The organism is Streptomyces sp. NPDC051286 (assembly GCF_044455345.1).
Lineage (GTDB): Bacteria > Actinomycetota > Actinomycetes > Streptomycetales > Streptomycetaceae > Streptomyces.
Genome location: NZ_JBITER010000009.1, coordinates 168,903 through 218,204, shown reverse-complemented (window position 1 = coordinate 218,204; position 49,302 = coordinate 168,903). Strand labels below are relative to the sequence as shown.

Sequence of the window (49,302 nt, the reverse complement as noted above, 5' to 3'; positions counted from 1 at the left end):
CACGCTGGAGCCATGACGACAGCCGGAAAACCGTTCGCTCCACGACCGTCGAGGACCTTATCGCAGCGTGATCAACCGGCCACCCGACAGGCTCTGAACCATATGCATGTGCATGGAGCTTTGTGAACGGCCCGCCCGGGCCACGGGGCGCTGCCGGGACCATGCGCACAGCCGGGATCAGTCGAACAGCCGCTCCAGCACCACCGCGACCCCGTCCGCCTCGTTCGTCAGCGTCACCTCGTCCGCTGCCGCCTTCAGCTCGGGATGGGCGTTGGCCATCGCCACGCCGTGCCCGGACCGGCGGAACATCGGCAGGTCGTTGGGCATGTCGCCGAAGGCGATCGTGGCCGCCGGATCCACCCCCAGCGTCTCGGCCGCCAGGGCCAGCCCGCTGCCCTTGTCGACGCCGTACGGCTGGAGTTCGACGGTGCCGGGGCCGGACAGGGTGACGGTCGCCAGGTCGCCGACAACCGCGCGGGCCGCGTCCGCGAGTGCGTCGTCCGTCAGGTCGGGGTGGCGGACGAGGACCTTGATGATCGGCGCCGCCCACAGTTCCTCGCGGTGGCCGACCCGTACGGCGGGCAATGCGGGGTGGGGCATCAGGTACCCCGGTTCGATCAGCGTCCGCCCGTCGGTTCCGTCCTGGTCCACGGCCGCGAAGACCGGCCCGACCTGGGCCTCGATCTTGCCGAGCGCGGTGTCGGCCAGCTCCCGGTCCAGGGTTGCCGCGCGAATGATCCGCCCGGCCCCGGCGTCGTACAGCTGCGTGCCCTGCCCGCAGACCACCGGACCCCGGTACTCCAGCCGTGCGAGCAGGTCCCGTATGCCGGGCACGGGCCGTCCGGTGACCACGATGTGCCGGGCCCCCGCCACGGCGGCCCGGGAGAGCGCGGCATGGGAGCGGGGGCTCACGGTGTCGTCGCGGCGCAGCAGGGTGCCGTCCAGGTCCGTGGCGACGAGGGCATATATGGGTGGGGTGGGCATGCCACAACCCTAGGGAGATCCGCTTCCGGGCGTACGACCCTGACCTGCGCGGACGGTCGGGGTTCGGGGTGCGGCGGGCAGTCCGGCGGGAGCATATGCGCAGGAACTGCGCAGAGCGAGCGATCGTGATGATCTCCGGGCTCGCGGCGGCGAGCGGACTGCGGCTCCGGTCCTCGTGCTGCTCCTCGATGACCAGCCCGGCGTCGGACAGGAACGAGGGCAGCGCGTCCGCGCCGAGGAAGCGCAGGGTGCTGCGGCTGACCCCCGGCCGGGCCCGGTGCCCACAGTGGGTTCGGATCGGGCTTCGGCGTCGAGCGCTTCTCGGGCTGCTGACTGGAAGTTCTTTCCAGGTGCCTGTGCGGCTTCCACGGCTTTCATGTACCGGCGATCGAAGTACCGCGAGTCCTGAGTCAACGCGCTGGTGATATCCGGCAAAGCCCCAGCCATGACGCGGACTTGGGAAGGACGGAAGCATGTGCACAGAGCTGCGGGCACGTCTAGGTTGGTGAGTGATCGCCGAACAACGACCCGCAGGAGGCGCCCCCGTGTCAGACCGTGACCCCAGACTCGATTCCGCCGCGGAGATACGCGCACGGATCGACACGAGTACGCCGCACTCCGCGCGCTTCTGGAACTACTTCGTGGGCGGCAAGGACAACTACGAGAAGGACCGTGAGCTCGGAGACCATATCAAGGAGATCTTCCCCGGACTCGTCGACGTAGCACTCACGAGTCGTCACTTCCTCGGGCGCGTGGTCCAGCATCTGGCAGGGGAGCAGGGCATCCGTCAGTTCCTGGACATCGGAACCGGTTTGCCGACGGCCGACAACACCCACGAGGTCGCCCAGCGGGTCGCGCCGGATGCGCGGATCGTGTATGTCGACAACGATCCGCTGGTACTGGCCCATGCCCGCGCGCTGCTCACCACCACGCCTGAGGGAGAAACGGCGTATCTCGACGCCAACCTGTATGAGCCCGAGGCCGTCTTGAAGGCCGCCGCGAAGACGCTTGATTTCTCTCAGCCGGTTGCCCTCGTGATCCTCAATACTCTTGGCCATGTCGCCGATTACGACCAGGCCAGAGCTCTCGTATCCCAACTCATGGCAGGCCTGCCGTCCGGCAGTTACCTGGTCATCAGCGACTCCACCTCCACCAGCGCAGGCATGATCGCAGCGTCGGAGGCGTACAACTCCAGCGGAGCGATCCCCTACTACGTGCGCAGCATCGAAGAGATCACCGGATTCTTCGACGGCCTCGACCTGGCCGACCCCGGAATCGCCCAGGTCACGCAGTGGCGCCCTGAATCCGGCAGTGCGTCTGGCACCGCGACGTCAGTCGATGCCTACGGCGGGGTGGGCCGCAAGCCGTAGCGGCACATTGATGGCGCTGTCCAGGTGGCCCGCGAAGGCCCCGTGGTCCGTGACCCGCGCGGTCGGCCCCACATAGGTGTCGGGGCCGACCAGGACGAGGGCGTCCTCGGTGATCCCGTACGCCGAGCGGGCGTGCCCCACGCCGAGCTGAGCCCGGCCGCGGGGAGCTGTCACCGGCCCGGCTCATCGGGGTGTTGCCCGGAGGGACGTCGGCCGGGCGTTTTCCTGGACGCCCGGAGCCGGGTCTCCGTTGCCGGGATTGCCCGGGAGACGGGACCCGGGTCCGTCCGGGCCGAGTCCGGAAGGGTGCGCCGTCTGTGCGGTGTCGTCGGCGCGTGCGGTGGGTGTGGCTGCGCAGATGACGGCGGAGACGGCCACAGTGGCGGTCGCCACGCGCAGGAGCGTGCGGGAGTGTCTCTCGAAGAGCCGGGTTCGGGTCATAGGTGTCAGAGAAATGTAAGCAGACGGTATGACCGCGCTTACTCATCGGGACACGCGCCGCGATCCCCCCAATGCCGTACGGTCCAGGTGATCCCCGACGGCTCCGTGGTCCACGGCCCGCGCGATCAGCGCCACGTGGTTGTCGGGGCGGACCAGGACGAGGGCGTCCTCGGTGATCCCGTACGCCGAGCGGGCGTATCCCTCGTCGTCGATGAGGCCCTCGTGGCCACCGCCGTCCACCGCGTGCACGCGCACCACGTCGCCGTACTCCGCCGCCACCTCCCGCAGTGCCTCCGCCGCGCCCGTACCGAAGCCCAGCAGCGTGAAGTGCGGCCCGGCGAACGTCTCGAACAGGCGGACCCGTCTTCCCGTCCCCGCGTCGCGACACGGGGCGTCCGGGGCGCGGTCGCCCGCCCGCAGCCGGGCGGCGGAACCGTCGGCCGCGCCGTCCCGGGCGAGCGAGCTCCAGCGGTAGTGTCCGTCCAGCCCCATGGTCTCCGCGGCGGTCGCCGCGTCCAGTCCGCCGCCCGGCTTCTTGATCGCCTCCAGGGTCGCCCGCAGCCGGTCGGAAGTGAGGTCGAGGGTCCGGGCCGCGACGGGCAGCCGCTCCTCCTCGTACGTGTCGAGCAGGCCCGTACCCGCCCGTCCGGTCACCACGAAGGCGAGCTTCCAGCCCAGGTTGAACGCGTCCTGGATACCGGTGTTCATGCCCAGCCCGCCCGCGATGGCGTGCACATGCGCGGCGTCGCCCGCGAGGAGGACGCGGCCGACCCGGTAGCGGCCCGCCAGGCGCTCGTTGACCCGGTACGTCGACAGCAGGGTGGCGTTCGACAGGCGGGTGCCGGGGAGGCCGGAATGCTTGGCGAAGAGCCGTCGGAAGCTTTCCTGCGAGGGTGGTACGGGGGCCCCGGCGGTGTCCGTCTCGGGTCCGGCCTGGAACCACCAGCCCGACCGGGTGCCAGGGATCGGGCACAGCATCACGGCGCCGTCCTCGTCGAACCACTGGTGCCAGATCCCGCGGTCGAGACCCTCCACCTCGACGTCGCCGCAGACCATCATCTGTTCCTGCGTCGTCCGCCCCTCGAACGGCACTCCGAGCAGCTTGCGCACCGCACTGTGGCCGCCGTCGCAGCCCACCACGTAGGCCGTCCGGGCCTCGCTGCCGTCCGCGAAGGTGACGGTCACCGAACCGTCCGCCTCCACCAGCCCCGTTACCTCGGCGCCCAGTTCGACACGTACCCCGTACTCCGCGAGCCGGGCCCGCAGGATCTCCTCCAGCCGCCACTGGGCGATGAGCCACGAGCGGTCGTACGGGGCGTCCGGCGTCGGCCTCGACTCCTCGAAGGGGTCGGCGTCGGCGATCGGCAGTCCGTTCCGGTACTTGCGCATCGGCAGCGGCGCCGAGCCCGCTGCCAGGACCTCGTCGACCACGCCGAGATCCTCAAGTACCTCGAGGGAGCGGGGATTGGGGCCCTTCGCCCGCGAACTGCGCGGGAAATCAGGGGACTTGTCGACGATCCGCACCGCGATGTCGCGCCGGGCGAGATCGCATGCCAGGGTCAGTCCGGTCGGTCCGGCTCCCACGATCAGTACATCGGTCATGCCTGCTCCTCGGGTACGGTTCCACTGCCTCCACGTAAACGTAACCGAGTTAAAAAAGCAACTAAGTCAAGATCGATGCGTGTCCGCTGTCTCGCGGGCGTCGTCGTCGCTGATCACTGCTCCCGGGCCGCGTACGAGGAGGAGTCCGCGCCGGTCGCCACAGACGTCTCTTCCGGCTCCGTCGCCGCGAACCGTGCGGCCTGCGCCCTCGTGCGCCGCGCCGTCCGGAACGCGTCCCACGTCAGCAGCGTGAGCGCCAGCCACACCAGCGCGAACCCGGTCCACCGCTCAAGGGGCATCGCCTCGTGGAAGTAGAGGATGCCGAGGATGAACTGGAAGACCGGCGCCAGGTACTGGAGCAGGCCCAGCGTCGAGAGGGGGACGCGGATCGCCGCCGCACCGAAGAGGACCAGCGGCGTGGCCGTCACGACACCCGTCGCGGCGAGCAGGGCCGCATGGCCGGCGCCCCCGGAGGTGAACGTCGCGTCGCCCTGCGCACCCAGCCACAGCAGATAGCCGAGCGCGGGCACGAACAGCACCGCTGTCTCGGCGGCGAGCGACTCCAGGCCGCCCATGTTGACCTTCTTCTTCACCAGGCCGTAGGTCGCGAAGGAGAACGCCAGTGTCAACGAGATCCACGGCGGACGTCCGTAACCGATCGCCAGCACGAGCACCGCCGCGACGCCCGTGCCGACCGCCACCCACTGCACGGGGCGCAGCCGCTCACCGAGGAGCAGGACGCCCATGGCGATGGTGACCAGGGGGTTGATGAAGTAGCCGAGCGACGCCTCGACGACGTGACCGTTGTTCACGGCCCAGATGTACAGACCCCAGTTGACGGTGATCACGGCCGCGGCGACCGTGATCAGCCCCAGCTTCTTCGGCCGGCGTATCAGCTCGCCGATCCACGCCCAGCGGCGCAGCGCGAGCAGCGCGACGCCGACGACGGCGAGCGACCAGACCATGCGGTGGGCCAGGATCTCGATGGCGCCGGACGGCTTCAGCAGCGGCCAGAAGAGCGGGACGATTCCCCACAGACCGTAGGCGCCGATGCCGGACAGCAAGCCCGCCCGCTGTTCATGTGTCCCCTTCACGGGCCCTCCTGGCATCCCTCGCGTCAACTGCTCCGTCGACTGCACGACGGTAGCGCCGAGAGGGCCCGGTGTCATAGCCGTATCGCAATACGGTCATGACACCGGGCCCGTCCGGTCCGGAGGGAGGGTTCAGAGCCTGTCGGGTGACGCCCGATCAGAGGTCGCCCGACAGGCTCTCAGCCGGCGGCGACCGCGGCGGCCACCGTCTCGGCCATCGGCGTCGTCGGGCGGCCGATCAGACGGGCCAGGTCGCCGCTCGTACCGGCGAGCAGGCCGCGCGCGATCGCCTCGTCGGCGTCGACGAGGATCGCGGCGAAGCCCTCGGGCAGACCGGCGCCGACCAGGATCTCCTGGTGCACGGCGGCCGGGACGTTCGTGTAGGCGATCTCCTTGCCGGTGGCCTTCGACACCTCGGCCGCGTACTCGGCGAACGACCAGGCGGCGTCGCCGCTCAGCTCGTAGGCCTTGCCGAGGTGGTCCTCGCCGGTCAGGGCGGCGGCCGCGGCGGCGGCGTAATCGGCGCGAGCGGCGGAGGCGACCCGGCCGTCGCCCGCGTTGGAGACGACGGCGCCGTGCTCCAGGACCGGGGCGAGGTTCGCCGTGTAGTTCTCCGTGTACCAGCCGTTGCGCAGGAAGGTGTACGGCAGGCCGGAGTCGAGGATCAGCTGCTCGGTGACTTTGTGTTCGGCGGCCAGCTGGAAGTCGGCGTCCGGGCCGCCCAGCACCCCGGTGTACGCGAGCTGCGCGACGCCGGCCGCCTTCGCCGCGTCGATGACCGCCGTGTGCTGCGGCACGCGCTTGCCCACCTCGCTGCCGGAGATGAGCAGGACGCGGTCCCCGGCCCTGAAGGCGCCGGTGAGGGTCTCCGGGCGGTCGTAGTCGGCGACCCGGAGCTCGACGCCGCGGGCGGCGAGGTCGGCGGCCTTCTTCTTGTTGCGGACCACGGCGGCGATCTCGCTCGCGGGCACGGTCTCCAGCAGCCGGTCGATGACGAGACTGCCGAGCTCTCCGGTGGCTCCGGTGACGACGATGCTCATGGGGGGTTTCTCCTCTTTGGGTGCTCTGGTCCTTGTTCGTGCCTTCTGTCACTCACCTTAGGGGATGCACTAACTGCAAGAAAGTACCAACTTTCAAGTAAGGTACTGGTGTGAGCGTAAGCAAGGTGCCTGATGTGAACCGGCAGATGTGCCCCTCCCGCCTGGTGCTCGAACACGTCACCAGCCGCTGGGGCGTCCTCGTCCTCGCCGCTCTGCTGGAGCGCTCGTACCGCTTCAGCGAGCTGCGCCGCGAGGTCGGCGGCGTCAGCGAGAAGATGCTGGCCCAGACCCTCCAGACGCTGGAGCGCGACGGCTTCGTGCACCGGGATGCCAAGCCGGTGATCCCGCCGCGGGTGGACTACACGCTGACCGAGCTGGGCAAGGAGGCCGCCGAGCAGGTGTGGGGGCTGGCGCGCTGGACGGAACGCCGTGTCGACGCCGTGCACGCCGCCCGCGAGTTGTACGACGCCCGGAGGCAGGCTCAGTCCGGCTGAGGAGCCCGTCCTTCCTCCAGCTCCCGCAGCGCCTGCGAGACATCGAACGGCAGGATCGTCACTGCCACGTGCGGCAGCTGGACCAGCGCCTTCGCCATCGCCTCGGCGGTGCCCCGGTGCAGGATCTTCCCGAGCGCGGTCGAGTACAGCCGCCGCGGCACCAGTACCGTCAGCGACGTCTGCCCGTCGGCCGTGGTGCGGGTCGCGAGTTCCCGCATCGCATGGCGCAGCCGCCGGTCGGGGCAGGCCACCAGCTCCAGCGACACGGAGGTCGCGGCCGTGGCCTCCCAGCGGGCGGCCAGCCGCCTGCCGTGCGCCTCGTCGATCGCGAAGTGCACCGCCCGGATCTCGTCCGGGCGCAGCTCATGGGCGTACCGCAGTGCCTTCAGCGTCGCCAGGTCCAGCGTCTCGACGAGGACGAAGACCAGATGGCGCCGGACCCGAGGCCGGTCGGCGCCCGGTGCCTGGAGGCTCTGCAGTGCGGCGGCCTCGCGCCGGTACTCGCGGTTGATCCGCATCAGCGCCCAGACGCCGAGCGGAAAAACGATCACGACCAGCCAGGCGCCCTCGGTGAACTTGGTGACCGCGAAGATCAGCACCACGGCCGCCGAGATGGCCGCGGCCAGCCCATTGACCGCGATCTTCAGCCGGCGGTACCGCTCGCGGCGGCGCAGGTGGTACGCGGTGAGCCCGGCCCCCGCCATGGTGAACGCGGTGAACACGCCGATCGCGTACAGCGCCACCAGCTTGTCCACGCTGGCGCCCGTGACCAGCAGCAGCGCCAGCGAGACGACGGTGAGCGCGATGATTCCGTTGGAGAAGGCCAGCCGGTGTCCGCGCCGGGTCAGCACCCGCGGCAGAAAACGGTCCTCGGCGACAAAACTCGCCAGGAACGGGAAGCCGGTGAAGGGCGTGTTGGCGCCCGTATAGAGGACCAGCGCGGTCGCCAGCTGGACGAAGACCAGCCCGGCCGTCCCGGCCGGGCCGGCACCGAAGGCGAGATGAGCCTCCTGCGCGATGACGGTCGGCGTGCCGTCGATGTACGGGACGGCATGCGTGAAGTGCGCCAGCGTGGAGACGCCGAGGACGAGGACGCCGAGCACACAGCTCATCGCGATGAGGGTGCGGCGGGCGTTGCGGCCCTGCGGTTCACGGAACGCGGAGATGCCGTTGGAGATCGCTTCGAGTCCGGTGAGCGACGAGCCGCCGTTGGCGAAGGAGCGCAGCACGATGAAGAGCGAGGCGCCGTATGCCCAGCCGCTGCCCGGCGTGCCCAGCGGAACCACCCCGGCGGCATGCAGATCGGCGTGCGGCAGCCCGCCCGTCAGCCCGCGCACCGCGGCGACGAGCAGCACCAGACCGACCGCGGCCATGAACAGATAGGCGGGCAGTGCGAAGGTCCGGCCCGCCTCGCGGATGCCGCGCAGATTCCCGTACGCGAGCAGCGCGATCACCGCGACGGAGACCGGCAGCTGGAGATGGTCCAGGCCGGCCCAGCCGCCCCCGGCCAGATGGGCGAGGGAGATGAGAGCGTTCGTGCCGGCCGACACCTGGACGGCGACGGTCACGATGTAGTCGACGAGCAGCGCCACGGCGGCGATCTGCGCGACGTTCGGCCCGAAGTTCTCCCGGGCGACGACGTACGAGCCGCCCGCACGCGTGTAGATCATGACGACATCGCTGTAGCAGAGCGTCAGAAGCAGCAGGACCAGCAGGATCGCGCCGGTCACCGGCATGAGGAGGGTGAAGGCAGCCGCCCCGACGACCGGCACGAGGACCCGGAGCATCTCCTCGGAGCCGTACGCGGACGAACTGATGCAGTCCGAGGCGAGCACCCCGAGCGCCGTTTGGTTGTTCAGTTTCTCTTCACTGATGCGCTCGGTGGTGAGGGGTTTGCCGAGCAGGTGTCGTTTGATGCGGTACGCGGGACGGTCCAGGGCCATGGGCACATGAGAACGGGTGCCGGGCCGGGAGCGGTGAAGACTCCCCGGCCGGGCACCCGTACGGTGCGCCTCACGGCGTCCCAGGGGGCGTCCGGCGGATCATCCGGGGCAGCGACGAGTGGAACCGTCCGACCCTGATCCGCCGGCCCCTCTCGGAGCCTGCCGGGCGACCTCTGATCGGGCGGAGGTCACCCGACAGGCTCTCAGCCGACGACCGTCCAGTTGTCGTTGCCTGCGAGCAGCGCGGCCAGATCGCCCTTGCCGTTCTGCTCGACCGCGGTGTCCAGCTGCTCGGCCATCTGTGTGTCGTACACCGGCCGCTCGACGCTGCGCAGCACCCCGATCGGGGTCTGGTGCAGCGTGTGGGGGTCGGCGAGCCGGGACAGCGCGAACGCCGTGGTGGGGCTGGCGGCGTGTGCGTCGTGGACCAGGACCTGCGACTCGTTCTCCGCGGTGACCTCGACGACCTTGAGGTCGCCGGTGGCCGGGTCGCGCACGACGCCCTTGGACTGCCCGGTGCCGAAGCGGATCGGCTGCCCGTGCTCCAGCCGGATCACCGCGTTCTCGGCCTGGTCCTTGTCCTTGAGGACCTCGAAGGCGCCGTCGTTGAAGATGTTGCAGTTCTGGTAGATCTCCACCAGCGCTGTGCCGGGGTGGGCGGCCGCCTCGCGCAGCACGCCGGTGAGGTGCTTGCGGTCGGAGTCCACGGTGCGGGCGACGAACGACGCCTCCGCGCCGAGGGCCAGCGACACCGGGTTGAACGGGGCGTCGAGCGAACCCATCGGCGTCGACTTGGTGATCTTGCCGACCTCGGACGTGGGGGAGTACTGCCCCTTGGTGAGCCCGTAGATCCGGTTGTTGAACAGCAGGATCTTCAGGTTCACATTGCGCCGCAGCGCGTGGATGAGGTGGTTGCCGCCGATGGACAGTGCGTCGCCGTCACCCGTGACGACCCAGACGGACAGGTCGCGCCGCGAGGACGCCAGCCCGGTCGCGATGGCCGGGGCCCGGCCGTGGATCGAGTGCATCCCGTACGTGTTCATGTAGTACGGGAACCGGGACGAGCAGCCGATGCCGGAGACGAAGACGATGTTCTCCTTCGCCAGACCGAGCTCGGGCATGAACCCCTGCACGGCGGCGAGGACCGCATAGTCACCGCAACCGGGGCACCAGCGCACTTCCTGATCGGACTTGAAGTCCTTCATGGACTGCTTGGCCTCGGCCTTGGGTACCAGCTGCAGTGCCGGGAGCCCGGTGGGGAGTGCCTGGTCGGTGTTAGGCATCGATGGCCTCCTTGAGAGCTGTGGCGAGCTGCTCGGCCTTGAACGGCATTCCGTTGACCTGGTTGTAACTCTGGGCGTCCACCAGGTACTTCGCCCGGATCAGGGTGGCGAGCTGGCCGAGGTTCATCTCCGGGACGACCACCTTGTCGTAACGCTCCAGCACCTCGCCCAGATTCCGTGGGAAGGGGTTGAGGTGGCGCAGATGGACCTGCGCGATGGACTGTCCCTCCGCCCGCAGCCGGCGGACGGCGGCGGTGATGGGGCCGTACGTGGAGCCCCAGCCGAGCACCAGGGTCCGGGCGCCGGAGGGGTCGTCGACCTCCACATCGGGGACCTCGATGCCGTCGACCTTCGCCTGGCGGGTGCGGACCATGAAGTCGTGGTTCGCCGGGTCGTACGAGATGTTGCCGGTGCCGTCCTGCTTCTCGATGCCGCCGATGCGGTGTTCGAGACCGGGAGTGCCGGGGACGGCCCACGGGCGGGCCAGGGTCTGCTGGTCGCGCTTGTACGGCCAGAAGACCTCGGTGCCGTCGGCCAGCTCATGGTTGGGCCCGGAGGCGAACTGCACGCGCAGGTCAGGGAGTTCGTCGACCTCCGGGATCCGCCACGGCTCGGATCCGTTGGCGAGATAGCCGTCCGAGAGCAGGAACACCGGCGTGCGGTACGTCAGCGCGATCCGGGCGGCGTCGAGCGCGGCGTCGAAGCAGTCCGCAGGCGTCTTCGGCGCCACGATCGGCACCGGGGCCTCGCCGTTGCGCCCGAACATCGCCTGCAGCAGGTCCGCCTGCTCGGTCTTGGTCGGCAGACCGGTCGACGGGCCGCCGCGCTGGATGTCGATGATGAGCAGAGGCAGTTCGAGCGAGACGGCCAGGCCGATGGTCTCCGACTTCAGCGCCACACCCGGACCCGATGTCGTCGTCACTCCGAGCGAACCGCCGAACGCCGCGCCGAGCGCCGCACCGATGCCCGCGATCTCGTCCTCCGCCTGGAAGGTGCGGACGCCGAAGTTCTTGTGCTTGCTGAGCTCGTGCAGGATGTCGGAGGCCGGGGTGATCGGGTACGAGCCCAGGTAGAGAGGCAGGTCCGCCTGCCGGCTCGCGGCGATCAGCCCGTACGACAGGGCCAGGTTCCCGGTGATGTTCCGGTACGTACCGGTGGGGAACGTCTCCGTCGCGGGCGCCACCTCGTAGCTGACCGCGAAGTCCTCGGTGGTCTCACCGAAATTCCAGCCCGCCCGGAACGCTGCCACGTTCGCCTCGGCGATCTGCGGTTTCTTGGCGAACTTCGCCCGCAGGAACGCCTCGGTGCCGTCGGTCGGCCGGTGGTACATCCAGGAGAGCAGTCCGAGCGCGAACATGTTCTTCGAGCGCTCGGCTTCCTTGCGGGAGAGCCCGAACTCCTTCAGCGCCTCGATCGTCAGCGTCGTCAGGGGCACCGGATGGACGTTGTACGCCTGCAGCGAGCCGTCCTCCAGCGGACTGGTCTCGTAGCCCACCTTCGCCATCGGGCGCTTGGTGAACTCATCGGTGTTGACGATGATTTCGGCGCCGCGCGGCACATCGCCGATGTTCGCCCTCAGGGCCGCGGGGTTCATCGCGACCAGCACGTTCGGGGCGTCGCCCGGCGTGAGGATGTCATGGTCGGCGAAGTGCAACTGGAACGACGAGACACCCGGCAGCGTGCCCGCGGGGGCGCGGATCTCGGCCGGGAAGTTCGGCAGCGTCGACAGGTCGTTCCCGAACGACGCCGTTTCCGAGGTGAACCGGTCACCCGTGAGCTGCATGCCGTCTCCGGAGTCACCCGCGAAACGGATGATCACCCTGTCCAGGCGACGGATCTCCTTCTCACCGGCGCCCGCCTTCTCGGCCTGGGGGGTGCGTTGCCCCCGGAGAGCGGTCTCGCCGGCCTGATCGGCGTCGTTGGTCTCGTCGGCCTGTCCGGCTGGGCTACTGACCTGGCTGGTCACTGAACTGGACCTCCCTCGGGGCGGCGGCTCGGGACCGTCCGGCCCGCCGGCGGTCCCAAGGCCCACCCTACGTCGGTAAGGGTCGCCTTCCCCGGAACGGTCACATGGTGGACGCCACTATGAGACGCATTTTTGTACCACTTTGCCATGTTTCGTGAACCCCTGGGGCTGTCGGTCGACGTGGTTCGCTGTTTCTCGGCACTCATCCTTTGGTCCCAGGCCCTCGATCGGCCACAGGTGATCTGACAGGGTGTCAGATTCTCAGGACCTGAGATAGGTCAGAACGGCCAGCACACGACGGTGATCCCCGTCACTGGGCGAGAGCCCGAGCTTCAGAAAAATATTGCTGACGTGCTTCTCCACCGCGCCGTCGCTCACCACCAGCTGCCTGGCGACCGCGGAATTCGTCCGCCCCTCCGCCATCAGGCCGAGCACCTCGCGCTCGCGCGGCGTCAGCCCGGCCAGAACGTCCTGCTTACGGCTCCGGCCCAGCAGCTGCGCCACCACCTCAGGGTCCAGCGCCGTACCGCCCTGCGCCACTCGGACCACGGCGTCGACGAACTCACGGACCTCGGCGACCCGGTCCTTCAGCAGATACCCCACCCCCCGGCTGCTGCCGGCCAGCAGCTCGGTCGCGTACTGCTCCTCGACGTACTGCGAAAGGACCAGGACCCCGATGCCGGGATACTCCTTGCGCAGCCGCACCGCCGCCCGTACGCCCTCATCGGTGTGGGTCGGAGGCATCCGCACATCGGCGACGACCGCATCCGGCAGCTCGTCCTGCGCGGCGAGATCGCTCACCGTCTTGATCAGTGCCTCGGCGTCCCCCACCCCGGCGACGACGTCATGCCCGAGATCGGTCAGCAGCCGGGTGAGCCCCTCCCGAAGCAGTACCGAGTCCTCGGCGATGACCACCCGCACCCTGTCCTCCACCACGACGCTGTTTCCCCCACTGCACTGGTCCGCCGGCCCGCGGCCGACGGAATTCCGTTTCCTGGCCCCTCCAGCATCCCAGCATCGGCCCGTCGATGGGGAACTGTGCCGAACGGCTGAGGGCCCGGGTGGGGCGGGGGAACGCCCATGACAGGGGTGAGCGGGGGCGGCGGCAGCGGTCCGGTCCGCCTCCGAGCTTGTCGGGCGACCTCTTGACCGGCCGGAACCCGACAGGCCTTCAGCCGCGCCACGGGAGCTCGGCCGTGACCCGCGTCGGCCCGCCCACCGGGGATTCGACGACGAGGATGCCGTCCACCGCGTCCAGCCGCTCGGTCAGACCGGCCAGACCGCTGCCTGCCGACAGGTCCGCGCCACCCCGCCCGTTGTCGGTGACCTGCAGCATCAGCCGGTCAGCCGTACGCCACACATCAACCGTCGCACGCGTTGCGCAGGCATGCTTGCTGACGTTCTGCAGCAGCTCGGACACGGTGAAGTACGCAATCCCCTCGATCGCCTGCGCGGGTCGCGACGCCAGGTCCACCTCGACCGTCACCGGGACGGTGCAGCGGGAGGCGACGGCGGAGAGCGCGGCGTCCAGGCCGCGGTCGGTGAGGACGGCGGGATGGATCCCCCGGGCGAGGTCGCGGAGCTCCTGCAGGGCGACCTTCACCTCGCCGTGCGCCTCGTCGACCATGCGGGCGGCGGCCTCGGGGTCCCGCGTCAGCTTCTCCTTCGCGAGACCGAGATCCATGGCGAGGGCGACGAGGCGGGCCTGCGCGCCGTCGTGCAGATCGCGTTCGATGCGCCGCAGGTCGGCGGCGGCGGTGTCCACGACCACACCCCGGTCCGACTCCAGCTCCGAGACGCGCGACGCCAGCCGGGAGGGCCCGAGCAGCCCGTACACCATCACCCGGTCCACGCACGTCAGACCACGGATGACCCACGGGGTGACGAGGACGAGTATCAGACCGAACGCACTGGTCATGGCCAGCTCGAAGGGCGAGTCGAGATAGATGTCGTGCGAGGCGTCGCCGTACAGCTGGATGCCGCCTGTCCCCGCGTACGCCGGGAAGACCCACTGCCACAACGGATACGTGAGGGCCGCCCACCCGTTCGTCCAGAACGTCACCGAGACGATGAACGCGAAGACCGCCCATGGGAAGTGCAGCAGCGCATAGAGAAGGTGCCGCCAGGACGCCCCGCTCTTCAGCACCGCGCCGACCCAGGACATCAGCCCGCCGGTCCTGCCGCGCACCGGCGCCGGATCCGCCACCTGGAGCCTCAGCAGCCCCCGCGCCCGGCCCCGCTCCATGGCGCCGATTCCGCGGCACATGGCCAGGGTGCCGGCAAGGAGCGGAATGCCGAGGAACGTGATCAGCAGACCCGCGCTGGCAGAGGTCAGAGCCACCGCGAGGCCGAACACCACCGTACTGATGGGCAGACTCAGCAACAGATAGCCGAACTCGCGCCAGGCCCTCGCCTCGAACGGCGCGCGCAGCACCGCCGGAACGACGCGCTTCACCGGGGGGAGGTCCCCGGAGCCGGACCGCTGAGGGTCGCGAGTGTCCGGTCCGTATGCCGTGGCCATGGTGCCGTCCGTTTCTCTGCTCGGCGGATGGAGTGGTTCTTCTTCGACAGCCCGTACAGGCCGCCACCTACAAGAGTGCTGTCCGGCAAGGCCCCTCACCATGAGGCCGGTATCCCTTTTCGGCCGGGGGTTTTCCCCACCCCCGGCTGCGGCCTGGGCCCCTCCTGCGGAATCGGACCGGAACGGGGTGCGGGTCCGGCACGCGTACCCGCACCCGCACCCCGTGAGTCCGGCACGATCCGCAAGAAAGGTCCTACGGCCGTTTTGCGGCGCCTGCGCCGTCCCTGCCCCGGTCCCGCCAGGGCAGCTCGGCCACGACTGTCGTCGGCCCGCCGACCGGCGAGGTCAGGACGAACAGGCCGTCCACCGCCCCCAGCCGCTCCGCCAGCCCGGACATCCCCGTACCGCCGTCCATCTGCGCCCCGCCCCGGCCGTCGTCGCTGACCTGGATCAGCAGCCGTTCCTCCGACCGCCACACCTCGACGGACGCCGAACTCGCACCACTGTGCTTGCTGACGTTCTGCAGCAGCTCGGACACGGTGAAGTACGCAATCCCCTCGATCGCCTCCGCAGGGCGCGACGGCAGATCCACGCCAACCGTCACCGGGACGGTGCAGCGGGAGGCGATGGCGGAGAGCGCGGCGTCCAGGCCGCGGTCGGTGAGGACGGCGGGATGGATCCCCCGGGCGAGGTCGCGGAGCTCCTGCAGGGCGACCTTCACCTCGCCGTGCGCCTCGTCGACCATGCGGGCGGCGGCCTCGGGGTCCCGCGTCAGCTTCTCCTTCGCGAGACCCAGATCCATGGCGAGGGCGACGAGGCGGGCCTGCGCGCCGTCGTGCAGATCGCGTTCGATGCGCCGCAGGTCGGCGGCGGCGGTGTCCACGACCACACCCCGGTCCGACTCCAGCTCGGCGATCCTGCGCTCCAGCTCGTCCGAGGGTGAGAGCAGCCCCCGCGCCATCGCCCGGTCCGCGTTGGCCAGCAGCCGCGCCGTGAAGGGCAGCACGGGCCACAGGACGAACAGACTCAGGAACGTCACCGTGAACGTGAGCACGCCCCAAGGCAGCCGGATGAAGGAATACAGCACCGCCCGCCAGCCCACCGGATCCTTGAGACTCGACCACAGCCACGGAAGGACGCCGCGGTCACGGCGGCCCAGCGCGGTAGCGCTCGGCTCGTCGATACGGATCCCGAGCAGGGCCCGGGCCCTGCCCCGCTCCGCCCTGCCGAGCAGCCGCGCCCCCTGCAGCCCGCCGGCGAGAAGCGGCAGACCCACCACCGTGACGGAAAGCCCCACGCCGATACCGATCATGAAAACTGTGTAAACAAACCCGGCAACGGCCATCGGCAGGTTGGACAGGAGATAGGAGATCTCCTTCCACGTGCACGGATCCAATGCGAAGCGGGCGGACGGCGGCCGGTCGTTGTCGGGCGCCGGGGGGCTCAAGGTCATGCGCCCAGCCTGCCGGGCCGGGCCCGCGCACGCCATGGGGTTCATGGGTGGGGTGAAGTAGGGATAACCCCACCCGTTGCCCGACGCGGCTGCTTACCGCTTCTTTAGCAGGGCCTAGACTCCCGTGCGTACAGAAGTCGAACAGGTATGAGGGAGCGGAGGGGCGGACGTGGCCTACGTGGCGGACCTGCCGGAATCGACCGTTCTCGCGACGGACTACTTCCAGAGCTACTCGGTCGTCGGACTGCTCGCCGTGATCGGCGTGCTGTTCGTCGCCGTCGCCTTCGGCGCGGGCCGGCTGCTGCGCCCCGTGGTGCCGACACCTGAGAAGCTCCTCACCTACGAATGCGGCGTGGACCCCGTCGGCGAGGGCTGGGCGCACACCCAGGTCCGCTACTACGTCTACGCATTCCTCTATGTGATCTTCGCTGTCGACTCGATCTTCTTGTTCCCGTGGGCGACCGTATTTGCAGCACCTGGATACGGCGCGACCACACTGGTGGAAATGTTCATCTTCCTCGGTTTCCTCGCCGTGGGACTGCTCTACGCATGGAAGAAGGGCGTCCTCGAATGGACGTGACGAGCCCGCAGACCCCCGAGCCGCAGCACCGGCCCGAGCCGACGCTGCTGCCCGAACCGAAACGGCTCGGCGTGCTCTCCCGGCTCGCACCCGAGCCCATGAAGGTGGTTCTGAACTGGGGCCGCCGTTACAGCCTCTGGGTCTTCAACTTCGGGCTCGCCTGCTGCGCCATCGAATTCATCGCCGCCTCCATGGCCCGGCACGACTTCATCCGCCTCGGCGTGATCCCGTTCGCACCGGGGCCCCGCCAGGCCGACCTCATGGTCGTTTCCGGCACGGTGACGGACAAGATGGCCCCGGCCGTCAAGCGGCTGTACGAGCAGATGCCCGAGCCCAAGTACGTCATCTCCTTCGGCGCCTGCTCCAATTGCGGCGGCCCGTACTGGGACTCGTACTCCGTGACCAAGGGCGTCGACCAGATCATCCCCGTCGACGTGTACGTACCGGGCTGCCCGCCGCGCCCGGAAGCCCTGCTCCAGGGCATCCTCAAGCTCCAGGAGAAGATCGCCCGCGAGTCGCTGGGCGAGCGGTACGCGACCGCCGGCAGCCGCCCCTCCACCGCCGCACTCCGCAGCGGCCTGGTCGCCGCTCCGCCGGCCCCGGGGGAGGAGCAGAAGTGACCGATCCGCAAACGGCGCAGGCCTACGACCGCCTGCCGGAAGCCGTCACCGAACTCTTCGGCGAGGACGCCACGGCAGAGTACGCGTACGACCTGCTGACCGTCGACGTCCCGCCGGCCGCCTGGACCACCGCCCTCGAAACGGCCCGCTCCCTGCTGGGCTGCACCTATTTCGACTGGCTGAGCGCAGTCGACGAACCCGGCACCGGCTTCCGTGTCTGCGCCCATGTCGCCGCCCCGGCGGCCGGCAAGGTCCGTCGGCTCCTGCTCCGTACGACCGTTCCGCACGACGCCGCGGTCCTGCCGACCGCCATCCACGTCTACGCGGGCGCCGCCTGGCACGAGCGCGAGACCCACGAAATGTTCGGCATCGGCTTCGAGGGCCACCCGCACCTCGTCCCCCTTCTTCTCCCCGAAGGCTTCGAGGGCCACCCGCTGCGCAAGGACTTCGTCCTGGCGGCGAGGGTCGCCAAAGCATGGCCGGGCGCCAAGGAACCGGGCGAATCCGAGCACGGCGGCCCCAAGCGGCGCACGATGCTGCCGCCGGGCGTGCCCGACCCGAACGAATGGGGCCCCCTCAAGGGCCAGCTCCCACCTGCCCCGGCCCGCCCGGCCCGAGCAGCCCGCCCCGCGGGCGACCGCCCCGTGCGCAGGGCCCGCAGCGTGAGCGAGGGCTCGGCAAGCCAGCAGACCGAGCCGGCGGCCCCGGCCGCCGCGGGTACCGGGACCACGCCGCCGGCTACCACCCCGACCGCGACTGAGCGCCGCACCCGCAGTGCGTCCCAGGGCTCGGCGAGCCAGCAGGCGGCGCCGGCGGAGCAGACGCCGGCAGCGACGGAAGCGGCGGCTTCGGCGGCCACGCCGAAGTCCGAGGCGCCGGGCACCGCGGCGGCGGACTCGACCACCTCCCCGTCGGCAGCGCCGGGGACGGCCCCCTCGGAGACCGCGTCCTCGGGACCGACGCCGGAGGCGGCAGCCCCGGAGCAGGCACCCAGGTCCCGCGGCGCGGACGCGCCCTGGCACCATGCCCGCCCCGCTTTCGACCCGACCCCCGAACCGGACACCTCCCAGCCCCGCCGGCGTCCGAAGAGCGGCGGCCCGGAGGCGGAGCCCCCGGTTCGGGAAGGGGCGGACAGGGGAGAGGCCCCGCGCAGCGGCCCCACCCCCGAGGGCACCGAACCCGCGGCCACCCCTGAAACCCCTGAAACCCCTGAAACCCCTGAAACCCCCGAAACCCCTGACCACCCCGCCGGAGGCGATACCGCGTGAACGACGTACTCGACGTCGCCTTCCGGCTCATCATCGTCTTCGCGGTGTTCATGGTCGTCCCCCTCGTCGTGGGCCAGACCGAACACAAGGTGATGGCCCACATGCAGGGCCGCCTGGGCCCCATGTACGCGGGCGGTTTCCACGGCTGGGCCCAGCTCGTCGCAGACGGCGTGAAGTTCGCGCAGAAGGAAGACGTCGTCCCGGCCCAGGCCGACCGCCGCATCTTTCAGCTCGCCCCCGCCGTCGCCCTCCTCCCGTACCTCCTCGTACTCGTCGCCATTCCGATCGGCCCGAGCGAGGGCGCGGTCGGCCAGGTGGTCGACGCGGGCATCTTCTTCGTCCTCGCCGTCATGGGCGTGGGAGTGCTCGGCTCACTGATGGCGGGCTGGGCATCGGCCAACAAGTTCTCCCTCCTCGGCGGCCTCCGCACCGCCGCCCAGCTCCTCGCGTACGAACTTCCGATGCTGCTCGCCGCGGCCTCTGTCGCGATGGCCGCAGGCACCGTCTCCCTTCCCGGCATCGTCAACGCCTTCGAGTGGTGGTGGCTGCCGTGGCAGATCGTCGGTGCCCTGGTCTTCTTCGTGGCCGGACTCGCCGAACTGCAGCGCCCGCCGTTCGACATGCCGATCGCCGACTCGGAGATCATCTTCGGCGCGTACACCGAGTACACCGGCCTCCGCTTCGCCCTGTTCCTGCTCGCCGAGTACGCGGGCATCGTCGTCCTGTGCGCACTGACCACCGTCCTCTTCCTCGGCGGCTGGCACGGCCCGCTCGGCGCCGACGGACTCGGCTGGGTCTGGACGCTCCTCAAGATCGCGGTTCTCGCCTTCGTCGTCATCTGGCTGCGGGTGAGTTACCCCCGCCTCCGCGAGGACCAGCTGCAGAAGCTCGCCTGGACCACGCTCATCCCGCTCGCTCTCGCGCAGATCGCGCTCACCGGCATCGTGAAGGTGGCGATCAGCTAATGCCTCCGATCCCCGGCTCCGGCCTTGCCAAGGGCCTGGCCGTCACCCTGCGGACGATGACGAAGAAGTCGGTCACCGCCCAGTACCCCGACGTCCAGCCCGAACTCCCGCCGCGCTCCCGCGGCGTCATCGGGCTGTTCGAGGAGAACTGCACGGTCTGCATGCTCTGCGCCCGTGAGTGCCCGGACTGGTGCATCTACATCGACTCCCACAAGGAGACGGTGCCCGCCGCCGCACCGGGTGGCCGCGAACGCAGCCGCAACGTGCTCGACCGCTTCGCCATCGACTTCTCCCTCTGCATGTACTGCGGTATCTGCATCGAGGTCTGTCCTTTCGACGCGCTGTTCTGGTCGCCGGAGTTCGAGTACGCGGAGACCGACATCCTCGAACTCACCCATGAGCGGGACAAGCTCCGCGAATGGATGTGGACGGTGCCGGAGCCGCCCGCACTCGACCCGGGTGCGGAGGAGCCGAAGGAGATCGCCGCCGCCCGCAAGACGGCGGAGAAGCTCGAAGCCCAGCGCGCCCAAGAAGCCCCGCAAGCCCAGCAAGCCCAGCAAGCCCAGCAGACCCCGCAGCAGGAAGAAGAGGAAGGAAAGGAGTGACCCTCGCAGCCGCCGCGGCCCACCCCGGTTTCCTCTCCCCGACCGGCATCGAGATCGCCTTCGTCCTGGTCGGCGTCGCCACCCTCGGAGCAGCCCTCATCACCGTCACGACCAAGCAGCTGGTGCACGCCGCCCTCTGGCTGGTCGTGGCGCTCGGCGGCCTCGCCGTCGAGTACCTCCTGCTGACCGCGGAGTTCATCGCCTGGGTACAGGTACTGATCTACGTCGGTTCCGTCGTCGTCCTCCTTCTCTTCGGGCTGATGCTCACCAAGGCCCCCATCGGCCGCTCCCCGGACGCCGACTCCGAAAACCGATGGGCCGCCCTCGGTGTCGCGGTCGCCGCCGCAGCCGCCCTCGTCTGGGTCGTCGTGGACGCCTTCCGCACCACCTGGATCGACCTGGACGGACCGGCCCACGGATCCACCGAAGCCACCGGCGCCTTCCTCTTCCGGCACTGGGTACTGCCCTTCGAAGCACTCTCCGTCCTGCTGCTCGCCGCCCTCGTCGGCGCGATCGTCCTGTCCCGCAAGCGCAGTAAGGAGCAGAGCTGATGCACCTCGCCTATCCCGCCGTGCTCGCCGCCCTCCTCTTCTGCACCGGACTGTACGGAGTACTCGCACGCCGCAACGCGATCCTGGTCCTGATGTCCGTCGAGCTGATGCTCAACGCCGTCAACCTCAACCTCGTCGCCTTCGACGTCTGGTTCCGCGATGCCCTGCACTCCGGCCAGGCCCTCACCCTCTTCACCATCGCCATCGCCGCAGCCGAGATCGGCATCGGCCTCGCGATCGTCCTCGCCGTCCACCGCAACCGCGGCAGCTCGGACGTCGACCGCCTCCGCGACACCGCCGAGACCGACGCCGCGGAATCCCTCCCCGGCGACGAGGACGACACCACCAGCACCGAAGACCAGGCCACTGCTGCGGCAGGGAAGGCAAAGAAGGCAGAGGCCACCCCGTGACCACCACGACCCTCGCCGTCCTCGTTCCCCTCCTTCCGTTCCTGGGCGCAGCCACCGGCCTGCTCCTCGGCCGCACCGCCCCCGGATACGTACGCCCCCTCGCGATCCTCCCCACCCTCGCCGCAGCCGTGATCGCCGTCGTCGTCGCCGCACGCCAGGGCGGCGGCCCGGCCATCGACGCGTCGACCCGGCTCACCCCCACCGGCTCGGTCCCGATCGACCTCGCCCTCCACCTCGACGGCTTCGCGGTCCTCGTCGCCGTTCTGGTCGGTCTCGTCGCGACCTGCGTGCAGATCTACTCGACCGCGTATCTGCGCCACGACCCCCGCTACCCCTCGTACGCGGCCCTCGTCTCCCTGTTCACCTCCGCGATGCTGCTCGTCGTCTACTCCGGCGACCTGATGGTGCTGCTGGTCGGCTGGGAAGTCATGGGCATCTGCTCGTACTTCCTCGTCGGCCACTACTGGGAGACACCCGAGGCCCGCGCCGCCTCCCTCAAGGCGTTCCTGGTCACCAAGCTCGGCGACGTCCCCTTCCTGATCGGCCTGTTCGCGCTTGCCGCCGACACCGGTACGTTCCGGATCACCGGCATCCTCGGCGCCGTCGCGCACGGCGGGCTCGACCACCCCACTCTCATCGCCCTGCTGCTTCTCGCGGGCGTCGCGGGCAAGTCCGCGCAGTTCCCCCTGCACACCTGGCTGCCCGACGCGATGGCCGGCCCGACCCCGGTCTCCGCGCTGATCCACGCCGCGACGATGGTCGCCGCCGGCATCTACTTCGTGGCCCGGCTCCTCCCCGTCTTCGCCGAATCCGGCGCCGCCCTCGTCGTCCTCGCCGTCATGGCGGCGGTCACGATGATCGGGTCGGGACTCGCCGCGCTCGCCCAGGACGACATCAAGCGGGTCCTCGCCTACTCGACCATCGGCCAGCTCGGCTACATGTCCGGCGCCCTGGCCGTCGGTGACCGCGGCGCCGCCGTCTTCCATCTCCTCTCGCACGGCGCCTTCAAAGCCGTCCTCTTCCTCGCGGCCGGCGTGGTCATCCACGCCGCCGGGACCAACTCGCTCACCGCCATGTCCCGCATGGGCGGCCTGGCGAAGCGCATCCCGGACGCCTACTGGACGATGACCGTCGCCCTCCTTGCGCTCGCCGCCATCCCGCCGTTTGCCGGCTTCTTCTCCAAGGAAGCCATCCTCGTCGCCGCCGAACACACCGCCCTGGGCGAACGCCACGTCGCCCCGGTCGCCGCCGGCTGGACCGTCCTCGTCGCCGGACTGCTCGCCGCCGTCCTCACCGCCGCGTACGCCACCCGCCTCTGGCTCCTCGCCTTCCGCGGCCGCGGTGCCGAGGCCCCCGACCACGGCAGGCAGCCCGTCGCGATGACCGCCGTCCTCTGGGTCCTCGCCATCCCCACCTTCGGCTTCGGACTCACCGTCGGCGTGATCACCGACTGGTTCGACGGCCACAGCCTTACCCCGTCCGTGACCACCGCCGTCCTCTCCACCGGCGTCGGCCTCGTCGGCGGCCTCGTCACCTACGGCGCCTGGCGCCACACCACGGCCCTCGCCGCCCGCCCCCCCGCCGGTGCCGTCGTCGCCCACCCCGACGCCGAACCCGCACTCATCGAGGCCGAGGCCATGACCCACCACACCGCCGGATACGGCGACACCCCGGGCACCCCCGACCCGGCCGACCCCGGACGGCTCCTGCTCGGCCGGCTCCACCGCCACGCCGCCACCGGCTTCCACCTGGACGCCCTCTACGCGACGCTGTTCGTCCGCCCCGTCCAGGCCGCGGCGAGCCTCGTCAGCTTCCTGGACCGCGAGGTCGTCGACACCTACGTACGCGGCGCCGGCACCGGCACACGCTGGCTCGGCGCCGCCGTCCGCCGCGCCCAGACCGGCAACGTGCAGACCTACCTCAGCGCACTGCTCGCCGGTTCCCTTGTCCTGGCGATCGCCGCCGTCGTTTTTGCCAACATCAACGCCGGGTCGTGAGCCGTGATCGATATCAGCGAATCCGTGATGCAGTTCCTTCTCGCGTTCATCGTCGTCGGCCCGCTCATCGGCGCCGTCGCCGCTCTGCTGCCCGCCCCGCCCGGGCTGAAGGGAAAGAGCCCCGACCAGGCCGTGCTCCGCCACGGCGTGACCGTCACCGGCGCGATCCTCATCGCCGCGATCGTCCTGGCCCTCGGCTTCGACCGCGCCCACCCGTCGAAAATGCAGGCCACCACCGACATCAGCTGGATCCCGGCGCTCGACGTCCGCATCCACCTTGGCATCGATGGCATCTCGCTCCCCCTTCTCGTCATGACCGCGCTGCTGACCTTCCTCTGCGCGCTCTACAGCTACTTCAAAATGCCCGAGGGCCCCTCCCCGAAGGCCTTCGTCGCACTCGTCCTCGTCCTCGAGTCCGGCACCCTCGCGACCTTCGCCGTCCTCGACCTGCTGCTGTTCTTCCTGGCATTCGAGATGGTCCTCATCCCGATGTACTTCCTCATCGCCCGCTGGGGCGGCGCACAGAAGCAGGCCGCCGCCTGGAAGTTCATCCTCTACACACTGCTCGGCTCAGTGATCATGCTGCTGGGCCTGCTCCTCATCGGACTGACGAGCGGCACCTTCGACATGGTGGCACTCGCCACTGACAACGGCCGTGGGCTCACCTCGTCCGTGCAGGTCATCGCCGTTCTCGCCATCGGCATCGGACTCGCGGTCAAGACCCCCATGTGGCCGCTGCACAGCTGGCTCCCGGACGCCCACACCGCCGCCCCGACCGTCGGCTCGGTGCTCCTCGCGGGGGTCCTGCTGAAGATGGGCACGTACGGATTCATCCGCATCCTTCTCCCCATCACCCCCGACGGGATGCAGACCTTCGCGCCGTACCTCGCCGCCTTCGCCGTCGTCGGCATCGTCTACGGATCCCTCGCCTGCCTCGCTCTCGCCCGCCCCGGCTCCAAGGGCGACCTCAAGCGCCTGATCGCGTACTCCTCCGTCGGCCACATGGGCTTCGTACTCCTCGGCATCGCGAGCATGACCCCCACCGGCGTCAACGGCGCGCTCTTCGCCAACATCGCCCACGGCCTCATCACCGGCCTGCTGTTCTTCCTGGTCGGCGCAGTCAAGGACCGCTACGGCACCGCCGACCTCGACACCCTCTCCGGCGCCACCGGGGGCGCCCTCTACGGCCGCGCCCCCCGCCTCGGCGGTCTCCTCGCCTTCGCCGCGGTCGCCTCGCTCGGCCTGCCCGGCCTCGCCGGATTCTGGGGCGAGATGCTCGCCCTGTTCGGCGCCTTCGACCCGGCCGGCGGCCTCAGCCGCCCCGCCTTCCTCACCTTCATGTCGATCGGCGCGTTCGGTACCCTGCTCACCGCCGCGTACATGCTCATCGTCGTGCGCCGCGTCTGCATGGGCGAGAAGCGCGAGGAACCGCACCGCATCGCTGACATCCAGGCCTACGAATTCGCCGCCTGGACCCCGCTCGCCGCCCTCACCGTCCTCGCCGGCCTGTGGCCCGCCGTCCTCCTCGGCCTCACCGACCCGGCCGTGCAGAAGCTCCTCGCAGGAGGCAAGTCGTGACCACAGCGGCCGAGACCACCAGCCTCGTCCAGTCCGTCGACTGGCTCGCCATCGCACCCCCCGCCATCGTCGCGACGGTCGCCCTGATCATCCTCGTCGCCGACCTCTTCCTCCCCCGGGAGCGCAAGCCGCTGCTCGGCTGGGCGACCATCGCCGGACTCGTCGCCGCACTCGCCTTCCTCGTCCCGCTGCGCGACGGCGACCACTCCACCTTCTGCCTCACCACCGGCACCGGCACGGCCTGCAGCTACACGGCCGACCACTTCACCCTGGTCATCCAGTTCCTCGTCCTCGGCGGCGCCCTTCTCACCGCACTGCTCTCCCTCGGCGACACCCGCAAGCTCCCCGCGGGCGAGTTCTGGTTCCTGCTGCTGTCCTCCGCGGCCGGCGCCGCACTCCTGCCCGCCGCCCGCGACCTCGCCACCCTCGTCGTTGCCCTCGAAGTCACCTCCCTGCCCGCCTTCGCCCTCGTCGGCATCAAGCGCGGCGACCGGCGCTCCTCCGAGTCAGCCCTGAAGTTCTTCCTCTCCTCAGTCGTCGCGACCGCCGTGACGCTCCTCGGCGTCAGCTTCGTGTACGCGACAACCGGCACCCTCCACCTCACGGAACTCGCCACCCGACTCGACCACGTCCCCGGTCAGCTCGACACCCTCGCCCAGGCGGGCGTCGCCCTCACCCTCGTCGGCTTCGGCTTCAAGACAGCCGCCGCACCCTTCCACTTCTGGGTCCCCGACACCTACATCGGCGCGCCGCTCCCCGTCGCCGCATACCTCTCGGTCGTCAGCAAGGCAGTCGGCTTCTCCGGGCTGATCCTCGTCACCGTGATCGGATTCCCGTCGTACGCCGACGTCTGGGGACCCGCACTCGCCGTCGTCGCCGCACTCACCATGACCATCGGCAACGTCGCCGCCCTCCGCCAGACCGCCACCCGCGCCCGCAGCGCCGTACGCCTGCTCGCCTGGTCGTCCGTCGCCCAGGCCGGCTACCTCCTGGTGCCGATCGCCTCCGCCGCGTACTCCAGCGACGCCCAGATCGGCTCCACCGTCGCCTACGCCCTCATGTACGCCGTCGTGAACCTCGGCGCCTTCGCAGTGGTCGCCCTCGTCTCCCGCACCAGCCCGGACAACCGTCTCTCCGACTACCGCGGCCTGTACGCCACCCGCCCCCTCGCCGCCCTCGCCATGGCCTTCTTCCTGCTCTGCCTCGCCGGACTGCCACCAGGCATTGTCGGCCTCTTCGCCAAGGTCACGGTCTTCTCCGCCGCCGTCGACGCAGGCCTCGGCTGGCTCGCGGTCGTCATGGCCGTCAACGTCGTGATCGCGCTCTACTACTACCTCCAGTGGACAGCGGTACTCTTCCGCGGACCGGAAGAGCCCGAGGCGGCGGCGGCCCCGGCAGGCACAGCGGGCAAGGCACCCACCCTGCGCGTGACCACACCGGCGTCCCTCACCGCCGCGATCGCCCTCACCGCAGCCGTCGGCATCGTGCTCTCCGGAGCCCCGCAACTCGTGCTCAGGTTCGCCGCGGTCAACCTCTTCTGACCACGCACCGACCCTGCCCAAGATCGGTTTGCCCCGGCCGGACCGCGCAGGGCAGGGTCATGCCCGCACACCACGCATACGTACACACAAAAGAGGAGCCAGGGCAGTGCTGAACGGGTTCAAGGACTTCATCCTGCGCGGAAACGTGATCTCCATGGCGGTCGGACTCGCCGTCGGAGCCGCGTTCACCGCAGTCGTCACAGGATTCAGCAACGCATTCATCGTGCCGCTGATCGGAGTCATCACCCGAGGCACCGGAGACTTCAGCAAGGCCACCTTCCAGGTCGAGGGCGTGAAGTTCCCCTACGGCCTGTTCGTCAGCGCCTCCATCGCCTTCCTGATCACCGCCGCGGTCCTCTACTTCTGCGTCGTCGTCCCCATGGCGAAGGTCCAGAGCCGCTTCACAGCCAAGGCCGAGGAGAAGGTCGACATCAAGGCCGCCCTGCGCGACTGCCCCCGCTGCTACACGGCCATCCCTGCCATCGCCTCCCGCTGCGCCCACTGCACCAGCGAGATCAAGCCCGACCCCGAGGCCCTCGCGCTCGCCGGCATCCCCGCCCAGCGCTGACCCGCTCCTGCGGCCGCCCGCACCGACACCCGTACGGCCCAGTGCCCGCTCCGGCCCGAACAGCCGGACAGGCCCCGCCCTCCGGCCGCACGCACAAGGGAACTAGCTCTCCTCGCCTGGCGTTGACCAGTACGGGAGGCTCCACTGGGGAGTGGAGCACCACCCAGCAAGGGTTCCCCTGCTGCACCACTTGGAGGGCGTACCGTGCACCGCCGGCACAACGGGCTGAGGACCGCCGTACTCCTCGGGGGCCTGTCCGCACTCATCATCGTCATCGGCAGTTTCTTCGGACGTACGGGCCTGATCGTCGCGCTCTTCGTAGCCGTCGGCACCAATGCCTACGCCTACTGGAACAGCGACAAACTCGCACTACGGGCCATGCGGGCCCGCCCGGTCAGCGAATTCGAGGCGCCACAGCTCTACCGCATGGTCCGCGAACTCTCCACCACGGCCCGCCAACCCATGCCACGGCTCTACATCTCCCCGACCCAGGCACCCAACGCCTTCGCCACCGGCCGCAACCCGCGCAACGCGGCAGTGTGCTGCACCGAAGGCATCCTGCAGATCCTGGACCAACGCGAGCTGCGAGGCGTCATCGGCCATGAACTCAGCCATGTCTACAACCGCGACATCCTGATCTCGTCAGTCGCCGGAGCACTCGCCTCCGTCGTCATGTTCCTGGTCAACTTCGCATGGCTGATTCCGGGCGGCCGGTCCAACGACGACGAAGGCCCCGGCATCCTCGGCATGCTGCTGATCATGATCCTCGGCCCGCTCGCCGCCAGCGTCATCCAACTCGCCGTCAGCCGCTCCCGCGAATACGAGGCAGACGCCTCGGGCGCCCAGCTGACCGGCGACCCCCTGGCCCTCGCCAGCGCCTTGCGCAAGCTGGACGCAGGAACGAAACAGCTCCCCCTGCCCCCCGAGCCGAGGATCGAGACCGCGAGCCACATGATGATCGCGAACCCCTTCCGCCCCGGTCAGGGCATGGCCAAGATGTTCTCCACGCACCCGCCGATGGCGGAGCGCATTGCCCGACTTGAGCAGATGGCAGGTCATCGCCCATGAAGACAATCCTGAACGTCATATGGCTGGTCCTGTGCGGATTCTGGATGTTCCTCGGCTACATGCTCGCCGGCGTCCTGCTGTGCATCACCATCATCGGCATCCCGTTCGGCCTCGCAGCCTTCCGTATCGGCATCTACGCGCTGTGGCCCTTCGGCTACACCGTCGTCGACCGCCGCGACGCCGGCGCACCCTCCTGCGTGGGCAACATCCTCTGGCTGATCCTCGCAGGCTGGTGGCTGGCCCTCGGCCACATCACCACCGGAATCGCCCTCTGCATCACGATCATCGGCATCCCGCTCGGCATCGCGAACTTCAAGATGATCCCGGTCTCCCTCCTGCCCCTCGGCAAGGAAATCGTCCGAACGGACCAGCCGTTCGCCACCCGATAGAACACCAGCACGGCCAGGGGGGCGGCGGGGAGCCGGGCGGCCCGTCCGTCGAAACGCCCCCGTCACACAGGAGGGCATCGGGCCACCCTCCGCCGATTGTCAGTGCCTTCCTCCACCATGAACCCATGAACGACACCGAGCAGTTGCTGACGGCCGTGGAGAAGACAGCGCACACCTCCCCACGGCGGGAGAAGTACCCCCTCCCGGCAGCTCTGTCCACCCAGGACATCGCCCAGGCCGAAGCGGCCCTCGGCTTCGCGCTGCCGCCACTGCTGACCGCCCTGTACACCCGGATCGCCAACGGCGGCTTCGGCCCGGAATACGGTCTGCTGCCTCTCACCGGCAGCCCCACCCCCGACGGCGAGCACTCCGCCGTCGAGCAGTACCTCGCCCACCGCGGATCCGCGAGCGAGGAAGGGCAGTGGCCGTGGCCGGAAGGCGTACTGCCGATATGCAGCCTGGGCTGCGGCATGTACAGCTGCGTGGACTGCCGCACCGACCGCACCACCGTCCTGCTGTTCGAGCCGAACGCCGACGAACCACAGCACGCCTGGTACATCGACCAGCCCGATCTCGCCACCTGGCTGCGCACATGGCTGGACGGCGCGGGCTGGTACGGGGAGGACGCCGACGACGAAGCGATGGACCTGCAGCCCTGGCCGGACTACAACACCCGCATATGAACAGGCTGTGAGCCGCCGCTCATCCCGCTCAATCAGCAACCGTTCACGCCCACCCGACGTCTTGGATTCCACAGCCAAGCGAAGGGTAGGTGCGGCAGCATGACCATTATCGGTTGGATCATTCTCGGACTGCTCGCCGGAGTCATTGCCAAGGTGCTGCTCCCTGGCCGCGACCCGGGCGGGCTGGTCGGCACCACCCTCATCGGGGTCGCCGGCGCCTTCATCGGTGGCTGGATCTCCTCACGCTTCCTCGACCACCCCATATCCAAGAACTTCTACGACACCGCGACATGGATCTCGGCCATCGGCGGCTCGCTGGTCCTGCTCATCGTCTACCGGCTGCTCTTCGGGAACTCACGGGACCGGCACTGACATCCCGTCCGCGCCTCAGACGCCCAACCCGGTCTCGCGCAGGGTCAGATTGAGCCGGCCCCTGCTCATGCCTGTCGCGGGATCGGCCGTCCCCGGACAGACTTTCGGCACACCGTGGAACGCGAAGCGTGACTTGCCACCGAAGACGAACAGGTCACCGGAAGCCAACTCCACATCCGTATAAGGCCGTCCACGGTCCTCCGTGTTGCCGAAGCGGAAGACGCACGTATCACCGATGCTGAGCGAGACCACCGGCGCACCGGACCGCTCCTCCTTGTCCTGGTGCATGCCCATCCTCGCCGCGCCGTCATAAAAGTTGATCAGTGCGGCGTCCGGCGCGTACGTCCCGGCCGGACTCTCCTCCCCGTAGGCCTCGACCAGCGCCGCCCGCCCCAACTCCGCCAGCCAGTCCGGAAAATCGGCGACCCGCGCCCCGTTCACATCATCCGCGGTCCGTGAATACCGGTACGGCTGCCAGTGCCACCCCACACAGACCGTCTGGACGGACATCACCCCACCGCCCGGCAACACCGTGTGCCGCAGGGGCACCGGCCCCCGCGCCCACTCCCGGCAGGCCTCGACCAGCGTCCGCTGGCGCTCTACCGGCAACCACTCCGGCACATGCACGGCACCCGGCGCCACGACAGCCCGCGGCCTCGGGAAGAGACCCGCCATTTCGCCCACCGCCCGTCCGTACGCAGTCGCTCAGCGCGTCACGCTCGGCACACAGGCCGCTCAGCGCGCCGTGAGAGCGCCTTCCAGCCCCAGAAGCCGCTTCTTGCGCTCCAGCCCGCCCGCGTAACCCCGCAGGGCCCCGTCCGCACCGATCACCCGGTGGCACGGGCGCACGACCAGCAGCGGATTGCGGCCGATCGCCGTCCCCACGGCCCGCACACCCGCCCCGGGCGTGCCGATCCGCTCGGCGATCTGCCCGTAGGACACCGTCTCCCCGTACGGGACGGTGTCCAGCGCGCTCCACACCCGCCGCTGGAACTCCGTGCCCCGCTCCTCCGCGTACGCGATGTCGAAGCGGGTCAGTCGCCCTTCGAAATACGCCCTCAGCTGCGCGGCGATCCCGGCGAAGGCCTCCGGCGCATGGATCCACCCGTCCTGGACGACCTCGGCGCCCTTCTGGCCCGGCAGGGAGAGCGAGGCGAGCGCCACACCGCCGGCGACGGCTGGTGATTCCTTGCCGGCCAGCAGCAGTTCGCCCAGCGGGCTGTCGACGGTCGCGTACATGATCATGGCCGGTCCCTCTCTTCTCCGTACAGGGCGACGAATCACCTGCATCGCCGTTCCATACGGACAAGTCTGCGACCGCCCGCCACCCGCGACCGGCGGTATTCGGACATCACGTCCGATGGGGTGCGTGGCGGGCCGGTGCGTACTTCCCGGCCTGCCCCACCCGCGCCCGGACGGACGACCGGAAGACGGACCTACCGGTAGTTCACGAACTGCACGGCGAAGTCGAAGTCCTGGCCCTTCAGCAGCGCCTGCACGGCCTGCAGGTCGTCCCGGCTCTTCGAGCTGACCCGCAGCTCGTCGCCCTGGACCTGCGCCTTGACGCCCTTCGGACCTTCATCGCGAATGATCTTCGCCACCTTCTTGGCGTTCTCCTGGGAGATGCCTTCCTCGATCGTGGCGAAGATCTTGTACTCCTTGCCGGACAGCTGCGGCTCGCCCGCGTCCAGCGACTTGAGCGAGATGCCCCGCTTGATCAGCTTGGACTGGAAGATGTCGAGGATCGCCTTGACCCGCTCCTCGCCGTTCGCCTCCATCAGGATCTTCTCGCCGGACCAGGAGATCGAGGCGCCCGTGCCCTTGAAATCGTAGCGCTGCGAGATCTCCTTGGCGGCCTGGTTGAGGGCGTTGTCGACCTCCTGCCGCTCGACCTTCGAGACGATGTCGAAACTGGAGTCGGCCATGACGTGTGGCTCCTTGCGTCGAATGCTTGTGGGGTACGACGTAAAGCCTAGCCATCGCCCACCGCCGCGAGTACTGATCAATCAGGTGGCGGAGCACCCCACGTCATCAGGTATCGTTTACGTCGTCGCCAAGGAGCCCCGCTCAACGGAGTTCCAACGCGTCGTTCGAGGCGGTGTGCCCGAGTGGCCAAAGGGAGCAGACTGTAAATCTGCCGGCTCAGCCTACCCAGGTTCGAACCCTGGCGCCGCCACTCGAACAGAGCCCCTGACCAGCGCAAATGGTCGGGGGCTCAGTCATTTTCTGCCCCCTTCGCGAGCCTTCCCACCATGGTTGGAACCGCTGCTTGCAGCTACGACCGGGGTTGCCCCAGTCGTCGCCTGCCGGCCTGGTGGAACTCAAGCCCGGGACCGGCACCCGCCGAACGGTGTCCTTCGCCCCGGCGCACAGCCGGGGGAAGGGGAAGTGCGGCCGGGCCCCACGGTCGGCGGCAGGCGGTGCAGCCCTGGGCGGTCAGTTTTTTTGCCGCTGGGGGTCTCGTCCGTGGCGAGCGCCGCCAGTGGCGTCCGGTCCCGGTGCGCGTCGATCGTCGCCGGTCCGATGTCGGCGACGAGGCGGCTCAGCCGGCCCGCCCGTTGCGCGAGTTGGCGTCCGGTCAGCTGTTCGCCGGAGTCCTCGCAAAGGCCGCGTGCGACACGGCAGGGGCTGTGCGGATCAGGGCTGTCGAGCGGCGCATGGGGCTTCCTCCCGGCGGGACTTACGAGCCGTCGGGAGGATCAACGACGCGGGCGGCCGGTGGTCGCCCGTTCGGCCGAAGAAACTTCGCACGAGGGAGAGCGGGGGAGAGGGCGTCCGGGTTCTCTGCTCCTTCCCCGTCGCCCCGCTCAGTTCCCCGCGACGTCCTTCATCGCCACCGACAACGGCACGTGCCCCGAGATCAGTTCCAAGGTCAGTCCCGCTGTCGCCGGGGTGTCCAGCAGTTCCAGCAGCGTCGCCGCCACGTCGTCGCGCGGTACCGTTCCGCGCCCCGTCGAGGCTGCCAGCAGTACTTGCCCCTTGCCCGCGTCGTCGGTGAGCATTCCGGGGCGCAGGATCGTCCAGTCGAGTGCGGTCCTGGAGCGTACGTAAGCGTCGGCGGCGCCCTTGGCCCGCAGGTACACGTCGAAGACCTCGTCGCCCGGGTGGTCCGGATCGGCCCCCATGGAGGAGACCACGATGCAGCGTCGTACGCCCGCCCGTTCCGCCGCGTCCGCGAACAGCACTGCCGCACCGCGGTCCACCGTGTCCTTGCGGGCCGCACCGCTGTTCGGGCCCGCGCCGGCTGCGAAGACCGCCGCGTCGGCGCCGCGCAGCACCTCGGCCACTTCGTCCACGGAGGCCGATTCGAGGTCCAGGACGACTGGTTCGGCGCCTGCTGACCGGAGGTCCTCGCCCTGTCCCGGGTTGCGGATGATGCCGATCGCTTCATCTCCGCGCGCAGCGAGCAGCCGCTCCAGCCGCAGCGCGATCTGACCATGTCCACCTGCGATGACAATGCGCATAGTCATGACCGTACGCCGCGGTGCGCCGCCCCGCTCAGGACCCGCCGCCCGGCCCGGGTCCAGGGCGGGCCTGGCGGGGCAGATCGAGTGCGACGACGGTCTCGGAGTCGCAGTACTCGCGGACCGCACTGGTGCGGGCCACCACGCGTCCGCGGTGCACGACGATCCGGCTGTACGCGAGCGAGAGCGCGCCGGAGAGCTGTTCGCCGCGTACGGCGAGGAGTTCGGCGGGGAAGCCCGCCTCGACTCGGATCTCGGGCAGCCCCATGGCCTTCCTGGCGGCCGTGGAGACGGCGTCGTACGCGTCCTCGGGGCGTAGGCCGCTCTGTGAGGCGAGCAGGTAGGCGGCCTCCAGCGGGTCTCCGCGGCCCACGGGGTTCGCGAAGTCGCGCAGTGCCCCGCTGCCTGCCGCTGTGCGTACGCCGGCGGCACGCAGCAGGCGTACGGGCGCGGTGCCCCTGCGTTCGGTGCCGCAGCAGCCGCCCTGGGGGAGACAGATCACGGTCACTTCGGCGGCGGCGAGCCGATCGGCGGTGCGGGTCGCGGTTTCCGGGGGGAGCCGGTCGAGGCCGGCGCAGGGGCCTATGGAGACGCCGGGCCGGTGTCCGGCGGCCATGGCGGCGAGCCGGGCGAGGCGGGTGGGGTCGTCGCCGTCCATGTGCAGGTCGACGGGGCAGTGGTGTTCGGCGGCGATCTCCAGGACGGCTTCGGTGTATCCGGCCGGGTCGGGGTCGAGCTCGGGGCAGCCGCCGATCACTCCGGCTCCTGTTTTCACCGCGTCGCGCAGCATGGCGAGGCTGTCGGCGCCTGCGATTCCGGTGAGCAGACGGGGTACGGCGACCGGGGTCAGTTCGGTGAGTCCGTGCAGGGAGCGGCGTGCCTGGAGTACTGCTTCGAGGCCGGTGAGTCCGGTGACGTCCCCGATCCGTACGTGTGAGCGCAGGGCGGTGGCGCCGTGGCCGAGTTGCAACAGGGCGGCTTCGGTGGCGCGGCGCTGGATGTCCTTGGGGTGGTGCGAGGCGGGGCCGGTGCTGTCGGGGCCGGTGGTGTCGGCGGTGAGGGCGGTGTCGCTGTGGGCGTGGGGTTCCGCGGGGGCGGGGAGCAGGAGGTAGCCGCGCAGGTCGACGCGGGGGCCGGGGGCGGTCAGGCTGCCCGTGGTGCCGACGGCCTCGATGCGGCCGCGGCCGAGCCGTACGTCGACGATGCGGCCGTCGGTGAGCCGGGCGCCGCACAGGATCAGGGCGTTGGCTTCGGTGGCGGCGTCGTCAGCGTCGTCGTCGGGCTGCCGCGGCCGGCTGTCGGGCATTGCGCTCCTGGGAGGGTTACAAGATCACGCAGAGTGAATCGAGCCTAGGGGCGCGTTCGTCCCGGTTCGAGGAGGAGGGAAATAGTCGTACCGGTGTGGCCTCGTGAGGTGTGCGCGGCGGGTGGGAGGGGCCGGCGCGGTGGCTGCTCCGAGGCCGGCCGGGCGTGGCTCGCGGCGCTGGCCGGGTTGCCGGTCACGTGCTGATCAGGCGGCCTTTCCGGCCGCCGGCCGGGCTCCCGGCCGGGTCGTCCGACGGTCGTGGATCGGGGGGCGGCCGGGGGATCGGGGCAGGGCCGGTCATCGCTGCGGCGGGGGGCTCCGAAACGGATTTGGGCGATCGGCGGAGGACCGTGTAATGTCTTCATCGCTCGCCCCAATAGCTCAGTCGGTAGAGCGTCTCCATGGTAAGGAGAAGGTCTACGGTTCGATTCCGTATTGGGGCTCTGGTGATCGGAGAACCCCGCCTCACGGCGGGGGGATCCGTCATCAAAGCGGTGTAGCTCAGTCGGTAGAGCAAGCGGCTCATAATCGCTGTGTCACCGGTTCAAGTCCGGTCACCGCTACATACGGTAGCCGATTGTGGGGTCGGTCCTTCGATCGGCTACTCTTTTTTTTGCGTTCATCCGTTCATCCGTCCGTCCAAGGAGCACTCACGTGGCTGCCACCGACGTCCGCCCGAAGATCACGCTGGCCTGCGTGGAGTGCAAGGAGCGGAACTACATCACCAAGAAGAACCGGCGTAACAACCCGGACCGTCTTGAGATGAAGAAGCACTGCCCGCGCTGCAACTCGCACACTGCGCACCGCGAAACGCGCTGAATCAGGCTCGTACACGAGGCCGTCCCCACTGGGGGCGGCCTCGTGTCGTTGTATAGGACTGTCCCGTACAGGGTTGTTCATCGGCCTTTTCGTCTTTCATCAGGAGGTAGCGAGCCCATGGCGCTCGACCAGTCCTTCGTCGGGCGGACCTATCCGCCCACCGCGCCGTACGAGGTCGGCCGGGAGAAGATCCGTGAGTTCGCCGAGGCGGTGGGAGACACCAATCCCGCGTACGTCGATCCGGCGGCCGCCCGGGCGCTCGGGCATCCCGATGTGATCGCGCCGCCCACTTTTGTCTTCTCGATCACTTTCAAGGCTGCGGGGCAGGTGGTGCAGGACCCGCAGCTGGGCCTGGACTACAGCCGTGTGGTGCATGGTGACCAGAAGTTCGTGTACGTGCGTCCGGTGCGGGCGGGGGACCGGCTGACGGTCACTTCGACGATCGAGGGCGTCAAGTCCATGGCGGGCAACGACATTCTCGACATCCGTGGTGAGGTCCATGACGAGGCCGGCGAGCATGTCGTGACCGCGTGGACGAAGCTGGTGGCGCGCGCCGCCGAGGAGGCGTGATGACGGCGAAGGTGAGTTACGAATCGGTCGAGGTCGGTACGGAGCTGCCGGCGCAGTCCTTCCGGGTGACCCGCGCGACGCTGGTGCAGTACGCGGGCGCCTCCGGTGACTTCAACCCGATCCACTGGAACGAGACGTTCGCCCTCGAGGTCGGGCTGCCGGATGTGATCGCGCACGGCATGTTCACCATGGCTGAGGCGATCCGGGTGGTCACGGACTGGGTCGGCGACCCGGGTGCGGTCGTGGAGTACGGGGTGCGGTTCACCAAGCCGGTCGTCGTGCCGAACGACGACAAGGGTGCGCTGATCGAGGTCGCTGCCAAGGTGGCGGCCCTGCTGGACGACAAGCAGGTCCGGGTGGACCTGACGGTGATGAGCGAGGGCAAGAAGGTGCTGGGGATGTCCCGCGCCGTTGTGCGGCTCGCCTGACAGGCCCTGAGCCGTTGTCGAGCCACGTTTATCAGTGAGGGGCACTCTCCGCCGGGGGTGCCCCTCGCCCGTACCCGTACGCGCGAGGCCCTCGCGTCATGTTTCGGAGCAGCTGTCCCGTACTGCTTGACCAAGTTAGTGATTGAGTACTAACTTAGCTGCATGGTCAGGATGAGTGCTGAGGAGCGGCGCGAGAGCGTCATCCGCGCGGCGATCACCGAGTTCGCCCGCGGTGGGTACAACGCCACCTCCACGGAGGCGATCGCCAAGCGGGTCGGCGTCTCGCAGCCGTATCTCTTCCGTCTCTTCCCCAGTAAGCAGGCCATGTTCCTCGCCGCCTCCGACCGCTGCTTGGCGGACACCCGGAGGGTCTTCTCCGAGGCCGCTGAGGGCCTGGAGGGGCAGGAGGCGCTCCACGCCATGGCGGCGGCGTATCAGCGCCTCATCGTCGACGACCCCGACAAACTGCTGATGCAGATGCAGATGTATGCGGCGATTGCGGCGGCCGAGGCCTCCGGGGACCACGAGTTCGGCGAGTCGGCGCGGGCCGGATGGCTGCAGTTGTGGGACGAGATCCACCTCGCGCTCGGCGCCGATCTCGGCGGGGTCACGACCTTCCTCGCGTACGGCATGCTCGCCAACACCCTGACTTCGCTCGGCTTCCCGGTCGGTCATCGCGTCTGGTCCGGTTTCTACCCCTCGGCGCAGCCGGGGGCCTGAGCGCGGCCGGCTGTCCGGACAGTGCGACCCGGGTTCAGCCCGGTTTTCTGCCAAGGAAAGTTAGTCATTAATAACTAACCCTCTGGGGGAGCAGTGAATCAGCACACGACAGGCCGCTCAGGAGCGGTCTGGGCCCTCGTCATCACCAGCGTGGCCGGCTTCATGGCGGCGCTCGACAATCTCGTCGTCACCACCGCACTGCCCTCCATCCGAAAGAGTCTCGGCGGCGAGCTGCCGGAGCTCGAGTGGACGGTGAACGCGTACACCCTGACCTTCGCCGTTCTGCTGATGCTCGGTGCCGCTCTCGGCGACCGGTTCGGCCGGCGGCGGCTCTTCCTCGCCGGGCTCGCCGTCTTCACCGGCGCCTCCGCCGCGGCGGCCATGTCGTCCGGGATCAACGAGCTGATCGCCTTCCGAGCCGTCCAGGGCGTCGGCGCGGCGATCATGATGCCGCTGACACTCACCCTGCTCACGGCCGCCGTGCCGGCCGCCCGCCGCGGCATGGCCCTCGGGATCTTCAGCGCCGTCACCGGACTCGCCGTGGCCAGTGGTCCGCTGATCGGCGGCAGCCTGACCGAGCACATCTCCTGGCAGTGGATCTTCTGGCTGAACGTGCCGGTCGGCCTGGTCCTGCTGCCGCTGGCCCGGCTGCGCCTGGCGGAGTCGTACGCCCCGAACGCCCGGCTCGACATCCCCGGCACGCTTCTCGTCAGCGGAGGTCTCTTCGGCATCGTCTACGGGCTGGTCAACGCCAACGCGGACGGCTGGACCAGTGCCACGGTCCTGACCGGACTGATCGCGGGTTCCGCACTGATGGGCGGCTTCGTCCACCACGGCTTCCGGGCGAAGAACCCGATGCTGCCGATGCGGCTCTTCCGCAACCGCGGGTTCTTCGGGATCAACATGGCCGGCCTGCTGATGTTCCTCGGGATGTTCGGGTCGATCTTCCTGCTCAGCCAGTACCTCCAGGGCGTGCTGGGCTACTCGCCGACCGAGGCCGGGCTGCGGATGCTGCCCTGGACCGGCATGCCGATGCTGGTCGCTCCGATGGCCGGGTATCTCTCCGACCGGTTCGGCGGGCGCCCGGTCGTCGTGACCGGTCTCGCGCTCCAAGCCGTCGGGCTGGCCCTCTTCGCCATGGTCATCGCCCCCGACGCCTCGTACACCGCGCAACTGCCCGCCCTGATGATCGGCGGTGTCGGCATGGCGCTCTACTTCGCGCCGGCCGCCAGCCTCGTCATGTCGAGCGTCCGGCCCGCCGAGCAGGGCATCGCCTCCGGCGCCAACAACGCCCTGCGTGAGGTCGGCGGCGCCCTCGGGGTCGCGGTGCTCGCCTCGGTCTTCTCCGCGCAGGGCGGTTACGGCTCCGCGCAGTCCTTCACGGACGGGACCGTCCCGGCGGTCTGGATCGGTGCCGGTTTCGTGGCGCTCGCCGCGCTCGTGGCACTGCTGATCCCGGGCCGCCGCCCCGCGGCGGCGCCGGAGCCGGTCGAGGAGTGGTCCGCCGTCGCTGCCTGATCCGTGGCTCGCCGGCCCGACCCGGCTGCCCTGTGTGTGCGGTCCGTGGCCCCGCGCGAGCGGTGGTGCCGCGGACCGTACTCTTGTCCCCGTGCAGGAACTCCACGACGCCCCTCTCGCCCCCCTGACCACCTTCCGGCTCGGCGGCCCCGCGGCCCGCCTCCTCACGGCAACGACGGACGCCGAGGTGGTCGAAGCCGTGCGTGAGGCCGACGAGGACGGCACTCCGCTCCTCGTCGTCGGCGGCGGCAGCAACCTGGTCATCGGCGACAAGGGCTTCGACGGCACCGCCCTGCGCGTCGCGACCAAGGGCTTCGCGCTCTCCGGTACGACGCTGGAACTGGCCGCCGGCGAGATCTGGACGGACGCCGTCGCCCGCACGGTCGAAGCCGGTCTCGCGGGCATCGAGTGCCTGGCCGGAATTCCCGGCTCGGCGGGTGCGACGCCGATCCAGAACGTCGGCGCATACGGCCAGGAGGTCGCGTCGACCATCACGGAAGTCGTCGCCTACGACCGGTACACCCGTGAAACGGTCACCATCCCGAACGCCGAGTGCGCATTCTCGTACCGCCACAGCCGCTTCAAGGACGAACCCGACCGCTTCGTGGTGCTGCGTGTCCGTTTCGAGCTGGAAGACGCAGGCGGTCTCTCCGCGCCCCTCAAGTACCCCGAGACGGCCCGCGCCATGGGCGTCGAACAGGGTGACCGGGTGCCCGCGGCGGCGGCCCGTGAGACCGTGCTGCGGCTCCGGGCCGGCAAGGGCATGGTGCTCGACCCGGAGGACCACGACACCTGGTCGGCAGGGTCCTTCTTCACCAATCCGATCCTCGACGGTGCGCAGTACGAGGCGTTCCTCGCCCGTGCCAAGGACCGGCTCGGCCCCGAGGTGACGCCCCCCGCCTTCCCCGCGGACGGGGGACGCACCAAGACCTCGGCCGCCTGGCTCATCGACCGGGCCGGTTTCACCAAGGGGTACGGAACCGGGCCCGCCCGCATCTCCACCAAGCACACGCTCGCCCTCACCAACCGCGGCGCGGCGACCACCGAGGACCTGCTCGCACTCGCCCGCGAGGTCGTCGCGGGCGTTCACGACGCCTTCGGCGTCACGCTCGTCAACGAACCGGTGACGGTCGGCGTCACCCTCTGACGCGGGTGCGGCGTCAGTACGCCACACCCACGCCCTGCTTCACCGCCGCCGGATCGTCGATCAGCGCCAGCATCGCGTGCGCCACATCGGCCCGGGAAATGGACCGGCCGCTGCGCGGGTTGCCACCGTAGACCGTCCGGTACGTCCCGGTCAGCGGCCCGTTGGTGAGCTTCGGCGGCCGGACCGACGTCCAGTCCGTCGCGCTGCGGGCCAGTGCGGCCTCCATCAGCGTCAGGTCTGCATAGACCTCCTGGAGGATCGCCCCGATCGCCTTCAGCATCATCCGGTCCGGCAACGGAGCGTCCGCCGGCTTCGGCGCGACCGGAGCCGGGCTGACCACGAGCAGCCGCCGCGTCCCCTCCGCCTCCATCGCGCGCAACACCGAGCCGGTGAGCCGCTCGGCGATCCCGTCGGCCTTCCGGCCGCGCGAGCCGAGTCCGGGGAGCACCGCGTCCCGCCCGGCGACGGCTTCGCGCAGCGCCTCCGGATCGTCGATCGGCGCCGCTGCGTGGACCGTGAGGTCGGAGAGCGGGACCGGCAGCCGTGCCGGATCGCGGACCACTGCTGTCACGTCATGGCCCGCGGCCACCGCCTGGCGGACGATCTCCTGGCCGATGCCGCCTGCTCCGCAGCGAACAGTCCGTCGGGCGCGTCCGGCCCGGCTCCGACACCTATGCCGCCGCGTCGCTGCTGCTCGGCGCCTGCGTCCAGCGCGCGTTCGCCTACGACGCGACGGACGAGGGCCGCCCGCCGCAGTCACTCGACGAGTTCGCCGCGTCCGTGGCGCGGACAGTGCTGCACGGAATCGGGGCGTAGCCGGCCCGGTGCGGGCTCGCAGGTGGGCCCGGCTCCCGGCCGTCGCGCTGTCAGGCCGGCTTCGCCAGCCAGTCGTCGATCCCGGAGAGCAGCCGCTGCCGTACGTCGGACGGCGCCGCCGACCCCCGTACCGACTGCCGCGCCAGCTCCGCCAGCTCCGCGTCCGTGAACGCGTGATGGCGGCGTACGAGTTCGTACTGCGCGGCCAGCCGGGAGCCGAAGAGCAGCGGGTCGTCCGCGCCGAGCGCCATCGGCACCCCGGCCTCGAACAGAGTGCGCAAGGGGACGTCCGACGGCTTCTCGTAGACGCCCAGCGCCACGTTCGACGCCGGGCACACCTCGCAGGTCACCCCGCGCTCCGCCAGTCTGCGAAGCAGTCGCGGGTCCTCGGCGGCCCGTACGCCGTGTCCGATCCGGGCCGCGTCCAGATCGTCCAGACAGTCCCGCACGCTCGACGGGCCGGCCAGCTCCCCGCCGTGCGGGGCCGCCAGCAGACCACCGTCGCGGGCGATGGAGAAGGCCCGGTCGAAGTCCCGCGCCATCCCGCGCCGCTCGTCGTTGGAGAGCCCGAATCCGACGACGCCCCGGTCCGCGTACCGCACGGCGAGCCGTGCCAGCGTCCGCGCGTCCAGCGGATGCTTCACCCGGTTCGCGGCGATCACCACCCGCATCCCGAGCCCGGTCTCGCGGGCGGCGGCGTCCACCGCGTCCAGAATGATCTCGATCGCCGGGATCAGCCCGCCGAGCAGCGGGGCGTACGAGGTGGGGTCGACCTGGATCTCCAGCCAGCCGGAGCCGTCGGCGACGTCCTCCTGGGCCGCCTCGCGCACCAGCCGCTGGATGTCCTCGGGCGCCCGCAGACAGGACCGGGCGATGTCGTAGAGCCGCTGGAAGCGGAACCAGCCGCGCTCGTCGGTGGCCCGCAGCTGGGGCGGTTCGCCGCCGGTCAGTGCCTCCGGCAGGCGTACGCCGTACTTGTCGGCGAGTTCGAGCAGTGTCGTGGGCCGCATCGACCCGGTGAAATGCAGGTGCAGGTGAGCCTTGGGCAACAGGTGAAGGTTGCGAACGGCGTCCATTCACCCTCCGTAACTGTTACGCTCCGACCCGTGCCGCCAGGGCGCCGGCCAGGGCTTGTCCGTCATGAGGCCGCACAATAGGCCACGTGAGAAGCCCCCTGCTGAAGGGGGAGGAGTCACTCCAAGATCCTGCCGTAAAGATCTCGGACCAGGCAGCCCCATTCACCGAACGAGTGTTGCCTGAACGCATAAACGGGTCTCCGGATTTCACCGGAGACCCGTTCGCGTGTCCGAAGCCGATCAGGCCTTGGCCTCGCCCAGCAGCTTCTGGATCCGCGACACGCCCTCGACGAGGTCCTCGTCGCCCAGTGCGTACGACAGCCGCAGGTAGCCCGGCGTACCGAAGGCCTCGCCCGGAACGACCGCGACCTCGGCCTCGTCCAGGATCAGTGCCGCCAGCTCGACCGAGGTGGCCGGGCGCTTGCCGCGGATCTCCTTGCCGAGCAGCGCCTTCACCGACGGGTAGGCGTAGAACGCGCCCTCGGGCTCCGGGCACAGCACGCCGTCGATCTCGTTCAGCATCCGCACGATGGTCTGCCGACGGCGGTCGAAGGCGGTCCGCATCTCGGCGACCGCGTCCAGGTTCCCGGAGACGGCGGCCAGCGCGGCGACCTGAGCGACGTTGGAGACGTTGGAGGTGGCGTGCGACTGCAGGTTGGTCGCGGCCTTGACGACGTCCTTCGGGGCGACGAGCCAGCCCACGCGCCAGCCGGTCATCGCGTACGTCTTGGCGACACCGTTGACCACAATGCACTTGTCGCGCAGGGCGGGCACGAGCGCCGGCAGCGAGGTGAACGTCGCGGTGCCGTAGACCAGGTGCTCGTAGATCTCGTCGGTCAGCACCCACAGACCGTGCTCGACGGCCCACTCGCCGATCGCCTTGGCGTCGGCCTCGCTGTACACCGCACCGGTCGGGTTCGACGGGGAGACGAACAGGACGACCTTCGTACGCTCGGTGCGCGCCGCCTCCAGCTGCTCGACGGAGACCCGGTAGCCGGTGGTCTCGTCGGCCACGACCTCCACCGGGACACCGCCGGCGAGACGGATCGACTCGGGGTAGGTGGTCCAGTACGGCGCCGGGACGATGACCTCGTCGCCCGGGTCGAGGATCGCGGCGAACGCCTCGTAGATGGCCTGCTTACCGCCGTTGGTCACCAGGATCTGGGAGGCGTCGACCTCGTAACCGGAGTCGCGCAGCGTCTTCTCCGCAATGGCGACCTTGAGCTCGGGGAGCCCGCCGGCGGGGGTGTAGCGGTGGTACTTCGGGTTGCGGCAGGCCTCGACCGCGGCGTCGACGATGTAGCCGGGGGTCGGGAAGTCGGGCTCGCCGGCACCGAAGCCGATCACCGGACGGCCGGCGGCCTTGAGGGCCTTGGCCTTGGCGTCGACGGCGAGGGTGGCGGACTCGGAGATGGCACCGATGCGGGCGGAGACCCGGCGCTCGGAGGGGGGAGTTGCAGCGCTCATGTGCCCCATCGTCCCAGACCCCGATCCCTGTCGGCGCACGGGTTTCAGGGACCGGACAGGACTCGGACAGCATGTGGACAACATGCGGCTACGAGTTGTCGGGAGCTGTCTGTTCGACGCCGGGCCGATGAGCACGTACACTCACCTGTCGTTGGCCTTCACCAGCCACACCGTTGCTGCACCCGGGGTACCGGGAAAGATGCGGTAGGTTGGTGGAAACCACAAAGGGTCGTAGCTCAATTGGTAGAGCACTGGTCTCCAAAACCAGCGGTTGGGGGTTCAAGTCCCTCCGGCCCTGCTACACACTCCTTCGCCAGGATGTGTGCGCATGTACGTACTTCAATGCACCGCCGTGCGGCTCCACCGGGCGCGGCACGGCCATGACCCGGAATCAGGTGAGTAGCGTGACGGACGCCGTGGGCTCCATCGACATGCCTGATGCTGAGGATGAAGTACCCGAGTCGAAGAAGAAGACTCGGAAGGGCGGCAAGCGCGGCAAGAAGGGCCCCCTGGGCCGTCTCGCGCTGTTCTACCGCCAGATCATCGCCGAGTTGCGCAAGGTTGTCTGGCCGACTCGAAACCAGCTCACGACGTACACGTCCGTGGTGATTGTCTTCGTCGTCGTGATGATCGGTCTTGTGACCGTGATTGACTTCGGATTCCAGCGGGTCATCAAGTACGTCTTCGGCTGATCCCGCGGAGGGCGCCCCAAGGGCGCCCCTTTCGCATGTTCCACCCATTTGTATCCAGGAAGAAGCAGCCACCGTGTCTGACCCGAACCTGAACGACGCCGTCGACTCGACGGCGGGCGACGTCGAGTCCGCCGAGGACGAGTTCGAGATCGTCGAGGCGGCGGACGCTGTGGAGCCGGACCAGGCCGAAGCCGGCGACGCTGCCGCGGGCGAGCCCGCCGAGCAGGCCGCCCTGCACGCCGAGGACGAGGACGACTCCGAGGACGAGACCGACTCCGAGGACGAGGACAGCGCGTCCGAGGAGGCCGAGGAAGAGGCCGAGACGGCCGCTCCCGTCGACGCCGTCACCGCGCTTCGTGACGAGCTCCGCGGGCTCCCCGGCGAGTGGTACGTCATCCACACGTACGCCGGTTACGAGAAGCGTGTGAAGGCCAACCTGGAGCAGCGCGCCGTCTCGCTCAACGTCGAGGACTTCATCTACCAGGCCGAGGTGCCCGAGGAAGAGATCGTCCAGATCAAGAACGGCGAGCGGAAGAACGTCCGTCAAAACAAGCTCCCGGGTTACGTCCTGGTGCGCATGGACCTGACGAACGAGTCCTGGGGCGTCGTCCGCAACACGCCCGGCGTCACCGGCTTCGTGGGCAACGCCTACGACCCGTACCCGCTGACCCTGGACGAGATCGTCAAGATGCTCGCCCCGGAGGCCGAGGAGAAGGCCGCCCGCGAGGCCGCGGAGGCCGAGGGCAAGCCGGTTCCGTCCCGCAAGGTCGAGGTCCAGGTGCTGGACTTCGAGGTGGGCGACTCGGTCACGGTCACCGACGGCCCGTTCGCGACACTGCAGGCGACGATCAACGAGATCAACGCCGACTCGAAGAAGGTCAAGGGTCTCGTCGAGATCTTCGGCCGCGAGACCCCGGTCGAGCTCAGCTTCGACCAGATCCAGAAGAACTAGTAGCCTTCCCGACGCGCTTTGCCTCGTCGGGCAAAGCGCGCCGGTCACGGCGCCGGCGGTTTCCGCCGACTTCTGGACACATGCCTACCGAGCAGGTCAGAGAGGCTTCGCAGCTCCTCTGACCTGCTCGGTTTTTGGTCGCGCAGCTATACCCGTTATCGTTGTGCGGTATGCCTGCATCCGGATGACCGGATGACGGCGAAAAACTCTCACTAGGACCCGGAGAGAGCAATGCCTCCCAAGAAGAAGAAGGTCACGGGGCTTATCAAGCTCCAGATCAACGCCGGTGCGGCCAACCCGGCCCCGCCGGTCGGCCCCGCGCTCGGCCAGCACGGCGTCAACATCATGGAGTTCTGCAAGGCCTACAACGCCGCGACCGAGTCGCAGCGTGGCATGGTCGTGCCGGTGGAGATCACGGTCTACGAGGACCGTTCCTTCACCTTCGTGACGAAGACCCCGCCGGCCGCCAAGCTCATCCTCAAGGCCGCAGGTGTGGACAAGGGCTCCGGCGAGCCGCACAAGACCAAGGTCGCGAAGCTCACGAGCGCCCAGGTCCGCGAGATCGCCACGGTCAAGCTGCCCGACCTGAACGCCAACGACCTGGACGCCGCGGAGAAGATCATCGCCGGCACCGCCCGTTCGATGGGCGTCACGGTCGAGGGCTGATCAGCCCCCGTAGTCCTTCAGTGGCAGGGCCAAGCGCTGGCCCGTACCACGCCTCCACACCTGAAACCACAGGAGCAGAAGTGAAGCGCAGCAAGAACCTCCGCGCTGCGGACGCCAAGGTCGACCGGGAGCGGAACTACGCCCCCCTCGAGGCCGTCCGTCTCGCCAAGGAAACCGCCACCACCAAGTTCGACGGCACCGTCGAGGTCGCGTTCTGCCTGGGTGTAGACCCTCGCAAGGCCGACCAGATGGTCCGTGGCACCGTGAACCTCCCGCACGGCACCGGCAAGACCGCCCGGGTCCTGGTCTTCGCGACCGGTGACCGTGCTGCGGCCGCGGAAGCCGCGGGCGCCGACATCGTCGGCGCCGACGAGCTCATCGACGAGGTGGCGAAGGGCCGTCTGGACTTCGACGCCGTCGTCGCCACTCCGGACCTCATGGGCAAGGTCGGCCGTCTCGGCCGCGTGCTCGGTCCGCGTGGTCTGATGCCGAACCCGAAGACCGGTACGGTCACCCCCGATGTCGCGAAGGCTGTCAACGACATCAAGGGCGGCAAGATCGAGTTCCGCGTCGACAAGCACTCGAACCTGCACTTCATCATCGGCAAGGTCTCCTTCGATGACACGAAGCTGGTCGAGAACTACGCCGCGGCGCTGGAGGAGATCCTCCGTCTGAAGCCGTCCGCCGCCAAGGGCCGCTACATCAAGAAGGCCACCCTGGCCACCACGATGGGCCCCGGCATCCCGCTGGACGCGAACCGCACCCGTAACCTCCTCGTCGAGGAGGACCCGGCCGCCGTCTGAGCCACCGCGCTCGTACGAAAGCCGTGTCACGTGTGACATTGACGGGCCCCGCAACCTTTCGAGGTGCGGGGCCCGTCCTCGTGTCCGCCAGGAGCACGCACGGGGCGGCGCCACCACGCACTACTCCGGGACGGCCGACGTCCACAGGCCGACCGCGAGGAACTCCCGGCTCGACGCAGGTACGGCCCCCGGGTCACGGTCGAGGAGCCTCCTGCCGCCGGCACGGTGGACTTCCGGAAGCTCGTGGAGCAGCAGCAGGGCAGCACCGCGGGCGTGTCCTGAACCTCCCGCACCGCCCGAACCGGGACGGATTTGCTTGGCGCGACCCCGGTCGCGTAGTCTCCTCCAGAAGCCAAAGACCGCTGGTCGTTGCTGCGCTCTCGCAAGAGGGGGCAGTGACCGAAGGATCCGTTGAGTACGGGCGACCTGCGCAGGTGACTGTGGAAAGCTCCTGGACTCTGTCCGGTCGAGCTGCGCCCTGGCACTTGTGCCGGGGCGTTTCGTCTTTCCCGGCCCCTTCTGAGCGGTCCTCATCACCCGGAAGGAGGCCGACGCTCATGGCAAGGCCCGACAAGGCTGCCGCGGTAGCCGAGCTCGCGGACCAGTTCCGCGGCTCGAACGCCGCCGTGCTGACCGAGTACCGGGGTCTCACCGTGGCACAGCTCAAGCAGCTGCGCCGTTCGCTCGGTGAGAACGCCCAGTACGCCGTGGTGAAGAACACGCTGACCAAGATTGCGGCCAACGAGGCCGGGATCACTTCGCTGGACGACCACTTCACTGGTCCGACGGCGGTTGCCTTCATCACCGGTGACCCGGTGGAGTCGGCGAAGGGTCTTCGTGACTTCGCCAAGGAGAACCCGAACCTCATCATCAAGGGCGGTGTCCTTGATGGCAAGGCGCTGTCCGCCGATGAGATCAAGAAGCTTGCGGACCTCGAGTCCCGCGAGGTTCTGCTCGCCAAGCTGGCCGGTGCCTTCAAGGGCAAGCAGTCTCAGGCTGCTCAGCTCTTCCAGGCTCTGCCGTCGAAGTTCGTCCGCACTGCGGAAGCGCTTCGCGCCAAGAAGGCCGAGCAGGGCGGTGCCGAGTAATTCGGCTCGCGCATTGATCGCCGCCCGTTAGGGCGACGGTCGCAGCGGGCCGAACGTACGCCCGCCTACATGTACATCCGGCACCAGCCGAATTAGTGGAAGGACGCCATCATGGCGAAGCTGTCCCAGGACGACCTGCTCGCGCAGTTCGAAGAGATGACCCTCATCGAGCTCTCCGAGTTCGTGAAGGCCTTCGAGGAGAAGTTCGACGTCACCGCCGCCGCCGCGGTCGCCGTTGCCGCCCCGGGTGCCCCCGGTGCCGCCGCTGAGGCCGTCGAGGAGCAGGACGAGTTCGACGTCATCCTCACCGGCGCCGGCGAGAAGAAGATCCAGGTCATCAAGGTCGTGCGTGAGCTGACCTCGCTGGGTCTGAAGGAGGCCAAGGACCTCGTCGACGGCACCCCGAAGCCGGTTCTCGAGAAGGTCGCCAAGGAGGCCGCCGAGAAGGCTGCCGAGTCCCTCAAGGCCGCCGGCGCTTCCGTCGAGGTCAAGTGACTCAGGGAGTCTGCTGACTCCTTCTGACTGCCCGTGCCGCACGGCACGGACGTCACATCGCGGAGGGCGACCACCCGTTTGGGTGGTCGCCCTTCGGCGTACCCGAGGCGGTTGCCTTGCTCTTCCGCGGTTGACGAGTATGGTGATCTTCGCCGTACGCGTCTCTGGGCCGTCGGCCGATGCCGAGGGACGGCGGGTGACGGTCTCGGCGGCCTTGTCCTGGCAGGGGGGCCTTGACGAACCGCACGCGGCGCGCAATTCTCAGGACGCGTCGTCACATCGATCCGAATTCGAGGCATGGATCGATGACGAAGAGGGCAGTAAAGAAGAGCGCATCCCGCGCGAGGGCGATTCATAGGTGTTGAGAACAGCTGTTGCGAGCTACGAGGGTCTCTGAGAACCCGGACTGGACATCAGTGTGCCGTTTGGCTACACTGACCCTTTGCGCTGCCTGTTAGCTGCCTCCTGCCCGTCACCAGGGGCATGCCCACGCTTGAGCACCGATGACCGAACGTCTCTGACCTGGGATTTCTGTCTCCGTGTCCAACTTGGGACCGGTACGCGCGTAGTGAGTCCGAGCCCTCGGAAGGACCCCCTCTTGGCCGCCTCGCGCAACGCCTCGACCGCGAATACGAACAACGGTGCCAGCACCGCCCCGCTGCGCATCTCTTTTGCAAAGATCAAGGAGCCCCTCGAGGTTCCGAACCTCCTCGCGCTGCAGACCGAGAGCTTTGACTGGCTCCTCGGCAATGCCGCCTGGAAGGCTCGCGTCGAGGCTGCTCTGGACAGTGGACAAGACGTCCCCACCAAGTCCGGCCTGGAGGAAATCTTCGAGGAGATTTCACCGATCGAGGACTTCTCCGGGTCGATGTCGCTTACGTTCCGCGACCACCGCTTCGAGCCCCCGAAGAACTCGATCGACGAGTGCAAGGAGCGCGACTTCACGTTCGCCGCCCCGCTCTTCGTCACGGCCGAGTTCACCAACAACGAGACCGGCGAGATCAAGTCCCAGACGGTCTTCATGGGCGACTTCCCGCTCATGACCAACAAGGGCACCTTCGTCATCAACGGCACCGAGCGTGTCGTCGTGTCGCAGCTCGTCCGCTCGCCGGGTGTCTACTTCGACTCCTCCATCGACAAGACGTCCGACAAGGACATCTTCTCCGCCAAGATCATCCCGTCCCGGGGTGCCTGGCTCGAGATGGAGATCGACAAGCGCGACATGGTCGGTGTCCGCATCGACCGCAAGCGCAAGCAGTCCGTGACCGTTCTCCTGAAGGCTCTCGGTTGGACCACCGAGCAGATCCTCGAGGAGTTCGGCGAGTACGAGTCCATGCGCGCCACCCTGGAGAAGGACCACACCCAGGGCCAGGACGACGCGCTGCTCGACATCTACCGCAAGCTGCGCCCGGGCGAGCCGCCCACCCGGGAGGCTGCTCAGACGCTGCTCGAGAACCTCTACTTCAACCCGAAGCGCTACGACCTCGCGAAGGTCGGACGCTACAAGGTGAACAAGAAGCTCGGCGCCGATGAGCCGCTGGACGCCGGGGTGCTCACCACCGACGACGTCATCGCGACCATCAAGTACCTGGTCAAGCTGCACGCCGGGGAGACCGAGACGGTCGGCGAGTCCGGCCGGACGATCGTCGTCGAGACCGACGACATCGACCACTTCGGCAACCGTCGTCTGCGCAACGTCGGCGAGCTCATCCAGAACCAGGTCCGTACGGGTCTCGCCCGTATGGAGCGCGTCGTGCGTGAGCGCATGACGACCCAGGACGTCGAGGCGATCACGCCGCAGACCCTGATCAACATCCGGCCGGTCGTCGCCTCCATCAAGGAGTTCTTCGGCACCAGCCAGCTGTCTCAGTTCATGGACCAGAACAACCCGC

At 69.2% G+C, this 49,302-nt stretch carries 50 protein-coding genes, 4 tRNA genes and 1 pseudogene (1 of these 55 cut by a window edge); 36 read left to right on the top strand and 19 right to left on the bottom strand.

Annotated elements, in window-relative coordinates; genetic code table 11:
• Nucleotides 1–177 precede the first annotated feature (177 nt).
• On the bottom strand, nt 178–984 hold the full coding sequence (locus ACIBB8_RS12600; protein WP_398951198.1) for an HAD family hydrolase: 807 nt from the start codon (nt 982–984) through the stop codon (nt 178–180).
• A 545-nt stretch (nt 985–1,529) separates the two neighbouring features.
• Here ACIBB8_RS12600 and ACIBB8_RS12595 point away from each other — a divergent pair.
• Complete coding sequence (locus ACIBB8_RS12595; RefSeq protein ID WP_398951196.1) at nt 1,530–2,354, top strand: SAM-dependent methyltransferase; 825 nt, start codon at nt 1,530–1,532, stop codon at nt 2,352–2,354.
• Here ACIBB8_RS12595 and ACIBB8_RS12590 read toward each other — a convergent pair.
• The 4 genes from ACIBB8_RS12590 to ACIBB8_RS12575 form a co-directional block, all read right to left on the bottom strand.
• Complete coding sequence (locus ACIBB8_RS12590) at nt 2,316–2,528, bottom strand: hypothetical protein (RefSeq protein WP_398951194.1); 213 nt, start codon at nt 2,526–2,528, stop codon at nt 2,316–2,318. The two genes, ACIBB8_RS12595 and ACIBB8_RS12590, sit on opposite strands and share 39 nt — an antisense overlap.
• 309 nt (nt 2,529–2,837) lie before the next feature.
• Complete coding sequence (locus ACIBB8_RS12585; RefSeq protein ID WP_398951192.1) at nt 2,838–4,397, bottom strand: FAD-dependent monooxygenase; 1,560 nt, start codon at nt 4,395–4,397, stop codon at nt 2,838–2,840.
• A 113-nt stretch (nt 4,398–4,510) separates the two neighbouring features.
• Complete coding sequence (gene rarD, locus ACIBB8_RS12580) at nt 4,511–5,491, bottom strand: EamA family transporter RarD (RefSeq protein ID WP_398951190.1); 981 nt, start codon at nt 5,489–5,491, stop codon at nt 4,511–4,513.
• Nucleotides 5,492–5,667: 176 nt separating this feature from the next.
• Nucleotides 5,668–6,528: an SDR family oxidoreductase gene (locus ACIBB8_RS12575; RefSeq protein ID WP_398951188.1), complete on the bottom strand. Its 861-nt coding sequence runs from the start codon at nt 6,526–6,528 to the stop codon at nt 5,668–5,670.
• Nucleotides 6,529–6,674: 146 nt separating this feature from the next.
• Between ACIBB8_RS12575 and ACIBB8_RS12570 the strand changes: the two genes are divergently transcribed.
• Entirely contained in the window at nt 6,675–7,022 is a 348-nt protein-coding gene (locus ACIBB8_RS12570) for a winged helix-turn-helix transcriptional regulator (protein ID WP_398951217.1), read from the top strand.
• On the opposite strand, the gene ACIBB8_RS12565 is transcribed toward ACIBB8_RS12570, so the two are convergent.
• The 6 genes from ACIBB8_RS12565 to ACIBB8_RS12540 all read right to left on the bottom strand — a co-directional run bounded on the left by ACIBB8_RS12565 (nt 7,010) and on the right by ACIBB8_RS12540 (nt 16,188).
• Nucleotides 7,010–8,965, bottom strand: coding sequence for an APC family permease (locus ACIBB8_RS12565; protein ID WP_398951186.1), 1,956 nt, complete (start codon nt 8,963–8,965; stop codon nt 7,010–7,012). The two genes, ACIBB8_RS12570 and ACIBB8_RS12565, sit on opposite strands and share 13 nt — an antisense overlap.
• 203 nt (nt 8,966–9,168) lie before the next feature.
• A complete protein-coding gene (locus ACIBB8_RS12560; protein WP_366137087.1) occupies nt 9,169–10,248 on the bottom strand; it encodes a 2-oxoacid:ferredoxin oxidoreductase subunit beta in 1,080 nt (359 codons plus the stop codon).
• A complete protein-coding gene (locus tag ACIBB8_RS12555) occupies nt 10,241–12,214 on the bottom strand; it encodes a 2-oxoacid:acceptor oxidoreductase subunit alpha (protein ID WP_398951184.1) in 1,974 nt (657 codons plus the stop codon). The genes ACIBB8_RS12560 and ACIBB8_RS12555 overlap by 8 nt, the downstream gene beginning before the upstream one ends.
• Nucleotides 12,215–12,475: 261 nt before the next feature.
• The gene (locus ACIBB8_RS12550; RefSeq protein WP_398951215.1) at nt 12,476–13,135 is read right to left on the bottom strand and encodes a LuxR C-terminal-related transcriptional regulator; all 660 of its coding nucleotides are present in this window, start codon (nt 13,133–13,135) and stop codon (nt 12,476–12,478) included.
• Between the two features lie 250 nt (nt 13,136–13,385).
• A complete protein-coding gene (locus ACIBB8_RS12545; protein ID WP_398951182.1) occupies nt 13,386–14,735 on the bottom strand; it encodes a sensor histidine kinase in 1,350 nt (449 codons plus the stop codon).
• A gap of 253 nt (nt 14,736–14,988) precedes the next feature.
• Nucleotides 14,989–16,188 (bottom strand): sensor histidine kinase, encoded by a 1,200-nt coding sequence (locus tag ACIBB8_RS12540; protein ID WP_398951180.1) that lies wholly within the window; start codon nt 16,186–16,188, stop codon nt 14,989–14,991.
• A gap of 178 nt (nt 16,189–16,366) precedes the next feature.
• Here ACIBB8_RS12540 and ACIBB8_RS12535 point away from each other — a divergent pair, with 178 nt between their 5' ends.
• The 15 genes from ACIBB8_RS12535 to ACIBB8_RS12465 all read left to right on the top strand — a co-directional run bounded on the left by ACIBB8_RS12535 (nt 16,367) and on the right by ACIBB8_RS12465 (nt 29,383).
• The gene (locus tag ACIBB8_RS12535) at nt 16,367–16,768 is read left to right on the top strand and encodes an NADH-quinone oxidoreductase subunit A (protein WP_358856921.1); all 402 of its coding nucleotides are present in this window, start codon (nt 16,367–16,369) and stop codon (nt 16,766–16,768) included.
• On the top strand, nt 16,759–17,388 hold the full coding sequence (locus ACIBB8_RS12530; RefSeq protein ID WP_398951178.1) for an NADH-quinone oxidoreductase subunit B: 630 nt from the start codon (nt 16,759–16,761) through the stop codon (nt 17,386–17,388). The genes ACIBB8_RS12535 and ACIBB8_RS12530 overlap by 10 nt, the downstream gene beginning before the upstream one ends.
• Nucleotides 17,385–18,656, top strand: coding sequence for an NADH-quinone oxidoreductase subunit C (locus ACIBB8_RS12525; protein ID WP_398951176.1), 1,272 nt, complete (start codon nt 17,385–17,387; stop codon nt 18,654–18,656). The genes ACIBB8_RS12530 and ACIBB8_RS12525 overlap by 4 nt, the downstream gene beginning before the upstream one ends.
• Entirely contained in the window at nt 18,653–19,621 is a 969-nt protein-coding gene (locus ACIBB8_RS12520; protein WP_398951174.1) for an NADH-quinone oxidoreductase subunit H, read from the top strand. The genes ACIBB8_RS12525 and ACIBB8_RS12520 overlap by 4 nt, the downstream gene beginning before the upstream one ends.
• A complete protein-coding gene (locus ACIBB8_RS12515) occupies nt 19,621–20,226 on the top strand; it encodes a NuoI/complex I 23 kDa subunit family protein (protein ID WP_398951172.1) in 606 nt (201 codons plus the stop codon). Before ACIBB8_RS12520 ends, ACIBB8_RS12515 begins: the two co-directional genes overlap by 1 nt.
• Complete coding sequence (locus tag ACIBB8_RS12510; RefSeq protein ID WP_398951171.1) at nt 20,223–20,777, top strand: NADH-quinone oxidoreductase subunit J; 555 nt, start codon at nt 20,223–20,225, stop codon at nt 20,775–20,777. The genes ACIBB8_RS12515 and ACIBB8_RS12510 overlap by 4 nt, the downstream gene beginning before the upstream one ends.
• Nucleotides 20,777–21,187, top strand: coding sequence for an NADH-quinone oxidoreductase subunit NuoK (nuoK, locus tag ACIBB8_RS12505; protein ID WP_398951169.1), 411 nt, complete (start codon nt 20,777–20,779; stop codon nt 21,185–21,187). Before ACIBB8_RS12510 ends, nuoK begins: the two co-directional genes overlap by 1 nt.
• A complete protein-coding gene (locus ACIBB8_RS12500; RefSeq protein ID WP_398951167.1) occupies nt 21,184–23,184 on the top strand; it encodes an NADH-quinone oxidoreductase subunit L in 2,001 nt (666 codons plus the stop codon). Before nuoK ends, ACIBB8_RS12500 begins: the two co-directional genes overlap by 4 nt.
• Before the next feature lie 27 nt (nt 23,185–23,211).
• On the top strand, nt 23,212–24,762 hold the full coding sequence (locus tag ACIBB8_RS12495) for a NuoM family protein (RefSeq protein ID WP_398951213.1): 1,551 nt from the start codon (nt 23,212–23,214) through the stop codon (nt 24,760–24,762).
• The gene (locus tag ACIBB8_RS12490; RefSeq protein WP_398951165.1) at nt 24,759–26,303 is read left to right on the top strand and encodes an NADH-quinone oxidoreductase subunit N; all 1,545 of its coding nucleotides are present in this window, start codon (nt 24,759–24,761) and stop codon (nt 26,301–26,303) included. Before ACIBB8_RS12495 ends, ACIBB8_RS12490 begins: the two co-directional genes overlap by 4 nt.
• A gap of 106 nt (nt 26,304–26,409) precedes the next feature.
• The gene (mscL, locus tag ACIBB8_RS12485; protein WP_398951163.1) at nt 26,410–26,871 is read left to right on the top strand and encodes a large conductance mechanosensitive channel protein MscL; all 462 of its coding nucleotides are present in this window, start codon (nt 26,410–26,412) and stop codon (nt 26,869–26,871) included.
• A gap of 204 nt (nt 26,872–27,075) precedes the next feature.
• Nucleotides 27,076–27,939 (top strand): zinc metalloprotease HtpX, encoded by an 864-nt coding sequence (gene htpX, locus ACIBB8_RS12480; RefSeq protein ID WP_398951161.1) that lies wholly within the window; start codon nt 27,076–27,078, stop codon nt 27,937–27,939.
• Nucleotides 27,936–28,328 carry a YccF domain-containing protein gene (locus tag ACIBB8_RS12475; RefSeq protein WP_398951159.1) on the top strand — a complete coding sequence of 131 codons (393 nt, stop codon included), beginning with the start codon at nt 27,936–27,938 and terminating at the stop codon, nt 28,326–28,328. The genes htpX and ACIBB8_RS12475 overlap by 4 nt, the downstream gene beginning before the upstream one ends.
• 125 nt (nt 28,329–28,453) lie before the next feature.
• Nucleotides 28,454–29,011: an SMI1/KNR4 family protein gene (locus tag ACIBB8_RS12470; protein WP_398951157.1), complete on the top strand. Its 558-nt coding sequence runs from the start codon at nt 28,454–28,456 to the stop codon at nt 29,009–29,011.
• A 99-nt stretch (nt 29,012–29,110) separates the two neighbouring features.
• Nucleotides 29,111–29,383, top strand: a complete 273-nt coding sequence (locus tag ACIBB8_RS12465) for a GlsB/YeaQ/YmgE family stress response membrane protein (protein WP_398951155.1) — start codon at nt 29,111–29,113, stop codon at nt 29,381–29,383.
• A 15-nt stretch (nt 29,384–29,398) separates the two neighbouring features.
• Here ACIBB8_RS12465 and ACIBB8_RS12460 read toward each other — a convergent pair whose 3' ends face one another.
• From ACIBB8_RS12460 to ACIBB8_RS12450, 3 genes are all read right to left on the bottom strand, one after another.
• On the bottom strand, nt 29,399–30,058 hold the full coding sequence (locus ACIBB8_RS12460; protein WP_398951211.1) for an alpha-ketoglutarate-dependent dioxygenase AlkB family protein: 660 nt from the start codon (nt 30,056–30,058) through the stop codon (nt 29,399–29,401).
• 60 nt (nt 30,059–30,118) lie between these two features.
• On the bottom strand, nt 30,119–30,628 hold the full coding sequence (locus ACIBB8_RS12455) for a methylated-DNA--[protein]-cysteine S-methyltransferase (protein ID WP_398951153.1): 510 nt from the start codon (nt 30,626–30,628) through the stop codon (nt 30,119–30,121).
• 191 nt (nt 30,629–30,819) lie between these two features.
• Nucleotides 30,820–31,308 (bottom strand): YajQ family cyclic di-GMP-binding protein, encoded by a 489-nt coding sequence (locus ACIBB8_RS12450; protein WP_030926258.1) that lies wholly within the window; start codon nt 31,306–31,308, stop codon nt 30,820–30,822.
• Nucleotides 31,309–31,477: 169 nt separating this feature from the next.
• Here ACIBB8_RS12450 and ACIBB8_RS12445 point away from each other — a divergent pair.
• Nucleotides 31,478–31,559: transfer RNA gene (locus tag ACIBB8_RS12445), tRNA-Tyr, on the top strand.
• Nucleotides 31,560–32,190: 631 nt separating this feature from the next.
• Here the strand turns inward: ACIBB8_RS12445 and ACIBB8_RS12440 are convergent.
• The gene (locus ACIBB8_RS12440; RefSeq protein ID WP_398951150.1) at nt 32,191–32,847 is read right to left on the bottom strand and encodes an SDR family oxidoreductase; all 657 of its coding nucleotides are present in this window, start codon (nt 32,845–32,847) and stop codon (nt 32,191–32,193) included.
• Nucleotides 32,848–32,881: 34 nt separating this feature from the next.
• Nucleotides 32,882–34,153 (bottom strand): amidohydrolase family protein, encoded by a 1,272-nt coding sequence (locus ACIBB8_RS12435; RefSeq protein ID WP_398951148.1) that lies wholly within the window; start codon nt 34,151–34,153, stop codon nt 32,882–32,884.
• Between the two features lie 370 nt (nt 34,154–34,523).
• Between ACIBB8_RS12435 and ACIBB8_RS12430 the strand changes: the two genes are divergently transcribed.
• The 8 genes from ACIBB8_RS12430 (at nt 34,524) to ACIBB8_RS12395 (ending at nt 39,355) form a co-directional block, all read left to right on the top strand.
• A tRNA-Thr gene (locus tag ACIBB8_RS12430) sits at nt 34,524–34,596 on the top strand.
• Nucleotides 34,597–34,643: 47 nt separating this feature from the next.
• Nucleotides 34,644–34,716 (top strand) — tRNA-Met (locus tag ACIBB8_RS12425).
• Between the two features lie 91 nt (nt 34,717–34,807).
• The gene (rpmG, locus tag ACIBB8_RS12420) at nt 34,808–34,972 is read left to right on the top strand and encodes a 50S ribosomal protein L33 (protein ID WP_003956487.1); all 165 of its coding nucleotides are present in this window, start codon (nt 34,808–34,810) and stop codon (nt 34,970–34,972) included.
• Between the two features lie 117 nt (nt 34,973–35,089).
• Nucleotides 35,090–35,542 carry a MaoC family dehydratase N-terminal domain-containing protein gene (locus tag ACIBB8_RS12415; protein WP_398951146.1) on the top strand — a complete coding sequence of 151 codons (453 nt, stop codon included), beginning with the start codon at nt 35,090–35,092 and terminating at the stop codon, nt 35,540–35,542.
• The gene (locus ACIBB8_RS12410; RefSeq protein WP_398951144.1) at nt 35,542–35,970 is read left to right on the top strand and encodes a MaoC family dehydratase; all 429 of its coding nucleotides are present in this window, start codon (nt 35,542–35,544) and stop codon (nt 35,968–35,970) included. Before ACIBB8_RS12415 ends, ACIBB8_RS12410 begins: the two co-directional genes overlap by 1 nt.
• 171 nt (nt 35,971–36,141) lie before the next feature.
• Nucleotides 36,142–36,690 carry a TetR/AcrR family transcriptional regulator gene (locus tag ACIBB8_RS12405; protein WP_398951142.1) on the top strand — a complete coding sequence of 183 codons (549 nt, stop codon included), beginning with the start codon at nt 36,142–36,144 and terminating at the stop codon, nt 36,688–36,690.
• A 93-nt stretch (nt 36,691–36,783) separates the two neighbouring features.
• Entirely contained in the window at nt 36,784–38,208 is a 1,425-nt protein-coding gene (locus tag ACIBB8_RS12400) for an MFS transporter (protein WP_398951140.1), read from the top strand.
• A gap of 91 nt (nt 38,209–38,299) precedes the next feature.
• Nucleotides 38,300–39,355, top strand: a complete 1,056-nt coding sequence (locus tag ACIBB8_RS12395) for a UDP-N-acetylmuramate dehydrogenase (protein ID WP_398951138.1) — start codon at nt 38,300–38,302, stop codon at nt 39,353–39,355.
• Between the two features lie 13 nt (nt 39,356–39,368).
• Here ACIBB8_RS12395 and ACIBB8_RS12390 read toward each other — a convergent pair whose 3' ends face one another.
• Complete coding sequence (locus ACIBB8_RS12390; RefSeq protein WP_398951209.1) at nt 39,369–39,971, bottom strand: NAD(P)-dependent oxidoreductase; 603 nt, start codon at nt 39,969–39,971, stop codon at nt 39,369–39,371.
• Nucleotides 39,972–39,979: 8 nt separating this feature from the next.
• On the opposite strand from ACIBB8_RS12390, the pseudogene ACIBB8_RS12385 reads away from it, so the two are divergent.
• Nucleotides 39,980–40,171, top strand: a pseudogene (locus ACIBB8_RS12385) (TetR/AcrR family transcriptional regulator); the annotation flags it as partial.
• A gap of 50 nt (nt 40,172–40,221) precedes the next feature.
• Here the strand turns inward: ACIBB8_RS12385 and ACIBB8_RS12380 are convergent.
• Nucleotides 40,222–41,247 (bottom strand): adenosine deaminase, encoded by a 1,026-nt coding sequence (locus tag ACIBB8_RS12380; RefSeq protein ID WP_398951136.1) that lies wholly within the window; start codon nt 41,245–41,247, stop codon nt 40,222–40,224.
• A gap of 240 nt (nt 41,248–41,487) precedes the next feature.
• Entirely contained in the window at nt 41,488–42,714 is a 1,227-nt protein-coding gene (locus tag ACIBB8_RS12375) for a pyridoxal phosphate-dependent aminotransferase (RefSeq protein ID WP_398951134.1), read from the bottom strand.
• A 225-nt stretch (nt 42,715–42,939) separates the two neighbouring features.
• Between ACIBB8_RS12375 and ACIBB8_RS12370 the strand changes: the two genes are divergently transcribed.
• From ACIBB8_RS12370 to rpoB, 9 genes are all read left to right on the top strand, one after another.
• A tRNA-Trp gene (locus tag ACIBB8_RS12370) sits at nt 42,940–43,012 on the top strand.
• Between the two features lie 106 nt (nt 43,013–43,118).
• Complete coding sequence (gene secE, locus ACIBB8_RS12365) at nt 43,119–43,406, top strand: preprotein translocase subunit SecE (protein ID WP_037687986.1); 288 nt, start codon at nt 43,119–43,121, stop codon at nt 43,404–43,406.
• A gap of 73 nt (nt 43,407–43,479) precedes the next feature.
• A complete protein-coding gene (nusG, locus tag ACIBB8_RS12360; protein WP_398951132.1) occupies nt 43,480–44,358 on the top strand; it encodes a transcription termination/antitermination protein NusG in 879 nt (292 codons plus the stop codon).
• A gap of 231 nt (nt 44,359–44,589) precedes the next feature.
• Nucleotides 44,590–45,024, top strand: a complete 435-nt coding sequence (gene rplK, locus ACIBB8_RS12355; protein WP_358856895.1) for a 50S ribosomal protein L11 — start codon at nt 44,590–44,592, stop codon at nt 45,022–45,024.
• 80 nt (nt 45,025–45,104) lie between these two features.
• Nucleotides 45,105–45,827 carry a 50S ribosomal protein L1 gene (gene rplA / locus ACIBB8_RS12350; RefSeq protein WP_358856896.1) on the top strand — a complete coding sequence of 241 codons (723 nt, stop codon included), beginning with the start codon at nt 45,105–45,107 and terminating at the stop codon, nt 45,825–45,827.
• Between the two features lie 557 nt (nt 45,828–46,384).
• Entirely contained in the window at nt 46,385–46,915 is a 531-nt protein-coding gene (gene rplJ, locus ACIBB8_RS12345) for a 50S ribosomal protein L10 (RefSeq protein ID WP_366689854.1), read from the top strand.
• Nucleotides 46,916–47,026: 111 nt separating this feature from the next.
• Entirely contained in the window at nt 47,027–47,410 is a 384-nt protein-coding gene (rplL, locus tag ACIBB8_RS12340) for a 50S ribosomal protein L7/L12 (RefSeq protein ID WP_093897231.1), read from the top strand.
• A gap of 139 nt (nt 47,411–47,549) precedes the next feature.
• A complete protein-coding gene (locus tag ACIBB8_RS12335; protein WP_398951128.1) occupies nt 47,550–47,768 on the top strand; it encodes a hypothetical protein in 219 nt (72 codons plus the stop codon).
• A 240-nt stretch (nt 47,769–48,008) separates the two neighbouring features.
• Nucleotides 48,009–49,302: the start of a DNA-directed RNA polymerase subunit beta gene (rpoB, locus tag ACIBB8_RS12330; RefSeq protein ID WP_366133242.1), read on the top strand. 2,192 nt of this gene lie beyond the right edge of the window; the window shows 1,294 of its 3,486 coding nt (coding positions 1–1,294); the start codon lies at nt 48,009–48,011; its stop codon lies beyond the right edge, outside the window.

Bases quoted from the DNA above. Each gene is read 5' to 3' on its own strand.
- ACIBB8_RS12600 (WP_398951198.1), bottom strand. From the start codon at position 984: ATGCCCACCCCACCCATATATGCCCTCGTCGCCACGGACCTGGACGGC.
- ACIBB8_RS12585 (WP_398951192.1), bottom strand. From the start codon at position 4,397: ATGACCGATGTACTGATCGTGGGAGCCGGACCGACCGGACTGACCCTG.
- ACIBB8_RS12575 (WP_398951188.1), bottom strand. From the start codon at position 6,528: ATGAGCATCGTCGTCACCGGAGCCACCGGAGAGCTCGGCAGTCTCGTC.
- ACIBB8_RS12570 (WP_398951217.1), top strand. From the start codon at position 6,675: ATGTGCCCCTCCCGCCTGGTGCTCGAACACGTCACCAGCCGCTGGGGC.
- ACIBB8_RS12565 (WP_398951186.1), bottom strand. From the start codon at position 8,965: ATGGCCCTGGACCGTCCCGCGTACCGCATCAAACGACACCTGCTCGGC.
- ACIBB8_RS12560 (WP_366137087.1), bottom strand. From the start codon at position 10,248: ATGCCTAACACCGACCAGGCACTCCCCACCGGGCTCCCGGCACTGCAG.
- ACIBB8_RS12545 (WP_398951182.1), bottom strand. From the start codon at position 14,735: ATGGCCACGGCATACGGACCGGACACTCGCGACCCTCAGCGGTCCGGC.
- ACIBB8_RS12540 (WP_398951180.1), bottom strand. From the start codon at position 16,188: ATGACCTTGAGCCCCCCGGCGCCCGACAACGACCGGCCGCCGTCCGCC.
- ACIBB8_RS12530 (WP_398951178.1), top strand. From the start codon at position 16,759: ATGGACGTGACGAGCCCGCAGACCCCCGAGCCGCAGCACCGGCCCGAG.
- ACIBB8_RS12515 (WP_398951172.1), top strand. From the start codon at position 19,621: ATGCCTCCGATCCCCGGCTCCGGCCTTGCCAAGGGCCTGGCCGTCACC.
- nuoK (WP_398951169.1), top strand. From the start codon at position 20,777: ATGCACCTCGCCTATCCCGCCGTGCTCGCCGCCCTCCTCTTCTGCACC.
- ACIBB8_RS12495 (WP_398951213.1), top strand. From the start codon at position 23,212: ATGCAGTTCCTTCTCGCGTTCATCGTCGTCGGCCCGCTCATCGGCGCC.
- ACIBB8_RS12475 (WP_398951159.1), top strand. From the start codon at position 27,936: ATGAAGACAATCCTGAACGTCATATGGCTGGTCCTGTGCGGATTCTGG.
- ACIBB8_RS12470 (WP_398951157.1), top strand. From the start codon at position 28,454: ATGAACGACACCGAGCAGTTGCTGACGGCCGTGGAGAAGACAGCGCAC.
- ACIBB8_RS12465 (WP_398951155.1), top strand. From the start codon at position 29,111: ATGACCATTATCGGTTGGATCATTCTCGGACTGCTCGCCGGAGTCATT.
- ACIBB8_RS12460 (WP_398951211.1), bottom strand. From the start codon at position 30,058: ATGGCGGGTCTCTTCCCGAGGCCGCGGGCTGTCGTGGCGCCGGGTGCC.
- ACIBB8_RS12455 (WP_398951153.1), bottom strand. From the start codon at position 30,628: ATGATCATGTACGCGACCGTCGACAGCCCGCTGGGCGAACTGCTGCTG.
- ACIBB8_RS12450 (WP_030926258.1), bottom strand. From the start codon at position 31,308: ATGGCCGACTCCAGTTTCGACATCGTCTCGAAGGTCGAGCGGCAGGAG.
- ACIBB8_RS12440 (WP_398951150.1), bottom strand. From the start codon at position 32,847: ATGCGCATTGTCATCGCAGGTGGACATGGTCAGATCGCGCTGCGGCTG.
- ACIBB8_RS12435 (WP_398951148.1), bottom strand. From the start codon at position 34,153: ATGCCCGACAGCCGGCCGCGGCAGCCCGACGACGACGCTGACGACGCC.
- ACIBB8_RS12415 (WP_398951146.1), top strand. From the start codon at position 35,090: ATGGCGCTCGACCAGTCCTTCGTCGGGCGGACCTATCCGCCCACCGCG.
- ACIBB8_RS12410 (WP_398951144.1), top strand. From the start codon at position 35,542: ATGACGGCGAAGGTGAGTTACGAATCGGTCGAGGTCGGTACGGAGCTG.
- ACIBB8_RS12405 (WP_398951142.1), top strand. From the start codon at position 36,142: ATGAGTGCTGAGGAGCGGCGCGAGAGCGTCATCCGCGCGGCGATCACC.
- ACIBB8_RS12380 (WP_398951136.1), bottom strand. From the start codon at position 41,247: ATGGACGCCGTTCGCAACCTTCACCTGTTGCCCAAGGCTCACCTGCAC.
- ACIBB8_RS12375 (WP_398951134.1), bottom strand. From the start codon at position 42,714: ATGAGCGCTGCAACTCCCCCCTCCGAGCGCCGGGTCTCCGCCCGCATC.
- rplK (WP_358856895.1), top strand. From the start codon at position 44,590: ATGCCTCCCAAGAAGAAGAAGGTCACGGGGCTTATCAAGCTCCAGATC.
- rplJ (WP_366689854.1), top strand. From the start codon at position 46,385: ATGGCAAGGCCCGACAAGGCTGCCGCGGTAGCCGAGCTCGCGGACCAG.
- rplL (WP_093897231.1), top strand. From the start codon at position 47,027: ATGGCGAAGCTGTCCCAGGACGACCTGCTCGCGCAGTTCGAAGAGATG.
- ACIBB8_RS12335 (WP_398951128.1), top strand. From the start codon at position 47,550: ATGGTGATCTTCGCCGTACGCGTCTCTGGGCCGTCGGCCGATGCCGAG.